Raw genomic sequence first — 57671 nt, forward strand, 5'->3', positions numbered from 1 at the left:
GAGTGCAGTGATTGCATCCGATGTGAAGATGGGTGAAAACGTTGCAGTTGGTGCAAACGCGGTTATTGAAACGGGGGTTGAACTGGGTGATAACGTTGTTATCGGCGCAGGTTGCTTTATCGGTAAAAACGCGAAGCTGGGGAACAACACCAAGCTTTGGGCTAATGTGACAATTTATCATGAAGTATCATTAGGCGATGACTGTCTGGTTCAATCTGGCACAGTCATTGGCTCTGACGGTTTTGGTTATGCGAACGATAAAGGCGAGTGGATTAAAATCCCTCAGCTTGGTTCTGTGCGCATTGGTAACCGCGTCGAGATTGGTGCATGTACTACGATTGACCGTGGTGCACTTGAAGATACCATTATTGAAGATAATGTGATTCTTGATAACCAACTTCAAATCGCACATAACGTGCAGATCGGATATGGTACCGTGATGCCAGGTGGTACTATTGTCGCCGGCAGTACTAAAATTGGTAAGTACTGTCAGATCGGCGGCGCGTCGGTTCTAAATGGCCACATCACTATCGCAGATGGTGTTGCCATCACCGGTATGGGCATGGTAATGCGCAGTATCGAAGAAAAGGGTCTTTATTCATCAGGTATCCCATTACAGACGAACCGAGAATGGCGCAAGACGGCAACTCGTGTTCACCGTATTGACGAGATGAACAAACGCTTGAAAGCTGTTGAAAAACAGCTGGAGCAGAAAGAAGAATCTTAGTTCCATATTCTGAACAAAGACTCGCGAAATGCGGGTCTTTTTCTTCTATAATGACGCGCTATTAGTAGATTTATTATCAAGCTGGTATACACTTTGCAGGCATTTCCCAGTTTGCGGCCTTTGCCGCTGCCTTGCCATCTTGGTTAAGAGAATTGATATAGGAAGACGACTTTGACTACTGAAAAGAAAACGATGAACATCTCTGAAATTCAAGAGCTACTACCTCATCGCTACCCATTCTTATTGATCGACCGAGTGATTGACTTCCAAGAAGCGAAGTACCTTCACGCAATTAAAAATGTGTCGGTTAACGAACCTCAGTTCACAGGTCACTTTCCTCAACTACCAGTATTCCCAGGTGTGTTGATTCTGGAAGCTATGGCTCAGGCTACTGGCCTACTAGCATTTAAATCATTTGGTGCACCGACAGAAAACGAGTTGTACTACTTTGCGAGTGTAGACGGCGCGAAATTCCGTAAACCTGTGGTTCCTGGTGACCAAATGGTTATTGAAGTTGAATTTCTAAAAGAGCGTCGTGGCATTGCTGCATTTAGCGGTGTAGCAAAAGTTGACGGCGAAGTAGTGTGTTCAGCAGAGCTGAAGTGTGCTCGTCGAGAGTTTTAATATGATTCATGAAACCGCTAAAATCCACCCAGCTGCGGTGGTAGAAGAAGGCGCAAAAATTGGCGCTAACGTGACGGTTGGTCCTTTTACCTACATCACCTCAACGGTGGAGATTGGTGAAGGTACTGAAGTCATGTCTCACGTAGTAATCAAAGGCCATACCAAAATTGGTAAAGATAACCGTATTTTCCCACATGCAGTGATTGGTGAAGAAAACCAAGACAAGAAGTATGGTGGCGAAGATACAACCGTGGTTATCGGTGACCGTAATGTGATTCGCGAAGCGGTTCAGGTTCATCGTGGTACTGTGCAAGACAAAGCGACAACAGTGATTGGCGACGACAACCTACTGTGCGTGAATGCACACATCGCGCATGACGTCGTAGTAGGCAACCATACTCACATTGGTAACAATGCGATTTTGGGTGGCCATGTAACAGTAGAAGATCACGCTGGTGTAATGGCACTTTCTGCCATTCACCCATTCTGTACGGTAGGCGCTTATGCATACGTTGGTGGTTGTTCTGCGGTTGTTCAGGACGTACCTGCTTACGTGCTTGCTCAAGGTAACCATGCTACGCCGTTTGGTTTGAACCTAGTTGGTTTGAAGCGCAATGGTTTTGAGAAACCAGAAATTCGAGCACTACAAAAAGCGTACAAAGAAATTTACCGCTCTGGTAAAACGCTAGAAGAAGTGAAACCGATTCTTGCAGAAATGGCACAAGAATGGCCAGCTGTGAAGCGTTTTTCTGACATTCTAGAAACAACGGAACGTGGTATCATTCGTTAATTCGCGAATGAATCAATAAGTGGAAAAGATCGCGCCCAATTAGGGCTGCGGTCTTTTTGTGTTTTATGGATAAGGAATCCCTTATCCATAGTACATAGGGCGGAATCGATATGGAAAAACCATTACGTATTGGCATCATTGTTGGCGAGTTATCTGGTGACACGCTAGGGGAAGGCTTTATCAAGGCAGTGAAAGAACGATACCCGAATGCAGAGTTCGTTGGCATCGGTGGGCCAAAAATGATCGCGCAAGGCTGTGAATCTCTTTTTGATATGGAAGAGTTAGCTGTAATGGGCTTAGTTGAAGTGCTTGGACGATTACCTCGTTTATTAAAAGTAAAAGCTGAGCTTGTTAAGTACTTCACCCAGAACCCGCCAGATGTTTTTGTCGGTATTGATGCGCCAGATTTTAACTTGCGTCTAGAGTTAGATTTAAAGCAAGCAGGCATTAAAACCGTGCACTACGTGAGCCCTTCAGTATGGGCGTGGCGTCAAAAGCGTATCTTCAAAATCGAGGCTGCGACCAACCTGGTACTGGCTTTTCTACCGTTTGAAAAGGCGTTTTACGATAAATTTAACGTGCCTTGTGAGTTTATCGGCCACACCTTAGCGGATGCTATTCCTTTGCAATCTGAGCAAGCGCCTGCGCGAGATCTGCTAGGACTTGAACAAGACAAAAAATGGTTAGCAGTTTTACCGGGTAGCCGTGGTAGTGAGCTCAAGATGCTCTCTCAGCCATTCATTGAGACGTGCAAGCTTCTGCACCAAAAATACCCCGGTTTGGGCTTTGTAGTGGCGCTAGTTAATCAAAAACGTCGAGAGCAATTTGAGCAAGCGTGGAAAGCGCATGCGCCCGAGCTTGATTTCAAATTAGTGGATGATACAGCTCGCAATGTTATTACAGCCTCTGATGCGGTAATGCTAGCATCTGGAACGGTAGCGTTAGAGTGCATGTTGCTTAAGCGTCCTATGGTTGTTGGCTATCGCGTCAATACCTTTACCGCCTTTCTGGCCAAGCGCCTATTGAAAACTAAGTACGTGTCACTACCCAATATTCTCGCAGATGACGAACTGGTTAAAGAGTATCTTCAAGACGATTGCACACCAGACAACTTGTTCAATGAAGTTTCTCGTTTGCTAGAGAGTGATAATAAGCCAATGCTTGATAAGTTCACCGAAATGCATCATTGGATTCGTAAAGACGCGGATCAACAAGCTGCGAATGCAGTATTGAAATTGATTGAAAAATAGAGAAGTACCATGGTCGCGAAAGCAAAAACGACAAAAGCAAAAGTAGAGCTCCCTCCGTTTGAATACCCTCAAGGTTACCAATTGATCGCCGGAGTCGATGAAGTTGGACGCGGCCCTTTGGTTGGAGATGTCGTCACCGCTGCAGTTATCCTCGATCCCAATAACCCAATCGAAGGCTTGAATGACTCTAAGAAGCTGAGCGAGAAAAAGCGTCTGGCACTGCTTCCTGAAATCAAAGAAAAAGCGCTAGCGTGGGCGGTAGGCCGTTGCTCTCCCGAAGAGATTGATGAACTGAATATTCTGCAAGCTACCATGGTTGCTATGCAACGTGCGATTGCGGGACTGAAGGTACAGCCAGATTTAGTGCTGATCGATGGTAATCGTTGCCCTGAGCTACCGATGGATTCTCAAGCTGTGGTGAAAGGCGATTTACGAGTGGCTGAAATCAGTGCCGCTTCCATCATTGCTAAAGTTGTGCGCGACCAAGAGATGGAAGAGCTGGATAAACAATATCCGCAATTCGGCTTTGCGAAGCACAAAGGTTATCCAACCAAAGCGCACTTTGAAGCAATTGAGCAACATGGTGTGATAAGCGAGCACCGTAAGAGCTTCAAACCAGTAAAGAAAGCTTTAGGCTTAGATTAATAAATTGGGCGGATTGGTGTTATAAACCCAGCCCCCTTTAGGTTAGAATCCCAAACAAAATAGAGTTACACGGTACCTGTTAATGTCAGATCCCAAGTTCGTCCACCTTCGTATTCACAGTGATTTCTCGATGGTGGATGGTATCAATAAAGTTCCACCGATAGTTAAGAAAGTCGCCGAGCTTGGTATGCCTGCCATGGCTTTGACTGACTTCACCAACTTATGTGGTTTGGTGAAGTTTTATGGCACAGCGCATGGCTCCGGCGTTAAACCGATCATCGGTGCAGATTTCAAAATGCAATCTGATGAATTTGGTGAAGAACTGACCCAGCTGACAGTACTTGCTGCCGACAATGCAGGTTACAAGAACCTCACGTTACTGATTTCCAAAGCGTACTTACGTGGCCACGTTCAGCACCAACCTGTGATTGATAGGGCGTGGCTGGCCGAGATGTCAGAAGGCTTAATCGTTCTCTCTGGTGCTAAAAATGGCGATATCGGCAAAGCGCTGCTTAAAGGTAACCGTAAACTGGTTGAAAGCTGTGTAGAGTTTTACAAACAGCATTTCCCGGACCGTTTCTATCTAGAATTGATTCGTACAGGTCGTCCGGATGAAGAGACGTACTTGCATTTTGCCATCGATCTCGCTGAGCAACATGACTTGCCTGTGGTCGCGACAAACGAAGTGGTTTTCCTAAGTGCAGACCTTTTCGATGCGCACGAGATTCGTGTTGCGATTCATGATGGCTACACATTAGAAGATCCACGCCGACCAAAAAATTACAGCCCGCAGCAGTACCTTCGCACTGAAGAGGAAATGTGTGAGCTGTTTGCTGATATTCCAGAAGCGCTAGAAAACAGTGTTGAGATCGCCAAGCGTTGCAACGTGACCGTTCGTTTGGGTGAATACTTCTTGCCAGCCTTCCCAACAGAAGGGATGGAAGAAACTGAATTCTTGGTCATGAAGTCGCGAGAAGGTTTGGAAGAGCGTCTAGAGTTCCTATTCCCTAATGAAGAAGAGCGCAAAAAGCGCCGTCCAGAATACGACGAGCGTTTACAAATCGAACTCGACGTAATCAACCAAATGGGGTTCCCTGGCTACTTCTTGATCGTAATGGAGTTCATCCAGTGGTCGAAAGACAACGCGATTCCAGTCGGTCCTGGTCGTGGTTCGGGTGCCGGTTCTTTGGTGGCCTACGCGCTGAAAATCACCGATCTTGATCCGCTTGAATATGACTTGCTCTTCGAACGTTTCTTGAACCCAGAACGTGTATCCATGCCCGATTTCGACGTCGACTTTTGTATGGATAAGCGTGACCAAGTAATTGATCACGTTGCCGAAATGTACGGTCGCGATGCCGTATCTCAGATCATCACATTCGGTACGATGGCGGCGAAAGCGGTAATCCGTGACGTTGGTCGTGTTCTTGGTCACCCATTTGGTTTCGTTGACCGTATTTCGAAACTGGTTCCGCCAGATCCGGGTATGACGCTAGAAAAAGCGTTTAAAGCCGAGCCTGCTCTGCCTGAGCTTTATGAGGCCGATGAGGAAGTTAAAGAACTCATCGATATGTGTCGCCTATTAGAAGGTTGTACACGTAACGCCGGTAAGCACGCGGGTGGTGTTGTAATTTCACCAACCACGATTACAGACTTTGCGCCAATTTATGCGGATGCGGAAGGACATTTCCCCGTAACTCAGTTTGATAAGAACGACGTAGAAACTGCTGGTCTGGTTAAGTTTGACTTCTTGGGCCTACGTACTCTAACCATTATCGACTGGGCATTAGGGTTGATTAACCCGCGCTTGGAGAAGGAAGGTAAACCTCCTGTTCGTATCGAGTCGATACCTTTGGAAGATCCGGCTTCGTTTCGTTTACTCCAAAACTCAGAGACCACTGCGGTATTCCAGCTTGAATCGCGTGGTATGAAAGAGCTGATCAAACGACTTCAGCCTGACTGTTTTGAAGACATCATCGCATTGGTGGCCTTGTTCCGTCCGGGTCCGTTGCAATCGGGCATGGTAGATAACTTTATCGACCGTAAACATGGCCGAGAAGCGATCTCTTACCCCGATGAAAAGTGGCAACACGAGTCACTAAAAGAAATCCTCGATCCGACGTACGGCATCATTCTGTATCAAGAACAGGTAATGCAGATTGCGCAGGTTTTGTCTGGCTACACCCTTGGTGGTGCGGATATGCTGCGTCGTGCGATGGGTAAGAAAAAGCCGGAAGAAATGGCCAAGCAGCGTGCAACCTTCGAAGAAGGGGCAGTGAAGAACGGTGTTGATGGCGAGTTGGCGATGAAAATCTTCGACTTGGTAGAAAAGTTCGCAGGTTACGGTTTTAACAAATCGCACTCAGCGGCTTACGCACTGGTGTCTTACCAAACGCTGTGGCTTAAAACGCACTATCCAGCTGAATTCATGGCGGCGGTAATGACAGCCGATATGGATAACACCGAAAAAGTAGTTGGTCTGGTGGACGAATGTTTCCGCATGAAACTCACCGTGTTGCCGCCAGACATCAACTCCGGTTTATACCGTTTCAACGTTGATGAAAACGGTGCGATTGTTTACGGTATCGGCGCAATCAAAGGTGTGGGTGAAGGCCCTATCGATGCGATACTAGAAGCGCGAAACAAAGGTGGTCACTTTAAAGATCTATTTGATTTCTGTGCTCGTATCGATCTCAAACGTGTTAACAAACGCGTCATCGAAAAGCTGATTTATGCAGGTGCACTTGACCGACTTGGCCCTCATCGAGCGGCGATGATGGCGTCACTGAACGATGCCGTTAAAGCGGCCAGCCAACATCACCAAGCAGAGGCCTTTGGCCAAGGCGATATGTTTGGTGTGTTGACCGATGCACCAGAAGAAGTTGAGAATAAATACACGCAAGTGCCACCATGGCCAGAAAAGGTTTGGCTAGAAGGGGAGCGCGAAACTCTCGGTTTATATTTGACCGGGCACCCCATTAACGCGTATTTAAAGGAACTAAACAAATACACCAGTTGTCGACTAAAGGATGCGACCCCAACACGTCGCGATCAATCGGTAACGGTAGCAGGTTTAGTGATTGCTGCGCGAGTGATGACAACCAAGCGAGGTACTCGCATTGGTATCATGACGTTGGACGACCGAAGTGGTCGAATGGAAGTAATGCTGTTCTCCGATGCACTTGATCGGTATGCTGAACTTCTCGAAAAAGACAGAATTTTGGTGGTTTCGGGACAGGTCAGCTTTGATGACTTCAACGGTGGCCTTAAAATGTCGGCGCGTGAAGTTATGGATCTCGGCAGCGCGCGCGAAAAATACGCACGTGGTCTGTCGGTATCAATTGATGCGAACCAGATCAATGATCAATTCTTTGAGCAGTTTAGTCGTATTTTAGAACCGCACAAAGCCGGAACCGTACCCGTCAATGTATACTACCAGCGTGCCGACGCCAGAGCGCGGTTAACATTGGGCACCGAATGGCGAGTAACGCCAAGTGATACATTAATAGACGATTTAAAACAGTTGCTTGGCAAAAGCCAGGTAGAACTCGAATTTAACTAAAAAATTCAGCGCAATATGTCAGACGCTGAGTCAACAAGGATTCATAGATGAGCCTAAACTTTCTTGAATTTGAAAAGCCAATTGCAGAACTAGAAGCGAAAATCGAAGCACTACGTGACGTATCACGTCATGGTGGTGATTCTGCAATTGACCTGGATAAAGAAATCGAACAGCTTGAGAAGAAGAGCCTAGAACTTAAGAAGAAGATCTTCAGCGACCTAGGTGCATGGGAAACAGCTCAACTGGCTCGTCACCCACTACGTCCATACACGCTTGATTACGTTCAACACGTATTTGAAGAGTTTGACGAACTCGCGGGTGACCGCGCATTCGCAGACGACAAAGCGATTGTCGGTGGTATTGCACGTCTTGAAGGTCGTCCAGTGATGATCATTGGTCACCAAAAAGGCCGTGAGACAAAAGAAAAAGTAAGACGTAACTTTGGCATGCCAAAGCCAGAAGGTTACCGCAAAGCACTACGTTTGATGGAAATGGCCGAGCGTTTCAACATGCCAATCATCACATTCATCGACACAGCTGGCGCATATCCAGGTGTTGGTGCAGAAGAGCGTGGTCAATCTGAAGCTATCGCGAAAAACCTAAAAGTGATGTCTGGTCTTAAAGTTCCAGTAATCTGTAACGTTGTAGGTGAAGGTGGTTCAGGCGGTGCACTAGCTATTGGTGTAGGCGACTATGTGAACATGCTTCAGTACTCTACGTACTCAGTAATTTCTCCAGAAGGTTGTGCTTCAATCCTATGGCGTGATTCTGACAAAGCGCCTCAAGCAGCAGAAGCAATGGGTCTAACTGCTCCTCGCCTTAAAGAACTTGAGCTAATTGATGAGATCATCGAAGAGCCACTAGGTGGCGCGCACCGCGATCACGTTAAAATGGCTGAAAACATGAAAGCGACGCTGCTTCGTCAGCTAGAAGATCTTGAGCAGCTAGATGAAGAATCGCTACGTGAACGCCGTTACCAACGTCTAATGAACTACGGTTACTGCTGATATCTCGCGAGATAACGGATAAAATGGAAAGGGTTGGACATATGTCTAACCCTTTTTTGTACCTATCGGATCGCTTATGGAATCGCTTTACCAGCAGTTTTCTCATGTATTGAACACCTATTATCAACCTCAAACGAAGGTCGTTGTCGCGTTTAGTGGTGGTGTGGACTCGCGCTTGTTACTTGAGTTACTTCGCCGTTATCGAGAAGAAAACTCCCTCTCTTGCCACGCGGTTTATGTTCATCATGGTTTGAGTGAAAATGCGGACATTTGGGCCGATAAGTGTCAAGTATGGGCGAAACAAGCAGGTATTTCGTGCTCGGTAGAGCGTGTGAACCTAGATACCAATAGTGGTGAGAGCATTGAATTGCTGGCACGTGAAGCGCGCTATGAAGCTCTGGCTCGTCATATCAATCGTGGCGACTTATTGCTAACAGGTCAGCATGCCGACGACCAAGTCGAAACATTTTTACTCGCGTTGAAACGTGGAAGTGGACCTAAGGGTTTATCTTCGATGGCAGAAAGTATGCCGTTTGCTGGTGGCACATTAGTTCGTCCGCTACTTAACACCAAGCGCGAGCAGATAGAAGCGACGGCGAAGAACATTGGTTTGGAATGGGTAGAAGACGAAAGTAACCAAGATACGCGCTACGATCGAAATTTTTTACGTCATCGTATCGTCCCTGAGTTGTCTGAGCGTTGGCCGAGTATTCATCAAGCCGTGCAACGAAGCGCAAGCTTATGTGCTCAGCAAGAATCGTTATTGGATGAACTCCTAGGTTCGGTGTTTGCGCGGGCTCTACAGGCGGATTTGAGCTTAAGTATTGATGAGTTAGCTATCCATAGTGAATTAGCGCAAGCGCGTTTGATTCGTATGTGGTTGAGTAAATTGAATGCAAACATGCCGAGTCAAACTCAATTGCGCTTGATTTGGCAAGAAGTGGCATTGGCGCAACAAGATGCCAATCCAAAGCTTAAACTCAAACAAGGAGAGATCCGACGCTTCCAAAACAAATTGTACTGGGTTACGCCTCATGACGATGTGACGAGTTGGCAAGGCCATATCCAAATCGATGAGCCACTGGTTTTACCTGAGAGTTTGGGGACGTTAACGCTTAGTTCGGGTTCTCATCAGCCAAGTATTTCGCTGCCATCGCACCCCGAGTTATTGAGGGTTACTTTCAATCCCGAAGGTTTGTCGGCACACCCCACAACACGTAGTTGCAGTCGTAAACTGAAAAAGTTATTCCAAGAATACAATGTGCCAAGCTGGTTACGTCGTCAGATCCCGATTTTGATGTACAAAGACCAAGTTGTTGCAGTCGCAGACTTGTTTGTGGATCAAACATTTAGTGGCCAAGACTGTGAACTCATTTGGCGCAAGCCTTTGTAATTCATGTCACAATATCGACCATAACTATCTCAAATAAAAAAACGATTAGGTGAAGCAATGAAGAAAGTAATGATCGGTGCAGTGGCTGCACTAACCATGTTGAGTGGCCAAGCTCTGGCGGGTGATGCCGCTGCGGGACAAGCTAAAGCTGCAGTATGTGCGGCATGTCATGGCGCAGACGGTAACGCAACGATTCCAGGCTACCCAAATTTGAAAGGGCAAAACGAGCAGTACATCGTGAGCTCAATCAAGGCTTACAAAAACAAAGAACGTAACGGTGGTCTTGCTGCGGTAATGCAGGCTCAGGCGTCGCTGCTTTCTGATGACGATATTGCAAACCTTGCCGCTTACTACTCAAGTTTGAAGTAAGTAAAAAGCGCATTAACAAGTCGTTATCTTATTTCTACAAAACCAGAGCATTGCTCTGGTTTTGTTTTGTCTCGACTTAATAAACCTTATTGAGCTCAGGATTTTAGCTGATGAACCAGAGACAAACATTGAATGTTATGAGACGCTAAACGATAATATGCGCAAACGATTGAAGCTTAAGGGATGAACATGAAAAAGATTGAAGCGATTATCAAGCCATTTAAATTGGATGATGTTCGAGAAGCACTTGCTGAAGTAGGCATCACAGGGATGACCGTTTCTGAAGTGAAAGGTTTTGGTCGTCAGAAAGGCCACACTGAGCTATACCGCGGTGCGGAATACATGGTGGACTTCCTACCGAAAGTGAAACTGGAAATTGTTGTTACTGAAGATGTAGCAGACAAATGCGTAGAAACCATCATCGAAACCGCGCAAACAGGTAAGATTGGCGATGGTAAAATTTTCGTAACGGATGTTGAGCGTGTGGTTCGTATCCGTACTGGTGAAGAAGACGAAGACGCGATTTAAGATTTCACTACAATCGCATTTTTGATTAAGCTAAAAGGGAGCCCAATAAGGCTCCTTTTTTATTTCATGCATTCAGGTACGCTCTCATGTTTAAGCGTTTTGTTCTCTCTTTAGCCTTTCTAATCATGGCTGCGGTAGTGAGTTTTCAAGTCATCTTTACCGTGCCAGAACACCCACAGATCATCACACAAACTGGTTCTGAAATTACCGAAGACATTCGATGTATAGAGTTTAGCGGAGCAAAAGCTCTGGACGATAACGGTGAACTCAACCTTTTAGTTTGGAACATCTACAAGCAAAATCGCGCTAACTGGCAATCTGAGCTGGAGTTGTTCTCGGCAGATAAGCAATTGTTATTGCTGCAAGAAGCCAGCATGACAGACAGTTTTAAACAATGGTTGGTAGATGGCAGCTGGGTCAGCAACCAAGTCAGCGCGTTTAAAGCGTTAGGCAGCGGAGCTGGCGTGATTAGTATTGCTCAAAAGCAGCCAGTTAAAGCATGCGCGTACACGTCAAAAGAACCGTGGTTGCGTTTGCCAAAATCGGCGTTGTACAGCCAGTATCGTTTAAGTAATGGTGAGAGCTTGGCCGTTATCAATGTGCATGCGATCAACTTTACCGTTGGAACGGAAGAATATACTTCGCAACTTTCTGCGCTTGAGACGCTACTTAAACAACACAGCGGGCCAATCGTATTTGCTGGTGATTTTAATAGTTGGAGCGAATATCGGATTTCGGCCATGAAGCAGGCCCTGAGGGAAGCAAATTTGAGAGAAGTACAATTCTCGCCAGATCATCGTACGCAGTTTATTACGGGTTTGCCGCTAGACCATGTATTCTACCGCGGACTAACGCTGAAAAATGCGAAAGCGCCGCAGAGTGACGCTTCCGATCATAATCCATTACTGGTGTCGTTTACGCTTAACGATTAGTGTTAGTCAGCTTAAGCGATAACGATGTACAACGCCCAAATTACGTAAAACGCAATCCAAGGCAGGCTCGAAATCACCAGAGCCTGTCCGCGTTCAAATTCAGTCCACGTTAATACCACGCCGTAACCTAGAACAATGTACCAAGGCAACAGAAGTGGCAGTGAGCTAGCAAAATGAGACCATTCGTTGGTGAGTGGCAACTTCAGTAAGCCATTGAGACTGTTGAGATCCGCCGCATAGGTCATTACCTGACCATGTTTCAATAGTAAGCTTGCGTAGCTTGCAATGTCGCCCAATACCGCTGGAAACAAAATGGCGCACGATGCCGCAAACCATTTCCAATAACCGTATTGTTGTTTACTTGCTTTAGTCGCAAGGAAGAACCAAAACGCAAGCAACAAAAGCGTCGCAAAGCGATTGAACACGTCATTAATGATCGCACTTGCCATCAACGTGTTTGGTTCCAATAGCTCAATCTGCTGTGGGTCGATTTGTTGGAACTGTACAGTGAGTTGGTCACTTAACCACGTAAAATCAACGTTCGAAAAGTACGCGCCCCAAAATAGGAATGGGCTTAGCATCAAAAAGATGAAAGGTTGCCATCCCCAACCACCACGCTGATAAAGCGCAAGAAAACAAGAGGTTGGAGAACGGAATATATCCAACAACATTACGAGTGGGTTACTTGACGGGTTCATACACTTACCTTAGTTACATCTACGTACAGCTTAAGTTTTTGACCCGGTTTTAGGTACTTCTGCTTATGCAGCGAGTTCCATTTTACGATGTCGTTGCTCTTCACCTTGAATTTGCTTGCGATGCCACTGATGGTGTCGCCAGAGCGAACGTTGTAGAACACGGTACGAATCACGGCGCCTTGGTCTGATTTTTTCCAAATCACCAGCTTTTGACCGACGCGCAGGGTATCTTTTGGTCCCATACCGTTCCATTTTGCTAGCGATTTGTGTGAAACCTTGTTGTCACGAGCGATAGACCACAAACTTTCACCCGATTGCACAACGTGTGACAGTTTCAGTTGGCCACGAGCTTGCGATTGCGTTTTGTTCAAACGGTTTTGCGCTGTAAGTGCGTACTTTGAATCGTCTTTGGTTGACGTCGGAATAAGTAAGTACTGACCAATGCGAATGTTGTTGTTCGACAGGCCGTTAGCACGACGAATCACTTTTGAGGTCGTACCGTATTTCTTCGCCAACATACTCAACGAGTCGCCAGATTTGACTTTGTAACGCGCGACTTTCATGCCTTTACCGCGATTGCTCTCAACTTGAGTTAAGAACGCATCCTTCTTCTCCACAGGAATAAGAAGCTGATGAGGACCTTCTGGTGCGGTGGACCATTGGTTGTAGGCAGGGTTGTAGCTTTGCAGCTCTTTTACCCCGATGCCCGCGTAATCAGCAGCGATAGCGAGATCCAGTTGTTCTTTCGGATCGACTAACGTCAGCACTGGTTTGTTTGGGATAGATGGAATGTCGATACCGTACTTTTCTTGGTTTGCCACCACGTCCGCAAGAGCGAGAAGTTTTGGCACGTAGCTACTGGTCTCTTTGGGCAGATCTAAAGAGAAAAAGTCGACAGGTTTACCCAATTTTTTGTTCTTACGGATAGCGCTAGATACACGACCGCCGCCACTATTGTAGGCTGCGATTGCGTGTTCCCAGTTTCCGTCAAAACGTTCATTTAATTGAACAAGATAATCCAATGCAGCATCGGTAGAGGCAGCGACATCGCGACGCCCGTCATACCAGTAGTTTTGTTCAAGCCCCATCATTTTCCCGGTGCCTGGCACAAACTGCCACAAACCTGCTGCGCTACCGTGCGAGTAGGCGAAAGCGTCAAATGAGCTTTCCACAACCGGTAGAAGAGCAAGCTCCATTGGCAATCCACGTTCTTCGATACGTTGCGTGATCATGTAAAGAAATGGCGCTGCACGTTTAGATACCGTGTACAGGTGGTTTGGGTGTTTCAAATACCACGTACGGTAATAATCCACTTTCTTGTTGTTTGGGATGTCCATTTCAAGCTGCATAGCAATACGTTGCCACACATCTTCTTGTTCCTGAGGGGAGAGTACTTTTGGCGTATCCTTAGCAGAATCTTTCGCCAAAGATTGTTTGTTTTTAGATTTAGTCTTAGTGGCATTCTGCTTAGCAGTTTGCTCTGACTTGTTGGTTTCTGGAGTTGGAGTGGTGGACGAATTTGGCTGAGTCAATTGACAGCCAGATAATAACAACACCAACGCCCAGCTATACTTCAAACGCATGGGTTCAGCCTATTTAGGGCCTTTTTATCTTCTCCTGCCTGTCGCGCAGCCTAAGTTGCGTGGCAGTCGTGAGATAATAGACATCTTTTAACACTAACTAATATTCAATAGAGGCGGAGAGCTTCTAAAATTATGCATGGGAGCGACATTCAAGTTGATTTATATCGACCCCAAACGTAAGAGAAGCGCCAGTGGCGCTTCCCAAAAAATCAGCCCCTGATAATACTGGGGTCTTGCAAACTTACAAGCAGAAAATGGTTAAAATTCGTTCTTCCACTCACGCAAAGCAGTAAAAACCGAGCATGGATCGCTATTTTTAATGCGGTTCGCGACAGACTTAACAACGTCTGGATTGGTGGTACGCAAGAATGGATTAATCCACTTTTCTTTTCGCAGCGTTGTAGGAAGGGTAGGAATATTTAGTGCACGAAGGCGGTTCACATCGTCTCGGTATTGACGTAGTTGCTCGTTATCGGGTTCCACAGCCAGCGCAAAGGCAACGTTACTCGCTGTATATTCATGCGCGCAGAACACTTGTGTTTCTTCTGGAAGCGCTGCAATTTTGCTCAGGGATTCAAACATCTGCTCTGGTGTACCCTCGAAAATACGACCGCAACCAGCAGAAAATAGCACGTCACCACAGAACAGCTTGCTATCGCCTACATACCCTATATGACCGAGCGTGTGCCCCGGCAAACCGAGCACCAAGAAGATTTCGCCGAACAGCTCAAGCTTATCGCCTTCTTCCATAGGAGTTGTTAAGGTCGGAATTGGCTCCGCTTTCGGGCCGACAACGGTAACGTGAGGAAATGCACGAACTAAATCTGGAACACCGCCAATGTGATCGTTGTGGTGGTGTGTAACTAAGATCGCTTCTAAAGTTAATTCGTTAGCCTGCAAATAATCTAGTACTGGCTGTGCATCGCCTGGATCGACCACGGCGCAACGCTTGTCGCTATTTTGTATCAGCCAGATGTAATTATCATTAAATGCGGGTATGCTTTTGATCTCTAACACGATTCGTTCTCCGTCACCCTTTTTAAGTCAGGTGGTTAATGAAACCAGCACTCAGCAACAAAACTTTACCGCACCCATCGACTTGGTCAGCGATGAACAATGGGCCTTGGGTGCTTGAGTCAATCCAGACCCGACTTGATGAATGGTGTCCGAAACTGTTCGGCTACCATATGCTCAAACTGGGCGGGTTGAGCTGTGAGCTAACCAGCTGTAATTGTAACATTCAACACCAAGTCAACGTAGATATCCAGAACCCGTTGCACAATGTTATCGCAGATGGTTACGAATTGCCCTTTTTGGAAAAAAGCTTTGATGTCGTGATACTTGCCCATCAGCTTGATTATGCAAGTGATCCACACCGTCTGCTGCGAGAAGTAGACAGAGTGATGATGGATGATGGCTGCTTGATCATTACGGGTTTTAACCCAATTAGCTTTACTGGTTTAGCGAGTTTATTCCCATGGCGTAAAAATAACTTGCCGTGGAGTGGACGAATGTTTACTTCGAGCCGAATCAATGACTGGTTGGGGTTACTCAATTACCAAGTAATTCATTGTGATCGTTATGCGCTGTTTCCTATGACACGTTATCGCACCATGTGGACTTGGTTAGAAAACAGCTTGGGGGATTGGGCTTCTCCGGCGGGGAGCTTGTACTATATCGTCGCTCGTAAACGAACGTACCCTCTCAAGCCAATCAAACCACATTGGCGTCTAAAGAAAAAACTGACGCCGCTTGGCGTGATGAACCGAGAGGGATTTGGTGTGAAGAGAGTGTCGAGCCAGCGCTACTAGCGTATTAAGATGGCTGGTAGCCTGTATCTTCTTCTGTTGGGTTTTCTGCTGCTGTGCGGGCGAGTTCATCACAGATTTCGTTTTCTCTGTGTCCAGCATGGCCTTTAACCCAATGCCAATCCACTTGGTGGCGTGCCGTTTCTTTATCCAGTGCTTGCCATAAATCGGCGTTCTTCACGGGCTTTTTATCTGCGGTTTTCCAGCCGCGTTTTTTCCAGTTGTGAATCCACTGCGTGATCCCTTGGCGCACGTACTGACTATCGGTCGTCAGCGTGACACGGCACGGCTCTTTCAGTGTTTGCAGGGCGACAACAGCGGCTAACATTTCCATGCGATTGTTGGTGGTGAGGGTGTAGCCTTTGGAGAGCGTCTTTTCTACGTCTTTGTAGCGTAAGACGATGCCGTAGCCACCAGGGCCTGGATTTCCTAAACAAGATCCGTCTGTGAAAATCTCAACGTGTTTGGTCATATTTTTGGTACTATTAGCCGAAACATTTAATAAAGCATAGTCTGACATACATAACCTTATGAATACCAGCAGCAATTCTGAACATAATCGCATTGTCGTTCTCGATACCGAAACCACAGGTATGAACCAAGAAGGTGGTCCGCACTACTTAGGTCACCGCATCATCGAAATCGGTGCCGTGGAGATCATCAACCGTAAGCTGACTGGTCGTCATTTCCATGTGTACATTAAGCCCGATCGTGAAATTCAACCTGAGGCGATACAAGTACACGGTATTACCGATGAATTCTTGATAGATAAACCGGAATACGCGAGTGTCCACCAAGAGTTTCTTGATTTTATCAAAGGCGCAGAACTGGTTGCGCATAACGCGCCCTTCGATACTGGCTTCATGGATTATGAGTTTGAAAAACTCGATCCAACAATTGGTAAAACCGACGATTACTGCAAGGTGACGGATACGCTTGCCATGGCGAAGAAAATCTTCCCGGGCAAGCGCAACAACCTCGACGTATTATGTGAACGTTACGGCATTGATAACTCGCACCGTACACTCCACGGGGCATTGCTCGATGCGGAGATTCTAGCCGACGTTTACCTACTGATGACTGGTGGGCAAACGAGTCTAGAATTTAACGCCAACAAACAAGAAGGCGGGGTAGAAACCATTCGCCGCATTGAAGGAAGAAAAGCACTAAAGGTTTTGCGTGCAACTGCCGATGAATTAGAAGCGCACCAGAAAAGATTAGAACTGGTAAACGACTGTATTTGGCACCAATAGGAGAAGCTATGTTGAGGGCTTTGTCGGTCGCTATTTTAGCGATCTGGAGTTGTTTCGCATTTGCCGCGAGCGAGTCCGCCATGTCTTTGTTGGATAACCGTTTTCGTGTCGACCCGACCATCGAACAGATTACTTTTCTGGTTTATCGTGAACAAAGTTCTCAACCTGTTGTGTTAGTTCGTCCAGATGGTAAAAAATATTACGCGTGGGGCTCTTACGACAACGTTCGTTGGTATCAAGAACCATCACTCGACATCATTTCAGTCGATAACCCAATGCCCGGTCCTTGGCAAGCTGTGGGGAAAGTAACCCCAAAAAACAACATCCGCTTAATTTCACATCTCAAGCTCAGCACCGACGTATTCCCTAACCGTCTCTATAACGGAGAAGCGCTCAAGTTCACTGCGCGTTTAACTTCAGACGATAAGCCGCTTGTCCTGCGAGACTTTCTCGACCGCGTCAACTTGCGAGTCACCTTTACTAAGTTTGTCGAAAATGAAGACGAACTGATAAAAGAAGCACGCCCAGTGCCGATGATCATTGGCGAATTTTCTGATGATGGTCGCGGTCTGGATGAACAAGCGGGCGATGGCGTCTTCACCGTTCAATTACCTATCGAAGTGGAACCGGGCAAGTACCGCGCACGAATCACCTCTGGAAACGGCGTATTTTTGCGTGCGCAAGAACAGGTGATTTTGGTGTACCCAAACCCAGTCTCACGTACGTTTATTCAATCTCGTAGCCCAGAGAAACCACATCAGCTGGTGGTTAGTGGTGAGCAAGGTATGATTGCTCCCGGTTCTATCGCGGTAAACGTCGAGCAAAATGCACCTGATGGCTTTATTACCTACAGCCAAGGGCAAGTGTCACAGGATGGTATGAAAACCACCTTGAACTTGGATAACGATCCTGAACTGGGCAAGTACTCATGGCGCGGAGAAATCTTTGCAACGGATTTCGCAACCCAGCGTGCACTAGTGTTTCCTATTCAAGAACAAACCTTCAGTGTCGTTGATGAAGTGGATTTAGAAGCTGCCCGCATCGCCAAAGAAGCAGAGCTGGCCGAGCAACGCCGTATTGAGATGGAAAAACGCATCATTGCAGAGCGCGAAGCAGAGCGTAAACGCAGCATGATCATCATTGCGGTCGGCAACGTAGTGATGCTTTTGATTGCTATTGTGGCTTGGATTGTGTGGCGTAAGTTAAAAGCGAAACGACAAGCCATGCCTGAAATGCAATTGGAAGTGCCAAAGAAATAAGGCAGAAGAGTTAGAGAAAGAACGGAGCCCATCGGCTCCGTTTTTTTCTAGGGTTTTTGCCATGAATGCTAGGGATCTTCTGTCCGTCCAAATAAGTAAATGTGAGAACTAACTATTTGATTTTTAATTGAAGCATGCCGATAAAGCTCGCATTATAGACTCTTAGTATTAGTCTGTTCGTACAAACTATAAGGAGAGAGCTTTGAAAATGGAAATGTTAAATCTAGATCATTTGCCTTTACAGAAGGCATTGGTGGAGTCGGCATACAACGCCTTTGTCAATGAAGAGAATGTTATTGCCGCGGTATTGCTAGGTTCATTGTCTTCAGGAAAGGGAGACCGAGTATCGGATGCGGATGTTGTTGTTTTCACCAAAAACAATTTCCATAAAAATGCTGAGCCTTGTTTTGCTCAGTTTGAAGCTGACAGAGAGATCTTCTATCGCTTAGAAGGTGATCATAATGAGATGGCACACTTCAAAAAATATATCTTCAACGATCTAACTAGTGCTGAGATTCATTGCTTAGATTTGAGTGAACCTTTTAAGCTTTCAAAGCCCTTCATAATCCTATTCGATAAAGATGAATTTATTAATGAACTGGTTACTAACGAACCGGCACCCAAGCATGAAGATTTTCCTGTTTATACTATTGGCGACCAAGGTCTGATTTGGGAATTGTTTGACTGCATAAAATGGCTTAGCCGCGATAATAATGAATTAGCCAAAAGTTATTTAAAGAAACTCGCAGACAAACTATAGACTCGGTACTTCAAATCAAAAGAAGCGAGGTGCTTAAGAGGCCTCTATGACGTACAAAAAACGTCGGAAGTACAAGTGTCATCTTCATTCAGAAGAGCAGGTTGAAAGCGGTATTTATCTTGGTGTGCCTTTTGAAAGTCCCTATCTTAGCTTAAGTGAACAAGGCTTATTGACGATTAAGAAAGGTTATTCGTGGGATGGTGTAAGTGGTCCTGCAACTGATACCAGAAGAAATCTCATTCTGGCGTCTTTAGTGCATGACGAACTTTATCAACTTATGAGAGAAGAATTGCCGCCTCAAAGTAACCGAGCATAAGCGGATGGGCTATTGCGGACGATCTGTCTTGAAGAATGCAGTTCTCCTTGTGTGCGAATTACATCTATTACGGAGCCAAAGTTTTTGGTGGCTGCTTCTCAAAGCCGGATGTTTTATCTGCCTGAGAGGATTCCTTTTTATTTTTTATGTATGTTTATTTATACAGTGTTGTTATGTATGCTTCGTTGGTAATTAAAGGAGTAGTACGCAATGACAATAAAATACGAAGAGTTCGTTCCAAGCCCAGAAGAATACTGTGAGATGCGTGTCAAAGCAGGTTTGTCTCCAAAGTCTCTGCAAGCGGCGGAAATTGGCTTACCCAACTCTCTTTACGGAGTGTCCATCCGAGATGAGGGGGCTCTTATTGCAATGGGCCGGGTTGTTGGTGACGGGGCGTGTAACTTCGAAATTGTCGACGTTGCCGTTGACCCTGATTATCAAGGTAACGGGTTAGGTAGAAAAGTCATGGAATACATCGACGGTTATCTTTCTTCTGTTGCACTTGAAGGCTCTTACGTTTCTATGATTGCTGATGAGCCATTCTTTTATGAAAATCTTGGTTACAAGCTAGTGGCTCCCAAAAGCCAAGGAATGACGAAAAAATTTAAACCGCAAACATAAAGCCGAGCCTATTAAACAGATAAAATGAACAATAAAAAACAGGAGAAGATACTCCTGTTTTTTATTTTAGATTATCGCTTAAGCCACTTCTGGAATTGGCTTTGGTGGTTGTTCCAAATCGGGTTCTTTTTGCACGGTTGGAACAATCCCTTCACCGACAGCACTGAGGTAGCTACCACTGAGTTTGATCGCAAGGTACATATCGGCACGCAGCAAAATCCCGCCTTCACTGGTATTTATTCCCGTTAACTCACACCATTGACGCAAGCGGCGTTTTCTTCCTGCCAGGACTAATCGTATTCCTCTTTTTTTGAGCACTTCGTGAATGTCGGCCAATGTCGCCATGACACTCAAATCTAGGTGAGTAAAGCTTGATACGGCATCGACTACGACACAGCTGACATCTTTGTTTTGCTCTGCGTGCTCTAGCAAACGACGCTTAAAGTACGGCGCATTAAAGTAGGTCAACGGTGAGTTGAAGCGATAAATCACCATTCCCGGAATTGGAGACGCTTTTCCGGTTTCATCAATGGTGCGAATGGTGCCTTTTTCATCCAGACCCAGTAGTTGGTCACTTGGTCGCATGACGATGCGTAAAAACTGAAATAGACCTAATAGAACCGCCAGTGTGATACCCGGAATAACCCCAATCACTAGCACGGAAATAAAGGTAATGATGGCAAGGTAAAAGGCATCTTTATCACGTGTTTTCAGTATCCATATGGATTTGAGGTCAAGCAGTGACAGTGACGCGATGATGAGTACCACGCCGAGTGAGGCTATAGGGATGAACTGCAACGGCTCGTAAATAAAGACCGCGATAATAGCAATGGTGATGGCAGCGACAATCGATACCAATTGCGATTTTCCCCCATTGGCGTCGTTAACGGCGGTACGAGAATCTGCGCCGCTGATGGCAAAGCCTTGCGAGAAGGCAGAAGCAATATTGGCAAACCCCAATGCCTGAAACTCTTTATTAGCGTCAATGTCGTAGCCGTTCTTTGCTGCGAAGCTGCGCGCGGTCAGCATCATGCTGACAAAGCTAACGATCGCTAAGTTTAACGCTGGCACGACGAGCTCACGCACTTCGCCAAGCTCAAATTGTGGGGCTTGAAATTGAGGGAAACCACCTTGAGTTAAGCCGACTACGGCCACGTCCATTTCTTGTAAGTGCAGTAGCCAAACCGATGCTGTAGTAACCAGTATGGCAAGCATTGCTGCAGGCCAAGTAGGACGGTAGCGTTTGGTTACCAAATAGACCACCACCGTCGCTACACTTAACGCAACGGTTGGCCAATGAAGTTCTGCCAAGCGTTGTGGAGCTTCCCATAATCGTTCAAGTAGATAGCGTTGTTCGTATTTCAAACCCACGACTTTCGCAAACTGACCGACAATGATGGTCAACGCCACGCCGTTGAGTAGCCCTAAGAGGATTGGGCGGGAAAGGAAGTCAGCAAAAATTCCCAGTTTGAAGCGGCTGGCCAGTACACACCAAATACCTGTCATGGCTGTCATTGTCATGACGAGCTGCCAGTGTTTGGTTGGGTCGCCAGCGGCAATTGGGGTAACGACGGCGGCGATGACGGCACAGGTTGCGGCGTCCGGGCCAACAATGAGTTGTCGGGAAGTGCCCATCAAAGCGTAAACCAGCATCGGCAGCACGCATGAGTAGAGGCCGACGATAGCAGAAACGCCAGTTAGCTGTGCATAAGCAATAGCAACAGGTAGTGCAACAGCAACAACAGAAAATGCTGCTCTAAAGTCATTCACGAGCCATTCTTTTTGATAGTTTTTAAGTTGAATGAGTCCTGGGAACCACTGAGCGAATAAGAGTCTAGCCAACAGATTTTCCATATATGTGGTTGAGATACGGTAAAGTATACATCGTTAATGGGTAAGGTCTGTGAGCTATTTATCACTCATATCGCGATCAATTGGTTTGGCTGTGGTTACAACGAGTGTCTGAGTGTGAGCATCGGATGCGTCGAAAGGGAAGGGGCGTTATTTGGATTCAGAACACAAGGAAACGGGAGCCAAAGCTCCCGTTTTTGTCTTTCTTATTGGCTTTTAAGCAACGCTATCCATTTGAGGGTAAAGTGGCTTTGCTGCCAATAGTTCCGGCTCAAAATCGTCAACGTTAATAGTATCGAGACGATGTTGCTCGGCTTCTCTCAGCAGTTCTGCTTCTTCTTGAGTGATCACGCCTTGCTCTAGACCTTCTTGAGCAATAATGTCCAAGCGGAGGAATGGACGACGTTTACCTTGCGCTTTACAAACTTTGTCGAACACAGGCTCAGCTTGAAGAATCACAGACAGTGCCAACTCAATCTTACCGGCTGGGTTGTGCTCTGTTGGCTCTAGGTACTGGCCACGGCCAATGCGCGAGCGTGTTGCACTTGGGGTTTGTAGAATACGTGCCACTTTGCTGTCTAGCTTGTCACTTGGTGCTTTGCGTACACGACCGAATGGCATAATCAGAACGCGAAGTGTGCGGCCAATGACTTTGTTCGGGAAGTTTGCTAGGAACTCATCAACGGCGATTTCTGCTTGTTTTAAGCTATCTTGTAGACCCCAGTGAACCAAAGCCAAATCTTCAGCTGGACGACCATCTTGTTCAAAACGTTTTAGCGTCGCCGAGCTTAGGTATAGCTGACTGAGAATGTCACCTAAACGCGCGGATAAACGCTCTTTACGTTTCAACGAACCACCAAGCACAGCCATTGAGATATCAGACAGAAGCGCTAGGTTGGCACTGTAACGGTTTAGCTGTTGGTAGTAGCGTTTCGTAGCATCTTTAGTCGGTGTCGATGAACCGAGACCATCGCTTAAACCAAACCAAATACTGCGAACGAGGTTACTCATGGTAAAGCTCACATGGCCAGCTAACGCTTTGTCGAATTTCTCAACCGCGTCGCTCGCTTCTGAGTAAGCTGCGCTCATTTCTTCAAGTACATATGGGTGACAACGAATCGCACCTTGACCGAAGATGATCATCGAACGAGTCAGAATGTTTGCACCTTCTACCGTTACGGCGATTGGAGAGCCTTGGTAGCCACGAGCGAGGAAGTTTGAAGGGCCTAAACAAATGCCTTTACCGCCGACAATGTCCATCGCGTCGATGATGCTTTGTTGACCGCGGTGGGTACAGTGGTACTTCACAATTGCAGAAATAACCGATGGCTTTTCACCTAGGTCGATACCTGCAACAGTTAGATTGCTGGCCGCATCCATGACGTATGCATTACCGCCAAGACGCGCCAATGGCTCTTCAACGCCTTCCATGTGACCGATTGGTTGTTTGAACTGACGACGAATGCGAGAGTATGCACCCGTTGCCATCGCAGCCGATTTGATACCACCCGTCGAGTTAGAAGGTAGCGTGATGCCACGGCCGACCGACAGACATTCCACCAGCATGCGCCAGCCTTGCCCTGCCATTTTCTCACCACCGATGATGAAATCGATAGGAACGAAAATGTCTTTACCACGGGTTGGACCGTTCTGGAATGGTACGTTCAGTGGGAAGTGACGGTTACCGATTTCTACACCTTTCACATCCGTTGGGATCAGCGCACATGTGATACCAAGATCTTCTTTATCACCAAGCAGGCCTTCTGGGTCACGCAGTTTGAATGCAAGGCCAAGTACCGTCGCAACAGGTGCAAGCGTGATGTAGCGTTTGTTCCACGTTAGACGCATACCCAACACTTCTTTGCCTTCCCATTCTCCTTTACAAACGACGCCGTAATCTGGGATTGAGCCTGCGTCTGAGCCAGCCTCTGGGCTAGTTAGTGCGAAACATGGGATTTCTTTACCTTCAGCTAGGCGAGGTAAGTAATAGTTTTTCTGCTCTTCAGTGCCGTAGTGTTGCAGTAGTTCACCAGGGCCTAACGAGTTTGGAACACCAACGGTAGATGACAAAACGCCAGAAACACCCGTCAGCTTTTGCAGTACCAAAGATTGAGCGTATGCAGAGAACTCTAGACCACCGTACTTTTTCTTGATGATCATGGCGAAGAATTTGTTGTCTTTTAGATACTGCCAAACTTCAGGTGGTAAATCCGCGAGTTCATGCGTTACTTGGAAGTCGCTGACCATAGCACACACTTCGTTTACTGGGCCGTCTAAGAACGCTTGCTCTTCAGCGCTAAGTTTTGGCGCTTGAATTGCGTGTAATTTTTCCCATTCAGGTTTACCTTTGAATAGCTCAGCTTCCCACCATACTGTACCAGCATCGAGAGCTTCTTTTTCAGTTTGAGACATCGCAGGTAGCACAGTCTTAAACAACGCCAGTGCCTTACGGCTAATAAGCGATTGGCGGATGCCAGAAACGGCAAAGACCGCGATTGCAAGCACATACAGTGCCCAGCCAATAACGCCAACTGAGCCTGTGATAGTCAGCACTAGCATGGCAGCGGTTAGTAGGCTGACGGATTTAACGAGTGACATTCTGTGGTAAAGCGTAATGCCTAACACAACAGCCATCGCAACGATAGAGAGCAAGATGTCCATATAATTTTTCCTTTTCAGACTTTATAAATGTTGTACGTCTGTATTTTGGTAAGAGGTCTAACCAGTTGGTGTAAGTGTAATCAAAATATTAAAGAAATGTAAAACACAAGATTGAGTAAAAAGTGATCTAAGTAGAGTTAAAATTCTAAAGTTGCGAATTGAGTGATGGTTTCGTAAGCAAGTTGACAAGTTTATTACTGTCACCAATCCAAATCTGGAGGTTCACTATCGACACTAATTCTCGTTTGTGGGTAAACTCAGTGTTATGAAATGTCCGGTGCTAAAATGGCATCAGAACCATTTACTAAGGCGAAGCGAATGCGCATTTACGCCCGAAATAATAAAGAGAACGTCTTATGTACCAAGATCTGATTAGAAGTGAATTGAACGAAGCTGCTGAAGTGCTCAACAAATTTTTAAGCGATGACCATAACATTGCTCAAATCGAAGCGGCAGCGAAGATGATTGCCGATTCTTTTAAGCAAGATGGTAAGGTGCTGTCGTGCGGTAACGGTGGTTCGCACTGTGACGCAATGCACTTCGCAGAAGAGCTAACAGGGCGTTACCGTGATAATCGCCCAGGATACGCTGGTATTGCGATTTCAGATCCAAGCCACCTTTCTTGTGTCAGTAACGATTTTGGTTACGACTTTGTTTTTTCTCGTTACGTTGAAGCGGTAGGCCGCAAAGGTGATGTTCTGTTTGGTTTGTCGACATCTGGCAACTCAGGCAATATTCTTAAAGCGATTGAAGCTGCGAAAGCGAAAGGCATGAAGACCGTCGCACTGACGGGTAAAGACGGCGGTAAAATGGCTGGTCTTGCTGATGTTGAAATTCGTGTACCACACTTTGGTTATGCAGACCGTATTCAAGAAGTACATATTAAGATTATTCACATCATCATTCAGTTGATTGAAAAAGAGATGGAATAATTTTCTGCAGCCACTTTTTCGGCTGTGGTTTAGGTAAGGAGTTCGTTAAACGATGTGTGAATTGCTCGGCATGAGCGCCAATGTTCCAACGGATATCTGTTTCAGCTTTACAGGACTGATGCAGCGCGGAGGTCGTACTGGCCCGCACCGTGATGGTTGGGGAATTACTTTTTATGAAGGTAAAGGTTTTCGAACCTTTAAAGATCCAAAACCAAGCTGTGAGTCCCAAATCGCTGAATTGGTGCAAAACTATCCGATCAAAAGTCGTGCGGTTGTGAGTCATATTCGCCAAGCAAACCGTGGCGGAGTGAATTTAGAAAATACGCACCCATTCACACGTGAGTTGTGGGGCAAGTATTGGACCTTTGCTCACAATGGTCAGCTGTCTGATTACCAAGACCTGTACACTGGGCGCCATCGTCCTGTTGGTCAAACAGACAGTGAGCTCGCGTTTTGTTGGCTGCTAAAGCAGATGGAAGATCGATATCCAGAGCCTCCTCAGGACATAGAATCTGTTTTTCTCTACATCGCTAAGTGTTGTGATCAGCTCAAAGAAAAAGGCGTGTTCAATATGTTGCTCAGCGACGGCGAGTTTGTCATGACGTATTGTACTAATCACTTGTATTGGATTACGCGTCGCGCTCCGTTTGGCAAGGCCGCTTTGCTAGATGAAGATGTGGAGATCAACTTCCAAGAAGAAACAACACCAAACGATGTTGTTTCTGTCATTGCAACTCAGCCTTTAACCGGTAATGAGACTTGGCATCGAATGAAGCCCGGTGAATATGGTTTGTTTCACCTTGGTGAACTGATCCAAAACAATGCATCTGATTTGAAAGATGTGCCATTTGCAGCGCCCAAACCGGGTAATCAAGCTCCGACCGAACCGTTGGAATAAAGACGTTTCTAGACATCAAGTTTTCCAAATAACAAAAAGGCAGTCACTCGACTGCCTTTTTTGATGCGATCTTGTATTGATTTTGTATGTAAGCCAGCAATAGCACTGAGAATTCTTAATCACCAGATCCGTTTGCTTAACTTGTGCTTATAACTAAGCTTTCCGCTGAATCAGTTGGCTCAGCATAAACAAAGAAGTCGCACTGATCACCACTGACGGGCCTGCTGGTGTGTCGAAGTGCCAAGACAGACTCAGTCCCATCAGAACTGAAATCGCACCTATGATGGATGCGAAGAATGCCATTTGTTCTGGTGTAGAAGACAACTTACGCGCTGTTGCTGCTGGGATGATCAGTAGTGAAGTCATGATAAGGGCACCGACAAACTTCATACCTACCGCAATCACTACGCCCACCATCAGCATCAAGACCAGACGAATTAAATCTGTGTTCACACCTTCTACAGCGGCTAGCTCTTCGCTGACGGTACTTGATAATAACGGTCGCCAGAATATGTACAAACATGCACTAACGGCAATTACGCCGGCATAAATAAACATCAAATCTTCTGGTGATACAGCTAATAAATCACCAAATAGGTAACTCATTAGATCGACACGAACATTGTCCAAAAAGCTTACTGACACCAAACCGATAGACAAAGAGCTGTGAGCCAGAATTCCGAGTAGGGTATCTGTGGCCACCAGTTGCTGCCTTTGCAGTGTTACAAGGAGTACCGCTAATGCTAAACAGCAGACTAGCAGCGCAAGATAGAGGTTAACGTTCAGTAAGAACCCGAGAGCGAGCCCCATTAACGATGCATGGGCAAGAGTGTCACCGAAGTAGGCCATTTTGCGCCATACAACAAAAGACCCGAGTGGACCTGCGATGATTGCAATACCAATACCAGCGAGAATAGAAGGTAGAAGAAACTCAATCATGGTGATGATGTCCGTGGCTATGGTTAGAGCACGAGGTAGCGTCGCCCGATACTGGAGAACCAGACAAATCGTGATGGTGATGCTCGTGGTCGTGATGATAAAACGCGAGTGATTCTCTCGCTGCGTTACCAAACAATGCTACGTAAGAAGGATGCTGAGTGATCGTTGCTGGTGATCCCGAACAACAAACGTGGTGGTGCAAACAAATCACATCGTCTGTTTTTGCCATGACCAAGTGCAAATCATGAGATACCATAAACACAGCGCAATCGAAGCGGTGACGGATGCTTTCAATCAAATCGTATAGATCGATTTGTCCCTGAACATCAACACCTTGAGCTGGTTCATCAAGAACCAACAAGTCAGGGCGTTGTAGCAGCGCGCGGGCGAGTAGGACACGTTGGTTTTCACCACCAGATAGGCGGTGCATGTTGCTCTTAATTAAGTGCTCGGCACCAACCAGTCTTAATGCATCAAGGCATTCTTGTTTGCTGTACTTTCCTGCTAAATTTAAGAAACGGATAACGTCTAGCGGCAAAGAGTCGTTGAGTTTCAGTTTCTGAGGCACATAACCAATTTTTAGCCTTTTCGCTTTTACCAATTTTCCGCTAGTTGGCTTTTGAAGCCCTAAAATGACTTTAACTAACGTGGATTTTCCCGCTCCGTTGGGACCGATTAGGGTTGTGATTTTGCCCTTTTCTAATTCCATGCTGATGTTATCGAGAACTCTGCGATCATCGAACTCGACGCACAATCGTTCAAGACTGACTAATGAAGACATGAATGAAACTCATTTGCAAAACTATAATGTTATAATGTAACATTATCGCACTTTCTATACCATATCCCAAGCAAAACTATGAAAAGAGCTTTAATTCTTGCTGCTTCAGCAATGTTAACCTTGCCAGCGCAGGCGATAACAGTACTTACAAGCATTAAACCGATCCAACTGATGGTGACTGAACTGACTGAAGGCGTCACTACTCCTGAAGTGCTAGTTCAGTCAAACGCATCACCACACGATTATTCGCTGCGACCTTCTGATGTAAAAAAAGTCGCGTCTGCGGATTTGGTGATTTGGTATGGTCATGATTTGGAACCGTTTCTTGAAAAAGTCGTATCAAATAGATCTAGTACACTGACGCTAAGCGAAATACCAAATCTAGCGCTTCGTGAGTTTGATAGTGAGCATTCGCATGATCACGACGGTCATGACCACGGTAGCCACGACCCGCACTTTTGGTTGGGTATTAAACCGGTTAAACAGGTCGCCCAAGCTGTTGTGAACAAATTGGTGGAAATCGATACAGCTAATGCGAAAACGTACAGCAACAATCTTGTTAAATTTGAAGAACAGCTTGCGGCTAAAGATAAGGAAATAGAGCAGCAGTTAGCACCAGTGAAGAACCAAGGGTACTTCGTTTTCCATGATGCGTACGGTTATTTTGAAGAGCGTTACCAGTTAAATAATCTAGGACACTTTACGGTGACTCCCGATCGAAAACCGGGTGCCAAGACGCTGATTCAGATCAGAAAAACACTGGGATCAGGTAACGTGGCTTGTGTGTTTTCTGAGCCTCAATTTACACCAGCCGTTGTCGAGAGTGTGATGCGTGGCAGCGATGTCGCCAAAGGCGAGCTTGACCCATTAGGCAGTGTGATCAAAGTGGAGCCAGGCAGTTACTTTAACTTGTTAGGCAACATGGCTGACAGCTTTGAGCAATGTTTGGCTCAATAAGGGTAATTAGTTGTAGTTTTGCGGATGAAATGTCTCTTTTACGTGATCTAGCAGTAAGAATTACAACCTTTGGCAAGACGAACCTTTTCTATAAAAGGAATTGAGATATCATTATCAATAATTAGCGGCTCAAAATAACCCTACTCACAAGAGCTATGGAAGGCCTATAGGGAGTTGAGTTGATATACATTGATATATAAGGTTTTCGTCTTGCTTCGCCAACTTGTCCTGATTTTCTGGGGACTCTTCATATCATCTCAAGCATTTGCGCTGAACAACGCGAATGCCATCTTTTACCCTTTGCCTACTCAGGTTAAGGGCACTTTTATTGCTGCGAAAAAATTGTTCTTGGGCGAGCAAGGTGGGCTATGGATTCATGATGTACATGGCCGCGTTCTTTTTTATGACGGCCAGAATGTTCTGCCAAAATCAGGCAGTTTTTTGCAAACGACTGCAAAGCAGCTTGCGTATCATCAAGGGTCATTCTGGACCTTTGTCGAAAATGAGGTTTATCAGACCTACCCAAACAAAGAAAGGCAGTTGGTCTTTAGCCTTAACCCCGGGTCGCAAATTAGAAAAATAGGTTCATCAGGTGATTATATTTGGGTCAGTGATGGCGCACATTTTTATACCTACAATATCAAAACCAATGAACTTGATTCATTTTCACTGCTTCAACTTTATCAACATAGCAATAATAGTTATGTGTACATCAATGATGCGATTCTGGTCGAAACCAAATGGGCGTTGGCTACAACATCTGGTGTCTATCTCTCTGAAGGTAATAAATTTGATCATGTGATTTCATCCGGTCAAAACTACATTGAAAAAGTGTACTACTCGCATACGAGACGCGAGATATTGGTCGGCACCTTAAAAGGCGCGTTGATCTTCAATATTTACGAGCCGAACAAAGAGATCGTCAAAATTGGCGGCTCCCACGTACTGACGTTTTCAGAGACCAATCAAGAGTATTGGGTTGGTACTGAGCACGGTTTGTATCTCTACTCGTTTTTAACAGGTGAAGTTACTGAAGTTGAGCCTGCGAGCTTCTTAGAGTTAGAGCTCGATAGCACTAAAATTTATTCCTTACTTAGCGACAACATGGGCGGAATGTGGATAGCGACCAACCAAGGCATTCGTTATTACTCTTTGTTCAGCAAAAAATTTGAGCGAGTCACCTTTAGTAGTTATGACTCGCAAACCTTATCTGGTCGTATCAGACAAACGGTAACAGGGCCAGATGGTGTGCTTTGGTTTGCCGATGACCGCAAACTGTATCGTTCTGGCGCGGAAGGGATTGTAAAAGTCTTAGAATTAGATTCTCAAATTAACGAATTTGCGTTCCGACGAGGCATGTTATGGCTTGCCACTTCAAAAGGTTTGGAGATATTCCAATTGGAGGGGCTGAAAAAGGTTAGCTTCCCTTATTTACAAGTAATGGCTGGGCATGCTGTTGAGCATATTGCTCTAGACGACACAAACCGTTTGTGGGTATCCAGCGGTTACCAACTTTACAACGTTGATATCGACAAGCAATCCGTCAGAAACTTTGGTAGCGAATGGATCGTGAGTCAGTACTTACCAGCTAAAGTGACGCGCTTATATGATACCGAAGATAAACTTTTTATTGGTACGGACCACGGCATTTATGAATACGATGATGAACGTATTCGTTTCAATCGTTTCTCGGAAAAATATGGCGAGTCGCTAGATATAGTGAAAGCGGCGGATGGCTCTCAGTGGTTTGCCTCTTCCTATGGGTTGTTTAAAACAGTGGCTGGTGGCGAAGCCAAGCAAGTCTTGGAGATGAGTGTTGCGAATGCTCGTCCGGCGTGTTTGATCAGTGATGCGAAAGGTGTGTGGCTTGCATCTTCTGTTGGGTTGAGTTACTACCGATTGTCCGGTGAGTTAGTTAAACATTATTCATCTGCATCGGGCTTGATTAATAATGAGTTTATTCCTGGGATATGTAGCGTAGTGAAACGCACAGAAGATGGTGAACGTGAACTTGTTTTAGGCTCAAAATATGGATTAGTTAAAGCGGAGGCTTCAAAACTATTGGTGTCAAACCCGCCAGAATCCCGCTTTATTGTTAGCCAAGTGATGCTTGAAAACGATGTAATCCAAGTGGGGAGTTCCGACCTTGATGGGATTAAGCTGCCTTATGGTTCTTCGTTGAGCTTTCTCTTTGGCATCATGCCTAAACCGGATAGCCAGAACCTGTACTACCGCTTAAACGAAGACGATCGATGGCAGACATTAGAAGGGGGACAGTTAACCTTAGAGCACCTTAACTCTGGGGAATACCACCTTCAAGTGAGTAACGAGTCACAGGTAACGGCGGGCGTTGTTGGTTTAGAGTCTCGTTTTGAAGTGCTCAAACCATGGTATCTATCCAAACTTGCGATATTAGGCTTTCTCGTCTCAATTTCTACGCTTATCGGCCTTATCATGTACTGGCGTTCACGATATGTTATGCAAGCAAACCGAGAGCTTGCTGCTCAGGTCACTCTAAAGACCAACCAACTAAGACATCAAAGCCGCGTATTATTGACGAGTAATCAACAATTAAGAAAGCAAATTCAGGTTAGAAATCTATTAGTTGACCATGTTGCTCAGTCTATAAAAACCAGCGTCGATTATATCTCGTCAAAATTGCCAGTGGAGAGAGACTCCATCACTCAGGATCACGTATCAAAAACTTACTGGCAGCTGAATGAGCTTAAAAGTGCTCCTGGTGATGCGAGTAACGGCAGTCAAAACTACAACCTAAGCCAAATTACGCAATCTGTGGTGGATGTGTGGCGAGACGATTTCGCCAAAGCGGGGATCTCTGTGGAGTTAGAGGATGAGAACAAGTCTAGCCGTATTGCTCTAGAGAGTTTCAATCTGGATGTTATCTTTAACAGTATCTTTGCCAACATCATCAAGCGCTCTTTCCGAGGTCAAGCCGTTAAAGTGATGCTAGAAGAGGGACGGGACATTGTCTCACTCAGCTTTTTGGATTACGGAACGCAATTGCCAAATAAACTTTCTCTAAGTCGTTCTGCTAATAACAATGTGGACTTGAGTATCGACAATCTTTCGCAGTTGGTTACGGTGAGTGGAGGGCACTTAGCGGTGTTCACTTCTGATGCGCAGAATAAAATTGAGATTACTTGGCCGATGGCCAAAGAGTTGAGCCATGTTGAGGAAGTTTTACCAGAATTTGTGCCAGAAAACATCGTCGAAGAGAAAGCCAGTCCAGAGAATGAGTGGCTACAAAAGGTTTATCAGTTAGTTGCTGAGCATTACCATGACCCTGATTTTGGTACTGCGACAGCGGCTAAGATGTTATTTATGTCTGAACGTAGTTTACAACGCCGCTTTAAGTCGGCCTCGTCAAGAACGTTAAAAGATTATTTAACGGAGGTACGGTTAGAAACTGCTTGTGAACAGTTACTCGCAGGTGAAAAAATCAGTGAAGTGGCTTTCAACTGCGGTTTCAATGATCCTTCTTACTTCAGCCAGAAGTTCAAGTTACACTTTGGTTTACCTCCATCAAAGTTCGCGATGGAACAAGACAGTCACGCAAATTAGTCTCCAATCTTTCGAGCATCGTTAATAGTTACAGCACGGATGTTATCTAAATCACCTCCTCACGTTTAGCGGCGTGATTCGTTCTGATACCGCAACTAAACCATTCTAGTCGCCTCGGGCTACGCAGCGTTCTGTTTTTTTGAGTTGTTCTGAGTAAGTAAAGCATCTGTACTTTCTTATGTAGTTCGCAGCACCAAAGAGCTGCAATGCCTTTGTGTTGTTAGGCTAGAGTTTTTTTGCCTAATTTAGGCGTTGTGATAGGTAAGTGAAACATCAATGCACAGCGTTGTAGCAGTTTGTTTTCGCCAAACAGCACATATAAATAGGATATAGAAAGCTTAGCTAAAGTGCTTCTAGTTACAGGAGGTTGGTTGTTAAAGGTTTAAATCGGGAGTAGAAAAGAAGTGAAAAAAATATCGTGGTATAGCCGGGGGGACTATACCACGGGTGTCAATGACACCTTCGCTTGCTGCCGGAGTGACATGTTGCCATGCCACCTCTGGAATTCTTTTAAGAGGTTGCCCTCTCGATGGAATAACTATACGAGACCTTACTTATTTTTCTTATAAAAATAACGACAGGTTGATATGAGAAAAGCGACAATGTTGATTTTTTATTTTAAGTCATTGATTTTGAATCGGAATATTTATTCTGCTTAGGCGGTGTTAAGTTTTTGTTTCTTTTTTATGGTTTTCAAAATGTCGATTTTGACGAAAATGACGAGGTGAAACTTAACGGAGTTAACGTTCAAAATATGAAAGGCAATTATGGAATCTTTGATTTCACACAATGAATGGAAGGGTATAGAGGAGTATTATCGCAGCCTAAATACTCTTAAATAATAATATTTATCATTAGCAATACTCTTAAGGGCCACTATGAAATTATCAGAAATTAAACCTGGCGATACGGTGACAATTCGTTTGTTAGATGGTCTTTCATCAGATATTAGAAAAAAGCTTATGGTAATGGGGCTACTTCCGAACACAGAAGTTAAGGTGATCAGACGCGCGCCGATGGGAGACCCGCTACAAGTTGAGGTACGCGGTGTATCTGTTGCATTAAGAGAAACCATTGCTCAAAAAATTGAAGTGGAGCGAGTGTAATGCAGTATCAAGTTCTTACTGTAGGTAACCCAAACAGCGGTAAAACTACTCTTTTTAATGGTTTGACTGGTGCCAAACAGCAAGTCGGTAACTGGGCTGGCGTGACTGTTGAGAAAAAAACGGGTCAATTTAAGCACGCGGGTGATGAGTTTTTACTGACGGACTTACCGGGCATTTACTCTCTGGATAGCGGTAACGATAGTAACAGTATCGATGAATCCATCGCTTCTCGTGCGGTGTTGACGCACCCAGCTGATTTGATCATCAACGTGATTGATGCCACCAGCTTAGAGCGCAGTCTATATATGACGCTGCAACTTCGTGAGCTTGGTCGTCCGATGGTTGTTGTTCTCAACAAAATGGATGCGTTAAAGCGTGAACGTCAGATGATCAACATTGCTGAGTTAGAAAAGACGCTAGGTTGCCCAGTGATCAGTTTGTCTGCCACTAATAAAGCACAAGTTGCTGAGTTTAAAGAAAGGCTCCACAAAGCCATAGTTCAGGGTGTTGCGCTAAAAGACCGCTCTTTGAATTACGGCGATAAGATGGAAGCAGCGATCGAGCATATTTCTTCTCTATTTAACGATCAAACCGTTTCTCATCGTGCATTAGCGATCCGTGCTCTAGAAAAAGACACGATGGTTCTCAATAGCCTTTCCGATCTTGATAGAAGCAAAGTACTGGAAGCGATTGCGACTTTAGATTTGGATATTGATTTACACGTTGCGGATACCAAATACACTCATCTGCACGAACAATGCAAAAAAGTTCGCCGCAGTGAAGGCAAACTCAGCCGCAGTGTTACCGAAAAACTTGATCAGTTTATTTTGAACAAGTGGGTGGGGATTCCATTCTTCTTTGTTGTGATGTACCTAATGTTTATGTTCTCGATTAACATTGGTAGTGCATTTATCGATTTCTTTGATATCGGCGTTGGCGCACTTTTGGTTGATGGCGGTCATCACCTATTGGATGGTCATTTGCCAGTTTGGCTTGTGACGGTTATTGCCGATGGTATTGGTGGCGGTATCCAAACGGTAGCGACCTTTATTCCTGTCATTGCGTGTTTGTATTTGTTCCTAGCTGTGCTTGAGAGTTCGGGTTATATGGCTCGCGCTGCGTTTGTACTCGATAAAGTGATGCAGAAAATCGGCTTGCCGGGTAAAGCGTTTGTGCCGTTGGTTCTTGGTTTTGGTTGTAACGTGCCGTCAATCATGGCAACACGCACTCTAGACCAAGAACGTGAGCGTAAGTTAGCGGCATCGATGGCGCCATTTATGTCATGTGGTGCTCGTTTGCCTGTATATGCACTGTTTGCTGCGGCGTTCTTTCCTGGTTCTGGTCAAAACATTGTCTTTGCACTTTATTTATTAGGTATTGTGGCTGCGATCTTCACCGGTCTTTTCTTAAAGCACACTCTTTACCCTGGCAGCAGCGATAGCTTAGTTATGGAAATGCCAGACTACGAATTGCCAACATTGCAAAACGTCGTGATCAAAACTTGGCAAAAGCTTAAGCGCTTTGTACTGGGTGCAGGTAAAACCATCGTTGTGGTTGTTGCTATCCTAAGTTTCCTAAACTCGTTGGGTATAGATGGCAGCTTTGGTAATGAAGACAGTGAAAACTCTGTACTTTCTAAAGCGGCACAAGTGGTAACGCCAGTGTTTGCGCCAATTGGTATTCAAGAAGATAACTGGCCAGCAACGGTTGGTATTATTACCGGTATTTTCGCCAAAGAGGCGGTCGTTGGTACGCTAAACAGTTTATATACGTCGCCAAGTGACGGTGAAGAAGCAGAGTTCGATCTGATGGGTAGCCTAAAAGATGCGGTAATGAGTATTCCTGAGAACCTTGCGGGCTTGAGTTACTCTGATCCATTAGGCATTGAAGTGGGTGACCTAACAGATTCAAATGCGGTCGCAGAAGAACAAGAAGTGGATGCGTCTATCTTCGGCAACATTAAGTCTCAGTTTGTTTCTGGTCATGCCGCGTTTGCTTACTTGATCTTCATCTTGTTGTACACACCATGTGTTGCTGCGATGGGGGCGTATGTACGTGAATTTGGCCATAACTTCGCACGTTTTATTGCGGTATGGACGATGGGTTTAGCTTACCTATGTGCAACGTTCTACAATCAGTTGACGCATTTCTCTGAAAGCCCAATTACTAGTGGTGTCTGGATGGCAATTATTGTTGCAATCTTCATCGGAACTTATCACGTATTCAAACGTATTGGTAAAAAACAACATGGTGCGTTAGAGGCGCAAGTCGCATGATTTTAAATGAGCTTTATCAATATATTGCAGACAAAGGGACGGTCTCACAGTCTGAGCTGGCTAAGCAGTTTGGAATGAGTGAAGACGGTGCGGATGCAATGTTAAGCGTGTGGATCAAGAAGGGTAAAATTAGCCGCTTGGTTGATACCAATAAAGCTCGAGATGTGATGCGTGTGCGTTATGCCGTGACAAAACAAGGTGGGTTGTCACTCACTGTTACTATGTAGTGGTTTATCAACCAAAGTTGACAAATAATAAAGCCGCGTCATTGCTGATGCGGCTTTTTCTTTTCTAATCAATAGCCTTGTCGCTGGCAAGCAAATCTCATAGCGGCTGAATATTAATTAAGCTTTATGGAAGATCGAGCTTAGCGACAATACATTTCCAATACGTTTGAGAATCTCATCTTGTTCTTCTTCGCTACGAAACTCGCCGCTTGTGTTTCCCCAAATCGGCCCTGGCCATGCAACGTCGTCCTTAAAGCGTGCGATATGATGAATGTGTAGCTGCGGCACCATGTTACCGAGTGCGCCAAGATTCAACTTGTCAGGACGGAAAGTCGCTTCGAGCGCTTGGCTTACCGCTTGTGATTCAAGTAAAAACTGTTGCTGCTCTTTCATCGGTAAGTGGTGCAATTCTTTTAAGTTGGCACGTTTAGGGACTAAGATGACCCACGGCACTGCATTATCTTTATGTAGAAGTGCAACGCAAAGAGGGAAGTGGCCGATTACTGTGGTGTCTTTTGCCAATTGAGGGTGCAGTTCAAAACTCATTGTGGATATCCGATTCATTTCAATTTGAATTAGTATACGTCAGATAAAACAAAAGGTTGACGCTTTCACGTCAACCTTTGCAATCATTCAGCTTGTGCTACTTAAGTTATCAACTTAAAAGCGGCTTACATGCGCTCTAGCGTTTCGATACCTAGTAGCGATAAACCTTGCTTGATGGTTTTCGCTGTTAGGGCTGCCAGTTTTAGACGGCTTTGCTTAACGGCTTCATCTTCTGCTACTAGAATTGGGCATGCTTCGTAGAAGCTTGAGAATTGACCTGCTAGTTCAAATAGGTAGCTACACATGATGTGCGGTTGGCCTTCACGAGCAACAGATTGAACGGCTTCTTCAAATTGTAGAAGTTTAGCGATAAGCGCTTTTTCTTTTTCGTCAGTGATTTGGATATCACCTTGAAGTTCATCCATCGCTACACCAGCTTTAGCAAAGATAGAGGCAACGCGAGTGTATGCGTATTGCATGTACGGCGCTGTGTTACCTTCAAATGCTAGCATATTGTCCCAATCGAACACGTAGTCAGTAGTGCGGTGTTTAGATAGGTCAGAATATTTAACCGCTGCCATTGCCACTGTTTTAGAGATCTTCTCTTTCTCTTCAGCATCTAGCTCTGGGTTCTTAGATTCGATCAACTGTGCAGCACGAACTTCGGCTTCATCAAGAAGGTCCGCCAAACGAACTGTACCGCCCGCACGAGTCTTGAATGGTTTACCGTCTTTACCAAGCATCATGCCGAAAGCGTGGTGCTCAAGAGATACAGACTCAGGTACGTAGCCTGCTTTACGAACGATAGTCCAAGCTTGCATTAGGTGCTGGTGCTGGCGAGAGTCAATGAAGTAAAGTACGCGGTCTGCGCCTAGTTCTTCGTAACGGTATTTCGCACATGCGATATCCGTTGTGGTGTATAGGAAGCCGCCGTCGCGTTTCTGAACGATAACGCCCATCGCTTCGCCGTCTTTGTTCTTAAACTCTTCTAGGAATACAACTTGCGCGCCGTCATCTTCAACCGCAAGACCTTGTGCTTTTAGGTCCGCTACGATCTTAGGTAGCATGTCGTTGTACATGCTTTCGCCCATTACGTCATCACGAGTTAGAGATACGTTTAGACGATCGTAGTTGCGTTGGTTTTGGATCATGGTTATGTCAACCAGCTTCTTCCACATTTCTGCGCAGAATTCATCGCCGCTTTGCAGTTTCACTACGTAGTTACGTGCTTTCACCGCGAATTCTTCATCTTCGTCGTACAGCTTTTTAGATTCACGGTAGAAGCCTTCAAGGTCCGCCAGTTCCATAGAAACTTCGCCAGACTCTTGTTGTACACGCTCAAGGTTTGCGATAAGCATACCGAACTGAGTACCCCAGTCGCCGATGTGGTTCGCGCGGATCACTTTGTGACCTAGAAACTCAAGCGTACGTACTACCGCATCACCGATGATGGTTGAACGTAGGTGACCAACGTGCATTTCTTTTGCAACGTTTGGTGCTGAGTAGTCAGCGACGATAGTTTGAGCTTCTTCAGCTGCAACGCCAAGGCGTGAGTCAGCCAGTGCTGCGTCAGCTTGTTTCGCTAGGAACTCTTCGCTTAGGAAAATGTTGATGAAACCAGGGCCAGCGATTTCTGTTTTGCTCGCAATACCATCTAGGTCTAGAACATCCAGTACTTTCTGTGCAAATTCTCGAGGGTTAGTACCCAGTTTTTTAGCAACGCCCATTACGCCGTTTGCTTGGTAGTCACCAAATTGTGGCTTTGCTGATTGACGAACAGCAGCAGGGCTTCCTGCAGGTGCGCCAGCGGCTTCTAGAGCCTGAGATACTTTGTCATTAATAAGTGCTTGGATATTCACACGCGTTTCCTTCAATTCAAGGACGAAGAACTCGGCAAAATAGGCGCCGAGTTCTGTTGGAGTTCACAAAAATGGGGCTAATGATAACAACTTTATTGCTTTTCATACAGAGAGGATTTGGGGAAATTTTTACTTTTTCGATTGAATGGAAATGTCACTTTGTTTGCGTTTACTATTGCGCTCAGAGTAAAGAGATAAATCGCCCCAAAAGAGAGCCACAATGACTATTCAACTTGTTGAAAAACGCCTTACGCCTGAACTAATGCTCCAAGACTTAGATGTCTTCATGGGCAAGATTGAAGAGCTTGCAACCCTGTTAAAACTGGATCTGAGCTTTGCTCAAGCTGACCATATTGCATTGCGTATTAATGACCCTGAAACGGCAAAAGCTGCGCATGAGGCATGGAATCAATACGGCAAGGTGATTTCACAAGCGAAAATCAACGGTCGTCCAATTATCGTCATCGAATTCGACACAGCACTCGAAAGCCGCGGCTGGAAGATTGAGTGTCTGGAATTGCCATACCCAGCCGAAGGGAAAACCTATCCAACCGAAAGTTGGGAGCACGTGGAGTTTGTGATTCCATCTCATGCGGAAACCGCAGACGAGTTTTTGGCGGACTTGAAACACACTTATCCAGCGTTTGGCGCGCGTTTTGATGAGTTAGAAGAATTGGGTGTGAAAATCAAACTATCGAGCCCGAAAGGGGAAGGTGAACGCTTGAACAACCCAACCGTGGCGTTTAAGTACCAAGGTATTTGTATCAAGTTGCATCCGCATTCGCTAAAAGCGATTGTTGCATCGGAAGTGTAAAAATAGAGTTAGAAATGGAAAGGGAGCCTTCGCTCCCTTTCGTAAGCTAATCACTATTTAGCCAGTGACTTGCTTTTTGGGTTGGTAATGGAAAGTTTTTTGCCTTTCAACTCTTCGTCTAGAGTTAGTGTGAAAGTCTTTGGAAACGGCATTCGTTTACAATGATCCACTTTGTTCCTGACGATTGTGATCAGGGCTTCCGCTGAAGAGTTTTGCTCTATTTTTAAGCTAAAGTCATCGTTCTTACTGCAGCCATTAGACTCGGCGATAAATGAAATTTGACTTTCGCTAGTTCGGTACGCTTCTACCATGACTGCTTGGTGTTCAGACTTTAGACCTTGCTGCGTTTCTGTATTTGCCGAGCAAGCGACTAAACTGATTGAGCTTAAGCCAAGCAGCATTGTTTTGAGTACATATTGCATCTTATTATCCTTTTTGGCGACGCAGGAAAGAACCTGCGGCTAGCAGCATCAATAGGCTAATAGAGAAGCTGCCGCCTGAACTCGATGTTTTTGTTATGCTGCTCTTGCTAGTGTTATCTGAGCTAACTGACATTTTTATATTGCGAATATACGCTTGCGCGTTGTAACCACCGTTAAACTCGTAGTTTTTCAGATAAGCAAAAGTGACCGTGTTTGACTTCCTGTAAAGATCGATAGAAAGTTCTTTGTAATCAAGAAGCTGGCGGGTGTAGTCATACTCTTGGCCATTGACAAAAACGACAAAATAATCGAAACCATCGGATAGGACTTTAAAATCCATGGATAGTTTGCCTTTTGGCAAATCGGTTAAATGTAAGATGGATGCACCAGTAGACATTCCCATGTCTGCTGACTGAAGCTCACCATTTTCAGCGGTCCAAGCGTATTCATTGGTGTAAACATTTGCGCCAGCTAGTGGGATGGCACTGCTCAATGAGCTGCTCGCTTTATCAATACCGCTATATTTAAAGGTGGTCGAAAGTTTGGAAAGTTGCGGGTGATCAGTAAAGACTTCAATTGTTTCAACTGATTCTGAGTAGCTAGGGTAGTAGCCTACTGTAATTTGACAGCTCTGAGATGGTGCGAGTGTCGCCGTACAGGTATTTTTGGCAAGGCTGATTCCGCTTGTTAGGGTGACACCCGTGATGTTGATTGGCGTATTCACTTCATCATTACGAATAGTGAAGGTTTCTTGCTGAGCTTTTCGCTCAACGAAATGAAGATCTCGATACTGAGTGAAACTGATGGTATTGCGATGACTATCTATCCAGCCATTGTGCTGAAAATGAGCGACGTTTGCATAAACGCCATAAGCGTTTGGTTGAGCACATCCATCCCCCCAACTGACCACGCCTAGTAATTTGTTGATGCCGTTATCGTCAACGATGAGCGGACCGCCGCTATCTCCTTGGCAGCTATCTTTTCCTCCCCAATAGTATCCGGCGCAAATGCCGTCATCTGATACATTAGAGTAATTTCCCGATAGGTTTTGGCAGGTCGCTCGATCTACGTATTCCAAATCAACTTGTTGTAAAACGGTTGGGTATACTCGGTCTGTCGTGGACGTATTTCCCCATCCAGCTACGTGCAACTTGTCTCCTACGCGTACGCTATCTAAAACCTCTGATGTTGCAAGATCGATAGTTGCGCTGTCGACACTGTGTTCCAACTCAATAAGAGCGATGTCATTGTTCGTTGTATTGCTGTTATATTCATCATGGGAATAGATATTGTTAACCGCGATGCGCTGTGCTTGAGACTCGTTGTTTTGAGCATAAAGACCAAGAACGATATCAATATCGTCCGCATTAAGACCTTCCACACAGTGCGCAGCAGTTAATACGTATTTTCCACCAAGGAAACTACCGCCACAGAAGTGACCAATAGATGTTGGCTGTCCTTTACGGACCAGTGAAGCAATAAACTTCCAGTCGGAAGTATTGGCTGGCTCACCGCCGATAATGCGAGTGGATACATCATTCTGAACAGGTTTAAGAGTATCTGCGATTGTGGTTGCTGGCAAAGTCAGCCCAATCAGAAAAGCCACTAACGTTTTTTTCATTTTAATTCCGTAATATTAAAGTGATTTACTATAAGGGCTGTGAATGATAAAAGAAATCATTCTCCTAGTAAATGGTTGTAAGAAAATGAAAAATTATAAAGTACGGGATGATTCTAGGGATTTGTAGCGGAAGATACTGTTGAAAAACAAACCCGCCGAGTAGGCGGGTTTACTCATAGTGAAATTGTAAAGAGAGACAAGTTATTACAGGATCACTGTCTTATTCCCATAAACAAAAACGTGGTCGTTAATTACCTTATTCAGAGCTTTACTCAAAACATTCTTCTCAACATCGCGGCCTGCTTGAGCCATATCTTGTGCGCTGAATGTGTGATCGACTGGAATAACATCCTGCTTGATGATTGGGCCTTCATCTAGGTCGTTTGTCACGAAGTGGGCTGTTGCGCCAATAATTTTTACGCCACGGTCGTAAGCTTGCTGATAAGGCTTAGCACCGATGAAAGCAGGCAAGAAACTGTGGTGAATGTTGATGATCTTATGGCGGTATTTTTCAACAAACGTTGGCGTGAGAACGCGCATGTATTTCGCTAGCACCAAGTAATCTGCATCGTATTGATCGATCACCTCTAACATCTTTTGCTCGTGTTCTTCACGGCTTAGATCTTCGTGCGTCACATAGTGGTAAGGGATATCAAAACGTTCAGTGAGGCCTTGCAACTTATCGTAGTTACCCACCACGGCGGCGATTTCTACATCTAAACTGCCATCGTAATTTTTCATCAGAATATCACCTAAACAGTGTGCTTCTTTCGTTACGAGAATCACGATGCGTTTACGGCGAGAGCCAATGAGAGTGCGTTTTGCACCTTGCGGTAGAGCTTGGTCTAAATCGGCAAGAAACGTTTGGTCGTTGAAGTACCCCTCCAACTCCGTTCGCATGAAAAAGTGCCCACTGGTGTTATCAACAAATTCGTTATTATGAACGATGTTTAGCTGATGTTTGTAACAGATATTAGTAATTTTAGAGATCAAACCCGGTGCGTCAGAGCAATGGGTCAACAGTGTTTTCTTTTCCATAAATCAGATACTTCCATGCATTATTTTTCTAGCGTACGAAATATGTGTTTTCCCCAAAAGGGTCAACCGTACTGCAATCTGACTTCATAAATAATCTATTCTTGCCATGGTTTCAACAAATTATCTGTGTTGGGCCGTAAGCTGGCCATCTTACATGCTGATGTCTCTCCCAAACGTCTGATATACTCTCGACAATTTTTCTAACCAGATGTCAGGCATGATCGCAAAAACATTTTCCTCTGATGGCGCTTTAGGTAAAGCGATTCCGGGTTTTCAGGCTCGTCAGCCACAAATAGACATGGCTGAAGCCGTCAGTAGTGCGATCAAAGAACAAAGTCAGTTGGTGGTAGAGGCAGGAACTGGTACCGGTAAAACATTTGCCTATCTTGTTCCAGCGCTGTTGAGTGGGAAGAAAGTCATCATCAGTACTGGCTCGAAAAACTTGCAAGAGCAGTTGTACCATCGTGACCTACCGCTGATGGTCAATGCGCTCGGTTTTTATGGTCAAGTGGCGTTATTGAAAGGGCGTTCCAACTATTTATGTTTGGATCGCTTAAGTCGCCAGATGGTAGAAAGCCACACCAACGAATCCGACCCAACATTGTTGACCCAATTGGTGAAGGTGAGGTCTTGGTCCTCAGAGACAAAAACCGGTGACTTAGGTGACTGTGAAGATTTGCCTGAAGACAGCATGATCATCCCAACGATTACCTCGACAAACGATAACTGTTTGGGGAAAGAGTGTCCCAGTTATACCGATTGTTTTGTCTTGAAAGCTCGTAAACGTGCAATGGATTCTGACATCGTCGTGGTGAACCATCACTTGTTTCTCGCGGATTTAGCCATCAAAGAGACAGGTTTTGGTGAGTTGATCCCAGAAGCCGATGTCTTTATTTTCGACGAAGCTCATCAGCTACCAGACATTGCCAGTGAATATTTCGGGCAATCGGTATCGAGTCGCCAAATTCATGATCTCGCCAAAGACATTGAAATCGCGTATCGCACCGAAGCAAAGGACATGCGTCAGCTGCAAAAGGTTGGGGATAAACTGCTTCAAAGCGCGATGGATATGCGCATCGTTTTGGGTGAGCCGGGTTTTCGTGGCAACTGGCGAGAAGCGATGCAGTCTGAATCCATTAAGCGCGAATTGGTTCGTTTAACTGACAGCCTAGATCTGGCGATTGATGTGCTCAAATTGGCACTTGGTCGCAGCCAATTGTTGGATACGGCTTTTGAGCGTGCGAACTTGATCAAAGGTCGAATCGATCGTGTGTGTGATGTTGACATCACCGGCTACTCTTACTGGTACGATACGTCACCGCGTCATTTTACTCTGCATATTACTCCGTTATCGGTGGCAGATAAGTTCCATGAACAAATTGAAATCAAGCAAGGTGCGTGGATCTTCACCTCGGCAACGCTTGCGGTTTCTGGTGACTTTAAGCACTTTACCGATCGTCTTGGCTTAAAACCTAAACAACAGTTTTCGCTGCCATCGCCATTTGATTATGAAAAGCAGGCTCGCCTTTGTGTGCCTCGTTATCTTCCTGAGCCAAACAGCCCAGGTTTAGCGGACAAATTGGTGAGAATGTTAGCGCCAGTCATTGAAGAAAATGACGGTCGTTGTTTCTTCTTATGTACTTCTCACAGCATGATGCGTGAGTTGGGAGAGAAGTTCCGTGAGGTGTTGGATCTTCCGGTTCTTATGCAAGGTGAAATGAGCAAGCAAAAGACTCTTGCAGAGTTTATGGAGCTGGGTAACGCTTTGCTTGTGGCGACGGGGGCGTTTTGGGAAGGGATCGATGTTAGAGGTGACGCACTGAGCTGTGTTATCATCGACAAATTGCCGTTTACTGCCCCGGATGATCCGCTGCTAAAAGCCCGAATTGAAGATTGTCGATTGCGTGGTGGTGAGCCGTTTGCTGAAGTGCAAATCCCCGATGCGGTGATCACGTTAAAGCAAGGCGTAGGGCGTTTGATTCGAGATCAGAAAGATCATGGTGCATTGATCATTTGTGACAATCGCCTTGTCACCCGTGACTATGGCGGCACGTTCCTTGGAAGCTTGCCTCCGATCCCAAGAACACGAGATTTAGAACGTATCAAAGCGTTTCTTAAAGCAGAATAATTAGTCGCAGCCTGTGCTGTGATGTAACCAAATAAAATAGAGTTTTAGAGAGTTAAATGAGCGCAAAAATTCTTGCTATCGATACCGCAACTGAAAACTGTTCAGTTGCACTACTGGTTAATGACCAAGTGATTTCACGCAGCGAAGTGGCACCTCGTGACCACACGAAAAAAGTGCTGCCAATGGTTGACGAAGTGCTGAAAGAAGCGGGTCTAACTCTACAAGACTTGGATGCACTAGCGTTTGGCCGTGGCCCTGGTAGCTTTACTGGTGTTCGTATCGGTATTGGCATCGCTCAAGGCCTAGCATTTGGTGCAGAACTGCCGATGATTGGTGTTTCAACATTGGCTGCGATGGCACAAGCAAGCTACCGCCTGCATGGTGCAACTGATGTCGCTGTAGCGATTGATGCGCGCATGAGCGAAGTTTACTGGGCACGTTATTCTCGCCAAGAAAACGGCGAATGGATGGGTGTTGATGAAGAATGTGTGATTCCACCAGCTCGTTTGGCGGAAGAAGCGCAAGCTGACTCTAAAACGTGGACAACAGCTGGTACAGGTTGGTCTGCATATCAAGAAGAACTGGCGGGCCTGCCGTTTAACACTGCAGACAGTGAGGTATTGTACCCTGACTCACAAGACATTGTGATTTTAGCTAAGCAAGAACTAGAAAAAGGCAATACGGTTCCTGTTGAAGAATCTAGCCCGGTTTACCTGCGTGATAACGTGACTTGGAAGAAGCTTCCAGGCCGCGAATAATTAGGAAAAAAATAAAGACGGGGCGGTAGCCCTGTCTTTTTATGGAGCGTTATGGCGTCGATTAATGGTTTACCTCCTTCACTGATACCCGGTACCAACCGTACCAATAAAGTGGGTAAAAAAGGGCAGGTAAAGAAAGCTCAAAATAAGCAGTCCGTTGGTCAACCTTCAAAGGTGGCAAACGCAGTCGCGCATTCCATAAAACAAGTTGATGAGTCCCAAATTCATCGTGCTCAAGTACAATATGATTTGCCGGAAGGTAATGCTCGCAAAGCCATGGAGCAGTACATGGATGTCATGAATCGAGCAAAAAAAGAGGAACTGGCTCAGCTACTGGGTGTCGATATCTATGTATGAATTTCCTCGAATTGGTATTAGTAGATTAAATGGTGGTTTATGAAGGTTTTTGGACGGTTGTTTTTGGTTTTGGTTGCCGCTTTTGGCTTGTCTGCATGCAGCTCTCTTCCTGAAGAATTAAACGCTAGTACAGAGCAAGTCGTTACCGACTATAAGGCCTTTGCTGAGTCTCAAGGAGAGGCCACGAATGATGTTCGCCTTGGCGGTATCATTGCGAAAGTGGACAACTTCAAAGACAAAACACGCCTAGAGATCGTCAATCTACCTATCAATAAATCGGGCAAACCTGATATTGACCAAGAGCCTACGGGTCGTTTCGCCGTGTATTTTGATGGCTACTTAGAACCCGTTGCATTTAGCCAAGGCCGTTTGGTGACGATTGTGGGCAAAGGGGCCGGTGAAGAAGAAGGCAAAATCGGAGAGCATGAGTACGTGTTCCCATTAGTAAAAGGGCAGGGGTATCGCCTGTGGAAGATTGAAGAACGAGTGAGAATGTATGACTCTCCTACGTATTTCTATCCATGTTATTCCATCAACTGCCGCATGCTGCGTAATGATTTTCCACAAGATGGCAAAGTAATCAAACAGGTGAAATAAACCAGATGCATGAGCGCCGATTTACTCTCCCAACGGGAGAAATGGCCGCCCTTGAAATAGGTAATGAAAAAACGGCTGACTTGTCAGTCGTTTTTCTTCATGGGTGGTTAGATAATGCCGGAAGCTTCAAAGCGTTGATGGAGCAAATTCATCAATTGAACCCGAAGCTGCATTTGTTAGCTGTCGACCATTTTGGCCACGGCTTATCCAGTCACAAATCCCGCGACAATTATTACCCTTTTCATGATTACATTGCCGATATGTATCAGTTATTGGACGAATTATCGCCAAACAGACTCATGTTAGTGGGGCATTCTCTTGGTGCTTTAATCGCAAGTTGCTATAGTGCAGCGTTTCCTGAACAGGTCGAAGCATTAGTGCAGATTGAAGGTACGGGCCCTTTAACGGAATCTCCTTCAAATAGTTTACAGCGTCTTCGCAATGGTGTGTTAAGTCGAATCCGACAGCAAAACAAACCAGAGCGTGCGTTGGCATCTTTCGATCTGGCGTTAAAATTGCGCATGCAAGCCAACCAATTGAGTGCTGATCAGCTTTTGCCCATTGTGGAGCGAGGGACTGAGTATCGCGACAACAAATGGTACTGGCGACATGATGCCAAGTTAAAGTGTGATTCACTTTACCGCATGGCTCGCGAGCATGCGAATTCGATCAACCAGTCAAATACGTTGTCCTCATCTGATCGTATTAGGCGATCAAGGATTTCAGCATTTACCATCTAACCAAGTTGATTGGGGAGAGAATCCACCGCAAGTGGTTTCTGTCGCAGGTGGTCATCACTGCCATTTAGAGCAAATACTCGAAGTCGCAAAGCGAATTCTTGGTGTAGTTAACAAAATTTAAACAAGTGTTTGAGAGTTGCGTGCTCAAGCACGTTCGCTGTGCTGTAATAGCCCTCAAAATAAAAAGGACGCTATTTTTTAGCCAGTTATAAACGAGGAGTAACATCGTGGATAAACCATGGCTTTCACGTTATCCAAGTGACGTACCTGAAACCATCAATCCAGAGCAATATGAGTCTTTGGTAGAAATGTTCGAGCAGTCTGTACAAAAGTATGCAGACCAGCCAGCATTCATGAACATGGGCTCGGTAATGACCTTCCGCAAATTGGAAGAGCGTAGCCGCGCATTTGCCGCTTACCTGCAAAACGAACTGAAATTGCAAAAGGGTGACCGTGTTGCTCTGATGATGCCAAACCTACTGCAATACCCAGTAGCGCTGTTTGGTATTTTGCGTGCAGGTTGTATCGCTGTAAACGTAAACCCTCTCTACACTCCTCGTGAACTTGAACACCAATTGAACGACTCTGGTGCCACGACGATTGTGATTGTGTCTAACTTTGCCAATACACTAGAGCAAATCGTAGATAACACACCTGTGAAACACGTGGTGCTAACTAGCCTTGGCCAAATGCTGCCACGTGCAAAAGGTACGATTGTCGATTTCGTGGTGAAATACGTGAAGGGCATGGTTCCTAAGTACGATCTACCGGGCGCAATTTCAATGCGTAAAGCGCTGCGCAAAGGTCGTCGTCTGCAATACGTGAAGCCGTTTATGTCTGGTGATGATATTGCATTTCTGCAATACACTGGTGGTACTACGGGTGTCGCAAAAGGTGCAATCCTAACGCATCGCAACATGATTGCTAACGTGCTTCAGGCGAAAGGGGCTTACGGTCCAGTACTTTCTCCAGGTCGTGAATTAGTGGTAACCGCATTGCCGCTTTACCACGTGTTCGCACTGACAGTGAACTGTTTGCTGTTTATCGAAATGGGCGGTCGTAACTTACTGATTACCAACCCGCGTGATATTCCCGGCTTTGTAAAAGAGCTGCAAAAGTACCAATTCACAGCGATCACAGGTGTGAATACCTTATTCAATGCGCTAGTGAACAATGAAGATTTCCATGAGTTGGACTTCAGTAATCTTCGCTTGGCTGTTGGTGGCGGTATGGCAGTTCAACGCGCTGTTGCTGAAAAATGGCTGAAGACCACAGGCTGCTACCTGCTTGAAGGTTATGGACTTACTGAGTGTTCACCGTTAGTTGCGGCTTACCCGCATGACTTGGTTGAGTACAACGGTTCTATCGGTCTGCCAGTTCCTTCGACAGAAGTTCGTATGGTTGATGAAGAAGGCAATGTACTGCCAAATACTGGTACAGGTGAGCTACAAGTTCGCGGCCCTCAAGTAATGCAAGGTTACTGGCAACGTCCGGAAGCAACCAAAGACACCATTAACGAAGACGGTTGGCTATCAACGGGTGACATCGTTAAGTTTGATGACGAAGGCTTCCTGCATATTGTTGACCGTAAGAAAGACATGATCTTGGTTTCTGGCTTCAACGTTTACCCGAATGAAATCGAAGACGTTGTCGCTCTGCACGGCAAAGTTCTTGAAGTGGCTGCAATTGGTCAACCGCATGAAGTGTCTGGTGAGTTGGTGAAGATCTACGTTGTAAAACGTGACCCGAGCTTAACCAAAGAAGAAGTGATTGCACACTGTCGTCAGCATCTAACGGGCTACAAGGTTCCAAAACTGGTTGAGTTCCGTGAAGACTTACCGAAGACCAACGTAGGTAAGATCTTACGTCGTGTACTTCGTGAAGAGAACGACGCAGAACTGGCAAAGAAAAGCGCGTAAGCCGATTTCATTGAGTCGCCAGAATTAAAAAATGATAGAATGCCAGCGTTTTGCTGGCATTTTTTATAGCGAGAAGCATGTGAATTATCAGATTATTACTAAAAACAAAGACCTAGAACAAGTTTGTGCTCAGGCAAGAGACGCAGATGTCGTAATGCTGGATACCGAGTTCGTACGTATCAGGACTTTTTATCCGCAACTAGGTTTGATTCAGCTTTTCGACGGCAAGCACTTGTCCCTTATCGATCCGACAGAATTAACGGACATGACATCTTTCATCGAACTATTGAAAGATGCATCGGTACTTAAAGTGCTTCATGCCTGTGGCGAAGATTTAGAAGTATTCCAAAATGCATTTGGTTGTACGCCATTTCCAATGGTCGATACACAGTTAATGGCGGCGTTTCTTGGCCACGGGCTGTCAACAGGTTTCGCAACGCTGGTGGAAGAATACTTAGGTGTTGCGTTGGACAAGAGTGAATCTCGCACCGACTGGATGGCTCGCCCTCTCACGCAAAAGCAACTCGATTATGCAGCGGCAGACGTTCACTACTTGTTGCCACTTTACGAAAAATTGCTCGATAAAGTCACTGAAGCTGGTTGGTGGGAAGCGGTGCAGCAAGAGAGCGACTTATTGGTTTCCAAACGCATTCGCGAAACCAACGAAGAAAATGCGTACCTTGATATTAAAGGAGCGTGGCAACTTAAACCGTCAGAGTTAGCTGTGTTAAAGCCGCTAGCAACTTGGCGTTATCGTGAAGCAATCAAGCGCGACTTAGCACTAAACTTCATTTTCAAAGAGGGTGATTTGCTAACGGTTGCTCGTTTAGGTTTAACAAGCTTTAAAAAGATGGAAGCGGAAGGGATGGATAGCCGCGCGGTCAATCGTCACGGTACTAAAATTGCGGCCATCGTGAAAAAGGCTAAGCAAACGCCACCAGAAGAATACCCAGCTAAAATTGATCGCCTGATGGATTACCCTGGCTATAAGCAGGTTTTCAAAAACATGAAAGATGTCGTGAAAAGTGCTGCGCAAAAATCAGGGTTAGCGACCGAGTTTTTAGCATCGAAAAAGCAGATTAACCAGCTCATCAGTTGGGTGTGGAAGAAGGATCGTGATCCTGCTCGCTTGCCTGATGTTATGCAAGGTTGGCGTCTAGAGTTATTGGGCGAAAAAATGAATAAGGCGTTGAAATAAGCGTAAACTAAAAAGGTTGACCAAATGGTCAACCTTTTTTCGACACGTACATTGTTGTGCGCTGCATATTGCGTTGAGAATAAAGCCTTACTTCTCGTCGTCAGGCAGTTTCACGTTGAGCTCAAGTACAGAAATGTCGTCATCCTTATGCTCAAAGGTTAAATCAACCATGTTCGGGTCAATGTCTACGTATTTACTGATCACCTTCAGAATGTCTTCTTTAAGCTGAGGTAAGTACGAAGGCGCAGGGTCATTTTGGCTGCGGCGTTCAGCCACGATGATTTGTAAGCGCTCTTTCGCCAGACTTGCAGACGTTTTTTTCTGCGGGCGGAAAAATTCTAATAATGACATGTCTAGCCTCCGAACAGTCGTTTAAAGAGTCCTTTCTTCTCCTCAGTAAGGAAACGAAATTCAACTTGATTGCCTAGTAAGCGATCAACAGTGTCAGAGTACGCCATGCCCGCATCGGTGTTTTCGTCGAATGTGACCGGCACACCTTTGTTTGATGCGTTAAGTACCGCTTGGCTTTCAGGAATCACGCCCAATAGTGGGATGTGTAGGATTTCTTCTACGTCTTCCACACTCAGCATTTCACCTTGGTTTACACGCGTAGGGTTGTAACGTGTCAGTAGAAGGTGTTGCTTCACTGGCTCTAGCCCTTGTTCAGCGCGTAGAGACTTAGAATCTAGGATGCCTAGAATGCGGTCTGAGTCGCGTACTGAAGATACTTCAGGGTTAGTCGTTACAATCGCTTCATCTGCGTAGTACAACGCCATGAGCGCGCCTTGCTCGATACCCGCTGGTGAGTCACAGATGATGAAATCAAAGCCCATTTCATCTAGCTCAGTGAAAACTCGTTGCACGCCGTCTTTCGTTAGCGCATCTTTGTCACGAGTTTGGGATGCTGGAAGAATGAAAAGATTGTCTGTGCGCTTATCTTTGATTAGCGCTTGGTTTAATGTCGCTTCGCCGTTAATGACGTTCACAAAGTCATAAACTACACGGCGCTCACAACCCATGATTAGGTCGAGGTTACGCAAGCCGATATCGAAATCGATCACCGCGGTCTTATTCCCTTTCAGAGCAAGACCAGAGGCGATGGCTGCGCTTGAAGTGGTTTTACCAACGCCACCTTTACCAGACGTTACTACAATAATGCGTGCCATTTTTTTTCCTTTTTAGACTAAATCGCGAGTACTTCTAAATGTAATGATTCTTCGGCTTTACTGATCATCACTTTCTTTTGCCAGTACTCACTCTCAATTTGATCGCTTAACCAGTAATCGCCCGCAATGGAGACCAGTTCAGCTTGTAAATCGTGGCAAATAATACGCGCTTCCTGCTGACCACTTGCGCCTGCAATAGCACGGCCGCGCAAGGTGCCATGAATATGAATAGAGCCATCTGCAATCACTTCTGCGCCAGCGCTTACGTGCGCTAGTACGACTAAATCACCGTCTTTTGCGTAAATTTGCTGACCAGAACGAACAGGCGTACGCACAACTTTAGTCGGCGCCATTTTCGCTGGAGCTTGGCTAGGTGATTTACTTGCAGACATGATGGCGAAGCCAGCTTCTGAGGCAAGGTTTTGTACACGTTTGTCTTTACTGCCCGTTATACCGACTGGAATAAACCCAGCATCTGCGATGCCTTGTTTAAGCGCAGGGAAATCAATGTCGCCTTGTACTTTTGCTATATTGATTACCAAAGGCGCGGATGCGAAGAAAGAAGGTGCTTGAGAAACTTTTTCTTGCAAAAATTCGACAGTATTTGCGATCTCATTGTCAGAAAGGTGTAAAACTGACAAAGTAAAACTGCTACCTTTAAGGTCTGGTGAATGGGTCATCGTGGACTTCTTGCCTCTGTTGAAAGAGCGTTGCCTTAAACTAGGTCTGTCATGTTATATTTCATCCTTTGACGCAGCAAGTTCTCTAGCAGGCAAATAGGCGAATTAATCTCAAATTTGCAATTAAGTTTGCGAGAATTTTACGTTTTCAACTCAATCCGCATTCAAAGCGGGTAAATCAGCATAAAAGGCGTGTCATGCTTTGTTCTATTTATAAAAGCTCGAAAAAAGAAGGTACTTATCTCTATATCCCGAAAAAGGATGATTTTTCACAGGTTCCTGACACCTTAATGCAGATGTTCGGTAAGCCTATTCCTGTCATGACGATTAAACTGGATGGTCGTAAATTGGCACAAGTAGATATCGAAAAAGTGAAGGCTTCATTACAAAATGATGGCTTCTTTCTGCAGGTTCCTCCACCGCCGGAAAACCTATTAGAAAAGTACAAAGAACAAAAAGCTCAGCAAAAGAACGAACAGTAACTCGGCTTCTTTCTGAGACTTCTGCCTTGCTCAAGGAGGGCAATATGAAAAAAATACTGGCTACAATGCTTAGCGTTGGCGTATGTACCTCAGCCTTTGCAAGTAGCGAGGGTTTTGAAGAATACTTAGATAAATTGCGTGCAGAAGCGCGTAACCAAGGTATCTCAGAGCAGGTAATCAGTGCCGCTTTCGCAAATGTTGAATACAAGCCGAGAGCAGTAACAGCAGATCGCAACCAACCAGAGAAAAAACTGACGTTGGATGAATACATTCCTCGTGCAGTCCCTGAGTGGAAAGTAAAGCAAGCCAAAGCACTATACAAAGAGCACTATGCGGAGCTTAAGCGCATAGGCGATCAATACGGCGTGCAACCTCGCTTTATTGTTGCGCTCTGGGGTGTAGAAAGTAACTTTGGCAAGTTTACAGGTAACTTCCGCGTAATTGATGCGTTGTCGACGATGGCATTTGAAGGTCGTCGTGAAGAATTTTTCCGCAAAGAGACCATGGCGGCGCTGCAAATCCTTGATCAAGGCCATATCGAGCTAGATAATTTTAAAGGTTCTTGGGCTGGTGCGATGGGACAGTGTCAATTTATGCCAAGCTCTTTCCTACGTTTTGCCGCCGATGGTAACGGAGACGGAAAAAAAGACATCTGGCAATCAGAAGCGGATGTGTTTGCATCTACCGCTAACTACTTGAGCGAGTCTGGCTGGGACGATAAGTTTACTTGGGGGCGCCAAGTGAAGGTGCCGAAAGGGATTGATCGTAGTCTAGAAGGACGCGGGGCAGAAAAAGGCAAATATCTTCAGGAGTGGAGTAAACTTGGCATCACGAAGTACGATGGCAGTCCATTACCTAAACTGAATGAAGATATCCAAGCATGGCTTATCATGCCTGACGATGAAAACGGTCGTACTTATCTGGTTTACAATAACTATAACGTACTGATGAAGTGGAACCGCTCTTACTACTTCGCGCTTGCCGTCAGCCATCTTGCTGATCGCATTTCATTCTAGTTCGTTAGTAAATACTGTTTTATAGGGGCTCTTCGGAGCCCTTTGTTTTTTCCACATTCTTATCGAGGTACTGCGTGTTATCTGAACGTGCTGCGCAAATGGTGATCTTTTCTGCATTGATCAAACATAAAAACTTTACTGCGGCGGCGAAAAGCCTTGGAGTGTCAGTATCTCACGTCAGCAAACAGCTTAGTCAGTTAGAGGAATCTCTTGGCATCAAGCTTGTTCAACGCACCACGCGTAGTTTTACGCCTACCGAAGCGGGAAAAACGTTTTATCATCATTGTGAACAAGTGGTGCAGGCGGTGAGTAGTGCGACGTTAGAAATGGAAAGCCAAAGGGATGAAGTGGCTGGGCTGGTTCGTCTCGGGTTATCTCAATCATTTGGAACGCTGCACATCATTCCTGCGATTCAAGAGCTGCGTGAGTTGTATCCACAGCTTCAAGTGGAAGTGCATTTGTTTGACTACAAGGTCGATATGCTGGCGGAAGGGCTCGATCTGTGGGTAACAAACAATGAGCACCTACCAGAGGGCTACATTGCGCAGCGTTTGACAGACTGCCAGTTTGTGGTGGCAGCATCGCCAGATTATTTGCTTAAGTATGATACTCCGACTGAGCCGAACGACTTGTCTTTGCACAACTGCTTGATCTATCGCAGTTGGGAGCGTGATTACACAGGATGGGCATTTACCAAGGGACAACAAGAACTAAACGTAAAAGTCTCCGGCAACTACTCTGTCGATTTAGCAGAAGCCGTACGTGACGCCGCGATTGCTGGATGGGGGATTGCGTATCTCGCTACGTATTTGCTTGGTGATGAGTTCAGAACGGGTAAGTTGATTCAACTATTGCCTGACTGGAAAGCGAGCCAGTCGATGCCATTTTATGCGGTGTACCCGAGTCGTCAGCACATGCCGAAAAAAATATCAGCCGTTATCAACTTTATTAAACAGAAAATTGGCAACCCGTGTCACTGGGATCAGCGCCTCGCACCTTACATCTCTATTCCCAAGTAGATTCGTTAATAACATTCAAGAGGTGTTTGTAGTCGATTTTCTCTAAGCAAAACATTTTTCGACTATTCAGTGGTTGTATAAGGTGATTTGTCTCACAAAATTTTTCCAAATCTAGAAACATCTTTTCCATATGGAAATAATAAAAACAAGCAAACGTTTATCTATAGCAAATTCAATTAGTTATTTGTGTGGTTGATTATTGTTCGCTTGAACTTTTCACACTGTTAACATCCTCAACTTGCGCCATTTTGAGTCCGCTATACAATCCGGTGCCTTCCATATCCCCCTTCTGTCGGATTCATTTTATGAACTCAATTATTGGTATCGTAGCCATACTATTCGTAGCATGGCTACTTTCTACAAATAGAAAAAATATAAAGCTGAGAACAGTGGCGTTTGCGTTTGCTTTACAGGTGCTGTTTGCATTGTTGGTTTTATATGTACCAGCAGGACGAGATGCGCTGAATTCAGTAAGCAGCGTCGTGTCGAATTTGATCAACTACGGTCAAGAAGGCATCGCGTTTTTATTCGGTAATTTGGCGACAGGGGGCTTCACCTTTGCGATCAACGTACTGGGTATCATCGTTTTCTTCTCCTCTCTTATCTCCGGTCTTTATCACATTGGTGTGATGCCAAAAGTCATCAACTTCATTGGTGGCGGTATTCAAAAGCTTCTTGGCATTGGTCGTGCTGAGTCTTTGTCTGCAACGGCAAACATTTTTGTCGGCACTATCGAAGCGCCACTTATGGTGAAACCCTACCTAAAACACATGACTGATTCGCAGTTCTTTGCGGTAATGACAGGTGGTTTGGCATCAGTAGCTGGTGGTACGTTGGTAGGTTATGCCTCGTTGGGTGTTGATCTTAACTACCTTATCGCTGCTGCCTTTATGTCTGCGCCCGCAGGCTTGTTGATGGCGAAAATTCTCATGCCAGAAGATGTGAACAAAGCACCAGATATCGACATTAGCCAAGTGGAAATTCCACGCGCAACTAACGTGGTTGAAGCGTTAGCCGATGGCGCAATGGCGGGTGTTCGTATCGCTGTGTCTGTAGGTGGTACGTTGTTAGCGTTCATCAGCGTAATCGCGTTGCTGAACGGGATGCTAGGTTGGGTTGGAGACCTTATTGGTACGCCACTAAGCTTTGAGCTTATCTTAGGCTACGTATTTGCACCTGTCGCATGGTTGTTAGGTGTGCCATGGGAAGAGGCGATTACGGCGGGCTCGCTTATCGGTAACAAGATTGTGGTGAACGAGTTTGTTGCTTTCATCCAACTAGCAGAAGTGAAATCTCAGCTAAGTGCTCACTCTCAAGCTATCGTGACTTTCGCACTGTGTGGTTTTGCAAACATCTCTAGTATGGCAATGCTGATCGGCGGATTGGGTTCTTTGGTACCAGAGAAGCGTGCATTTGTTTCTAAGCATGGTTTCCGCGCGATTATTGCCGGCGTTATGGCGAACTTAATGAGTGCTTCTATTGCGGGTGTGATTTTAAGTCTGTAATTGAAATAGATATCTAAAATTAGCAAAAAGGCTCCTTGCGGAGCCTTTTTCGTATCTCAAGATTGATGTTATTGTTCAGTATGGAACTGCTCGCAAGCCAACATTGTGTTCTCAATCAAGCTTGCTACGGTCATTGGGCCAACACCACCAGGAACCGGAGTAATGAAGCTCGCGCTTTCGCGTGCTTTGTCGTATTCCACATCGCCCACTAGCTTGCCTGAATCAAGACGGTTAATGCCTACATCGACAACCACTGCGCCTTTTTTAATCCACTCGCCAGGGATGAAGTTTGGCTTACCTACCGCGACCACAACAACGTCAGCTTGACGTACGTGGCTTTCTAGATCTTTGGTAAAACGGTGGCATGTCGTTGTTGTACAACCAGCAAGCAGCAGCTCAAGCGTCATTGGACGACCCACGATGTTTGATGCGCCAACCACAACCGCATGTTTACCACGAAGCTCGATGTTGTAACGGTCGAGTAGGGTAATGATGCCTTTAGGCGTACAAGAACGAAGCTTAGGAATACGCTGCGCAAGACGGCCAACGTTATATGGGTGGAAACCATCAACGTCTTTTTCTGGATGAATACGCTCTAGAACGTGTGTGGTATCAATACCAGCAGGAAGTGGTAACTGAACTAAAATGCCGTCAATTTCATTGTCGTTGTTCAACTCATCGATAAGAGCAAGCAGCTCCTCTTCAGATGTTGAAGCCGGAAGGTCAAACGACTTGGATACAAAGCCAACTTCTTCACACGCGCGGCGTTTGCTGCCCACGTAAACTTGAGATGCTGGGTCTTCACCAACCAGAACAACTGCTAGGCCAGGAGCGCGTAAACCTGCTGCGACGCGAGCTTTAACACGTGCTGCAACTTCGGATCGAACAGTTTGGGAAATGAGAGTTCCGTCTATATTTTGAGCAGTCATGACTTTCCTTATAAATTAAGAAGGCAAATTATCTGCGGCGCATTGTCGCAGAAATTCTAATTAACATCCATACGCAAACGTTTGCCTTGTGGTGTTTTTGAACATTAAGCGTTTTAATGGACTTTTTTTAGGCATTCAGATCAGAATGTTATGAAAACCCGTTGATTTACCCGTTTGAACTCGTATAATCCTGTCCCTGTAGCGCGCCCTTAGCTCAGCTGGATAGAGCACGTCCCTTCTAAGGATGTGGTCATTGGTTCGAATCCAATAGGGCGTGCCATTTATTTCGGGGCGTAGCAGGTTAGTACTTGCTACGCCCTTTTTCATTTCTGCTACTTTTAGTCAAGTAACTAGTCAAGTAAGCGTGAAGCTTAATGTAACCCAAAGAAACCCAATGGTTTTTAAACGTAGTTATCCTTGCGTTATTATCAGTGGTCGAAATTACACAGATTCCCTGCATGTTGTTGTCCGAGTATTTGTTTGTCAATAAAACAGCATAGCTCAGCAGTATCTCCGAACTAATCTACTAGCGATTCGTTGTC

At 45.4% G+C, this 57671-nt stretch carries 52 protein-coding genes, 1 tRNA gene and 1 pseudogene (1 of these 54 only partly in view); 37 read left to right on the plus strand and 17 right to left on the minus strand.

Translation table 11 applies throughout. The annotated features are described in order from the left end of the window. The 11 genes from lpxD to ACF8CV_RS19505 all read left to right on the plus strand — a co-directional run. Positions 1 to 727, plus strand: the 3' portion of a protein-coding gene (gene lpxD, locus ACF8CV_RS19455) for a UDP-3-O-(3-hydroxymyristoyl)glucosamine N-acyltransferase (protein ID WP_005456719.1). Its footprint begins 305 nt before the window's first position; the window shows 727 of its 1032 coding nt (coding positions 306–1032); its start codon lies beyond the left edge, outside the window; it ends in the stop codon at positions 725 to 727. 171 nt (positions 728 to 898) lie between these two features. Continuing rightward, a complete protein-coding gene (gene fabZ, locus ACF8CV_RS19460; RefSeq protein ID WP_005456699.1) occupies positions 899 to 1351 on the plus strand; it encodes a 3-hydroxyacyl-ACP dehydratase FabZ in 453 nt (150 codons plus the stop codon). Position 1352: 1 nt separating this feature from the next. Continuing rightward, positions 1353 to 2141: an acyl-ACP--UDP-N-acetylglucosamine O-acyltransferase gene (gene lpxA / locus ACF8CV_RS19465; protein ID WP_005456706.1), complete on the plus strand. Its 789-nt coding sequence runs from the start codon at positions 1353 to 1355 to the stop codon at positions 2139 to 2141. Between the two features lie 110 nt (positions 2142 to 2251). Beyond that, on the plus strand, positions 2252 to 3391 hold the full coding sequence (gene lpxB, locus ACF8CV_RS19470) for a lipid-A-disaccharide synthase (protein WP_169578854.1): 1140 nt from the start codon (positions 2252 to 2254) through the stop codon (positions 3389 to 3391). A 9-nt stretch (positions 3392 to 3400) separates the two neighbouring features. Next, complete coding sequence (gene rnhB / locus ACF8CV_RS19475) at positions 3401 to 4036, plus strand: ribonuclease HII (RefSeq protein ID WP_020841167.1); 636 nt, start codon at positions 3401 to 3403, stop codon at positions 4034 to 4036. Positions 4037 to 4118: 82 nt separating this feature from the next. Beyond that, on the plus strand, positions 4119 to 7598 hold the full coding sequence (dnaE, locus tag ACF8CV_RS19480) for a DNA polymerase III subunit alpha (RefSeq protein WP_005456698.1): 3480 nt from the start codon (positions 4119 to 4121) through the stop codon (positions 7596 to 7598). 47 nt (positions 7599 to 7645) lie between these two features. Next, a complete protein-coding gene (gene accA, locus ACF8CV_RS19485) occupies positions 7646 to 8605 on the plus strand; it encodes an acetyl-CoA carboxylase carboxyl transferase subunit alpha (protein ID WP_005480969.1) in 960 nt (319 codons plus the stop codon). A 76-nt stretch (positions 8606 to 8681) separates the two neighbouring features. After that, complete coding sequence (gene tilS / locus ACF8CV_RS19490) at positions 8682 to 9998, plus strand: tRNA lysidine(34) synthetase TilS (RefSeq protein WP_138938262.1); 1317 nt, start codon at positions 8682 to 8684, stop codon at positions 9996 to 9998. Between the two features lie 57 nt (positions 9999 to 10055). Continuing rightward, the gene (locus ACF8CV_RS19495; protein WP_025508723.1) at positions 10056 to 10367 is read left to right on the plus strand and encodes a cytochrome c; all 312 of its coding nucleotides are present in this window, start codon (positions 10056 to 10058) and stop codon (positions 10365 to 10367) included. A 189-nt stretch (positions 10368 to 10556) separates the two neighbouring features. After that, positions 10557 to 10895, plus strand: a complete 339-nt coding sequence (glnB, locus tag ACF8CV_RS19500) for a nitrogen regulatory protein P-II (RefSeq protein ID WP_005436810.1) — start codon at positions 10557 to 10559, stop codon at positions 10893 to 10895. Positions 10896 to 10981: 86 nt separating this feature from the next. Beyond that, positions 10982 to 11827: an endonuclease/exonuclease/phosphatase family protein gene (locus tag ACF8CV_RS19505; RefSeq protein ID WP_025557845.1), complete on the plus strand. Its 846-nt coding sequence runs from the start codon at positions 10982 to 10984 to the stop codon at positions 11825 to 11827. Between the two features lie 11 nt (positions 11828 to 11838). On the opposite strand, the gene ACF8CV_RS19510 is transcribed toward ACF8CV_RS19505, so the two are convergent. From ACF8CV_RS19510 to gloB, 3 genes are all read right to left on the minus strand, one after another. Beyond that, entirely contained in the window at positions 11839 to 12525 is a 687-nt protein-coding gene (locus ACF8CV_RS19510; RefSeq protein ID WP_005494291.1) for a YIP1 family protein, read from the minus strand. After that, positions 12522 to 14108: a LysM peptidoglycan-binding domain-containing protein gene (locus tag ACF8CV_RS19515; RefSeq protein ID WP_020838643.1), complete on the minus strand. Its 1587-nt coding sequence runs from the start codon at positions 14106 to 14108 to the stop codon at positions 12522 to 12524. Before ACF8CV_RS19515 ends, ACF8CV_RS19510 begins: the two co-directional genes overlap by 4 nt. A 258-nt stretch (positions 14109 to 14366) precedes the next feature. Next, positions 14367 to 15125 carry a hydroxyacylglutathione hydrolase gene (gene gloB / locus ACF8CV_RS19520; RefSeq protein ID WP_005456739.1) on the minus strand — a complete coding sequence of 253 codons (759 nt, stop codon included), beginning with the start codon at positions 15123 to 15125 and terminating at the stop codon, positions 14367 to 14369. A 38-nt stretch (positions 15126 to 15163) separates the two neighbouring features. On the opposite strand from gloB, the gene ACF8CV_RS19525 reads away from it, so the two are divergent. Further along, positions 15164 to 15919: a class I SAM-dependent methyltransferase gene (locus ACF8CV_RS19525; protein ID WP_005481108.1), complete on the plus strand. Its 756-nt coding sequence runs from the start codon at positions 15164 to 15166 to the stop codon at positions 15917 to 15919. Positions 15920 to 15923: 4 nt separating this feature from the next. On the opposite strand, the gene rnhA is transcribed toward ACF8CV_RS19525, so the two are convergent. Continuing rightward, positions 15924 to 16388 (minus strand): ribonuclease HI, encoded by a 465-nt coding sequence (gene rnhA / locus ACF8CV_RS19530; protein WP_005484436.1) that lies wholly within the window; start codon positions 16386 to 16388, stop codon positions 15924 to 15926. A gap of 58 nt (positions 16389 to 16446) precedes the next feature. Between rnhA and dnaQ the strand changes: the two genes are divergently transcribed. From dnaQ to ACF8CV_RS19555, 5 genes are all read left to right on the plus strand, one after another. Next, positions 16447 to 17169: a DNA polymerase III subunit epsilon gene (gene dnaQ, locus ACF8CV_RS19535; RefSeq protein ID WP_025788949.1), complete on the plus strand. Its 723-nt coding sequence runs from the start codon at positions 16447 to 16449 to the stop codon at positions 17167 to 17169. An 8-nt stretch (positions 17170 to 17177) separates the two neighbouring features. Continuing rightward, on the plus strand, positions 17178 to 18428 hold the full coding sequence (locus tag ACF8CV_RS19540; protein WP_015297131.1) for a TIGR03503 family protein: 1251 nt from the start codon (positions 17178 to 17180) through the stop codon (positions 18426 to 18428). A 208-nt stretch (positions 18429 to 18636) separates the two neighbouring features. Then, positions 18637 to 19188, plus strand: coding sequence for a nucleotidyltransferase domain-containing protein (locus tag ACF8CV_RS19545; RefSeq protein WP_031831997.1), 552 nt, complete (start codon positions 18637 to 18639; stop codon positions 19186 to 19188). A gap of 46 nt (positions 19189 to 19234) precedes the next feature. After that, complete coding sequence (locus ACF8CV_RS19550; protein WP_228520278.1) at positions 19235 to 19504, plus strand: hypothetical protein; 270 nt, start codon at positions 19235 to 19237, stop codon at positions 19502 to 19504. A gap of 210 nt (positions 19505 to 19714) precedes the next feature. Next, positions 19715 to 20125 (plus strand): GNAT family N-acetyltransferase, encoded by a 411-nt coding sequence (locus ACF8CV_RS19555; RefSeq protein WP_138938260.1) that lies wholly within the window; start codon positions 19715 to 19717, stop codon positions 20123 to 20125. A 78-nt stretch (positions 20126 to 20203) separates the two neighbouring features. On the opposite strand, the gene ACF8CV_RS19560 is transcribed toward ACF8CV_RS19555, so the two are convergent. Beyond that, positions 20204 to 21979 (minus strand): SulP family inorganic anion transporter, encoded by a 1776-nt coding sequence (locus ACF8CV_RS19560; RefSeq protein WP_023584134.1) that lies wholly within the window; start codon positions 21977 to 21979, stop codon positions 20204 to 20206. Positions 21980 to 22192: 213 nt separating this feature from the next. Then, complete coding sequence (gene fadE / locus ACF8CV_RS19565) at positions 22193 to 24637, minus strand: acyl-CoA dehydrogenase FadE (RefSeq protein ID WP_138938259.1); 2445 nt, start codon at positions 24635 to 24637, stop codon at positions 22193 to 22195. A 356-nt stretch (positions 24638 to 24993) separates the two neighbouring features. On the opposite strand from fadE, the gene lpcA reads away from it, so the two are divergent. Both lpcA and ACF8CV_RS19575 read left to right on the plus strand, forming a co-directional pair. Further along, on the plus strand, positions 24994 to 25569 hold the full coding sequence (gene lpcA / locus ACF8CV_RS19570) for a D-sedoheptulose 7-phosphate isomerase (RefSeq protein WP_005457680.1): 576 nt from the start codon (positions 24994 to 24996) through the stop codon (positions 25567 to 25569). A gap of 52 nt (positions 25570 to 25621) precedes the next feature. Continuing rightward, positions 25622 to 26467 (plus strand): class II glutamine amidotransferase, encoded by an 846-nt coding sequence (locus ACF8CV_RS19575; protein ID WP_138938258.1) that lies wholly within the window; start codon positions 25622 to 25624, stop codon positions 26465 to 26467. Positions 26468 to 26620: 153 nt separating this feature from the next. On the opposite strand, the gene znuB is transcribed toward ACF8CV_RS19575, so the two are convergent. Then, positions 26621 to 27406, minus strand: a complete 786-nt coding sequence (gene znuB, locus ACF8CV_RS19580) for a zinc ABC transporter permease subunit ZnuB (RefSeq protein ID WP_005455500.1) — start codon at positions 27404 to 27406, stop codon at positions 26621 to 26623. Further along, a complete protein-coding gene (gene znuC, locus ACF8CV_RS19585) occupies positions 27399 to 28187 on the minus strand; it encodes a zinc ABC transporter ATP-binding protein ZnuC (protein WP_029854454.1) in 789 nt (262 codons plus the stop codon). The genes znuB and znuC overlap by 8 nt, the downstream gene beginning before the upstream one ends. 78 nt (positions 28188 to 28265) lie before the next feature. On the opposite strand from znuC, the gene znuA reads away from it, so the two are divergent. The 5 genes from znuA (at position 28266) to ACF8CV_RS19610 (ending at position 36335) form a co-directional block, all read left to right on the plus strand. Further along, positions 28266 to 29144, plus strand: coding sequence for a zinc ABC transporter substrate-binding protein ZnuA (gene znuA, locus ACF8CV_RS19590; protein WP_029854455.1), 879 nt, complete (start codon positions 28266 to 28268; stop codon positions 29142 to 29144). Positions 29145 to 29354: 210 nt separating this feature from the next. Then, entirely contained in the window at positions 29355 to 32726 is a 3372-nt protein-coding gene (locus ACF8CV_RS19595) for an AraC family transcriptional regulator (RefSeq protein WP_169602386.1), read from the plus strand. An 878-nt stretch (positions 32727 to 33604) separates the two neighbouring features. Further along, the gene (locus tag ACF8CV_RS19600; RefSeq protein WP_005455496.1) at positions 33605 to 33832 is read left to right on the plus strand and encodes a FeoA family protein; all 228 of its coding nucleotides are present in this window, start codon (positions 33605 to 33607) and stop codon (positions 33830 to 33832) included. Beyond that, on the plus strand, positions 33832 to 36108 hold the full coding sequence (gene feoB, locus ACF8CV_RS19605; RefSeq protein WP_029854457.1) for a Fe(2+) transporter permease subunit FeoB: 2277 nt from the start codon (positions 33832 to 33834) through the stop codon (positions 36106 to 36108). The genes ACF8CV_RS19600 and feoB overlap by 1 nt, the downstream gene beginning before the upstream one ends. Beyond that, positions 36105 to 36335 (plus strand): FeoC-like transcriptional regulator, encoded by a 231-nt coding sequence (locus ACF8CV_RS19610; protein WP_005486010.1) that lies wholly within the window; start codon positions 36105 to 36107, stop codon positions 36333 to 36335. The genes feoB and ACF8CV_RS19610 overlap by 4 nt, the downstream gene beginning before the upstream one ends. A 117-nt stretch (positions 36336 to 36452) precedes the next feature. Here the strand turns inward: ACF8CV_RS19610 and ACF8CV_RS19615 are convergent, their stop codons facing one another. After that, positions 36453 to 36881 carry an HIT domain-containing protein gene (locus ACF8CV_RS19615; protein ID WP_005455485.1) on the minus strand — a complete coding sequence of 143 codons (429 nt, stop codon included), beginning with the start codon at positions 36879 to 36881 and terminating at the stop codon, positions 36453 to 36455. Positions 36882 to 37006: 125 nt separating this feature from the next. Continuing rightward, on the minus strand, positions 37007 to 38740 hold the full coding sequence (gene argS / locus ACF8CV_RS19620; RefSeq protein WP_047733901.1) for an arginine--tRNA ligase: 1734 nt from the start codon (positions 38738 to 38740) through the stop codon (positions 37007 to 37009). 220 nt (positions 38741 to 38960) lie between these two features. Between argS and ACF8CV_RS19625 the strand changes: the two genes are divergently transcribed. Then, positions 38961 to 39554 (plus strand): VOC family protein, encoded by a 594-nt coding sequence (locus ACF8CV_RS19625; RefSeq protein ID WP_025525221.1) that lies wholly within the window; start codon positions 38961 to 38963, stop codon positions 39552 to 39554. 53 nt (positions 39555 to 39607) lie between these two features. Here the strand turns inward: ACF8CV_RS19625 and ACF8CV_RS19630 are convergent, their stop codons facing one another. From ACF8CV_RS19630 to purU, 3 genes are all read right to left on the minus strand, one after another. Next, the gene (locus tag ACF8CV_RS19630; protein WP_017448736.1) at positions 39608 to 39976 is read right to left on the minus strand and encodes a hypothetical protein; all 369 of its coding nucleotides are present in this window, start codon (positions 39974 to 39976) and stop codon (positions 39608 to 39610) included. A 4-nt stretch (positions 39977 to 39980) separates the two neighbouring features. Continuing rightward, on the minus strand, positions 39981 to 41597 hold the full coding sequence (locus tag ACF8CV_RS19635) for a serine protease (protein ID WP_138938256.1): 1617 nt from the start codon (positions 41595 to 41597) through the stop codon (positions 39981 to 39983). 204 nt (positions 41598 to 41801) lie between these two features. Then, positions 41802 to 42635, minus strand: a complete 834-nt coding sequence (purU, locus tag ACF8CV_RS19640; protein ID WP_005478783.1) for a formyltetrahydrofolate deformylase — start codon at positions 42633 to 42635, stop codon at positions 41802 to 41804. A 217-nt stretch (positions 42636 to 42852) separates the two neighbouring features. Between purU and ACF8CV_RS19645 the strand changes: the two genes are divergently transcribed. The 7 genes and pseudogenes from ACF8CV_RS19645 (at position 42853) to rnd (ending at position 50332) form a co-directional block, all read left to right on the plus strand. Then, a complete protein-coding gene (locus ACF8CV_RS19645; protein WP_017448734.1) occupies positions 42853 to 44763 on the plus strand; it encodes an ATP-dependent DNA helicase in 1911 nt (636 codons plus the stop codon). Positions 44764 to 44819: 56 nt separating this feature from the next. Continuing rightward, complete coding sequence (gene tsaB / locus ACF8CV_RS19650) at positions 44820 to 45521, plus strand: tRNA (adenosine(37)-N6)-threonylcarbamoyltransferase complex dimerization subunit type 1 TsaB (protein ID WP_015296403.1); 702 nt, start codon at positions 44820 to 44822, stop codon at positions 45519 to 45521. Between the two features lie 51 nt (positions 45522 to 45572). After that, complete coding sequence (locus tag ACF8CV_RS19655; RefSeq protein WP_005478797.1) at positions 45573 to 45878, plus strand: hypothetical protein; 306 nt, start codon at positions 45573 to 45575, stop codon at positions 45876 to 45878. A gap of 39 nt (positions 45879 to 45917) precedes the next feature. Further along, positions 45918 to 46475, plus strand: a complete 558-nt coding sequence (locus ACF8CV_RS19660; protein WP_025609867.1) for a Slp family lipoprotein — start codon at positions 45918 to 45920, stop codon at positions 46473 to 46475. A gap of 5 nt (positions 46476 to 46480) precedes the next feature. After that, positions 46481 to 47336, plus strand: a pseudogene (locus ACF8CV_RS19665) (alpha/beta fold hydrolase). Between the two features lie 106 nt (positions 47337 to 47442). Further along, entirely contained in the window at positions 47443 to 49134 is a 1692-nt protein-coding gene (fadD, locus tag ACF8CV_RS19670; protein ID WP_005455511.1) for a long-chain-fatty-acid--CoA ligase FadD, read from the plus strand. Positions 49135 to 49213: 79 nt separating this feature from the next. Continuing rightward, positions 49214 to 50332, plus strand: a complete 1119-nt coding sequence (gene rnd / locus ACF8CV_RS19675; protein WP_021447616.1) for a ribonuclease D — start codon at positions 49214 to 49216, stop codon at positions 50330 to 50332. A gap of 87 nt (positions 50333 to 50419) precedes the next feature. Here rnd and minE read toward each other — a convergent pair whose 3' ends face one another. From minE to minC, 3 genes are read right to left on the minus strand one after another with little or no spacing between them, the layout of a single operon-like run. Then, entirely contained in the window at positions 50420 to 50683 is a 264-nt protein-coding gene (gene minE, locus ACF8CV_RS19680) for a cell division topological specificity factor MinE (protein ID WP_005458079.1), read from the minus strand. Positions 50684 to 50685: 2 nt separating this feature from the next. Further along, complete coding sequence (minD, locus tag ACF8CV_RS19685; protein WP_005458081.1) at positions 50686 to 51498, minus strand: septum site-determining protein MinD; 813 nt, start codon at positions 51496 to 51498, stop codon at positions 50686 to 50688. A gap of 17 nt (positions 51499 to 51515) precedes the next feature. Then, positions 51516 to 52178 (minus strand): septum site-determining protein MinC, encoded by a 663-nt coding sequence (gene minC, locus ACF8CV_RS19690; protein WP_011105734.1) that lies wholly within the window; start codon positions 52176 to 52178, stop codon positions 51516 to 51518. A 197-nt stretch (positions 52179 to 52375) separates the two neighbouring features. Here minC and ACF8CV_RS19695 point away from each other — a divergent pair, with 197 nt between their 5' ends. The 4 genes from ACF8CV_RS19695 (at position 52376) to ACF8CV_RS19710 (ending at position 56200) form a co-directional block, all read left to right on the plus strand. Next, positions 52376 to 52660, plus strand: a complete 285-nt coding sequence (locus ACF8CV_RS19695) for a YcgL domain-containing protein (RefSeq protein WP_005460544.1) — start codon at positions 52376 to 52378, stop codon at positions 52658 to 52660. A 44-nt stretch (positions 52661 to 52704) separates the two neighbouring features. Further along, a complete protein-coding gene (locus ACF8CV_RS19700) occupies positions 52705 to 53676 on the plus strand; it encodes a lytic transglycosylase domain-containing protein (RefSeq protein ID WP_005479026.1) in 972 nt (323 codons plus the stop codon). 74 nt (positions 53677 to 53750) lie between these two features. Beyond that, positions 53751 to 54695 (plus strand): LysR family transcriptional regulator, encoded by a 945-nt coding sequence (locus ACF8CV_RS19705; protein WP_005460577.1) that lies wholly within the window; start codon positions 53751 to 53753, stop codon positions 54693 to 54695. 305 nt (positions 54696 to 55000) lie between these two features. Further along, positions 55001 to 56200: a NupC/NupG family nucleoside CNT transporter gene (locus ACF8CV_RS19710; RefSeq protein ID WP_005479028.1), complete on the plus strand. Its 1200-nt coding sequence runs from the start codon at positions 55001 to 55003 to the stop codon at positions 56198 to 56200. A gap of 68 nt (positions 56201 to 56268) precedes the next feature. Here the strand turns inward: ACF8CV_RS19710 and folD are convergent, their stop codons facing one another. Then, positions 56269 to 57129 (minus strand): bifunctional methylenetetrahydrofolate dehydrogenase/methenyltetrahydrofolate cyclohydrolase FolD, encoded by an 861-nt coding sequence (gene folD / locus ACF8CV_RS19715; RefSeq protein WP_005460545.1) that lies wholly within the window; start codon positions 57127 to 57129, stop codon positions 56269 to 56271. Between the two features lie 203 nt (positions 57130 to 57332). Between folD and ACF8CV_RS19720 the strand changes: the two genes are divergently transcribed. Further along, positions 57333 to 57409: transfer RNA gene (locus tag ACF8CV_RS19720), tRNA-Arg, on the plus strand. The last annotated feature ends 262 nt before the right edge of the window (positions 57410 to 57671 follow it).

Origin of the sequence: Vibrio sp. zbq_1 (assembly GCF_043102935.1) — a bacterium.
In the GTDB taxonomy this organism is placed as follows: domain Bacteria; phylum Pseudomonadota; class Gammaproteobacteria; order Enterobacterales; family Vibrionaceae; genus Vibrio; species Vibrio parahaemolyticus.

What these genes read in the sequence shown, in the direction of transcription:
- fadE (WP_138938259.1), bottom strand. Translation starts at nt 24,637, where the DNA reads ATGGACATCTTGCTCTCTATCGTTGCGATGGCTGTTGTGTTAGGCATT.
- ACF8CV_RS19615 (WP_005455485.1), bottom strand. Translation starts at nt 36,881, where the DNA reads ATGAGTTTTGAACTGCACCCTCAATTGGCAAAAGACACCACAGTAATC.
- ACF8CV_RS19600 (WP_005455496.1), top strand. Translation starts at nt 33,605, where the DNA reads ATGAAATTATCAGAAATTAAACCTGGCGATACGGTGACAATTCGTTTG.
- ACF8CV_RS19695 (WP_005460544.1), top strand. Translation starts at nt 52,376, where the DNA reads ATGCTTTGTTCTATTTATAAAAGCTCGAAAAAAGAAGGTACTTATCTC.
- ACF8CV_RS19625 (WP_025525221.1), top strand. Translation starts at nt 38,961, where the DNA reads ATGACTATTCAACTTGTTGAAAAACGCCTTACGCCTGAACTAATGCTC.
- ACF8CV_RS19710 (WP_005479028.1), top strand. Translation starts at nt 55,001, where the DNA reads ATGAACTCAATTATTGGTATCGTAGCCATACTATTCGTAGCATGGCTA.
- ACF8CV_RS19550 (WP_228520278.1), top strand. Translation starts at nt 19,235, where the DNA reads ATGACGTACAAAAAACGTCGGAAGTACAAGTGTCATCTTCATTCAGAA.
- ACF8CV_RS19630 (WP_017448736.1), bottom strand. Translation starts at nt 39,976, where the DNA reads ATGCAATATGTACTCAAAACAATGCTGCTTGGCTTAAGCTCAATCAGT.
- minD (WP_005458081.1), bottom strand. Translation starts at nt 51,498, where the DNA reads ATGGCACGCATTATTGTAGTAACGTCTGGTAAAGGTGGCGTTGGTAAA.
- ACF8CV_RS19575 (WP_138938258.1), top strand. Translation starts at nt 25,622, where the DNA reads ATGTGTGAATTGCTCGGCATGAGCGCCAATGTTCCAACGGATATCTGT.
- ACF8CV_RS19540 (WP_015297131.1), top strand. Translation starts at nt 17,178, where the DNA reads ATGTTGAGGGCTTTGTCGGTCGCTATTTTAGCGATCTGGAGTTGTTTC.
- minC (WP_011105734.1), bottom strand. Translation starts at nt 52,178, where the DNA reads ATGACCCATTCACCAGACCTTAAAGGTAGCAGTTTTACTTTGTCAGTT.
- ACF8CV_RS19635 (WP_138938256.1), bottom strand. Translation starts at nt 41,597, where the DNA reads ATGAAAAAAACGTTAGTGGCTTTTCTGATTGGGCTGACTTTGCCAGCA.
- rnhB (WP_020841167.1), top strand. Translation starts at nt 3,401, where the DNA reads ATGGTCGCGAAAGCAAAAACGACAAAAGCAAAAGTAGAGCTCCCTCCG.
- ACF8CV_RS19610 (WP_005486010.1), top strand. Translation starts at nt 36,105, where the DNA reads ATGATTTTAAATGAGCTTTATCAATATATTGCAGACAAAGGGACGGTC.
- purU (WP_005478783.1), bottom strand. Translation starts at nt 42,635, where the DNA reads ATGGAAAAGAAAACACTGTTGACCCATTGCTCTGACGCACCGGGTTTG.
- lpcA (WP_005457680.1), top strand. Translation starts at nt 24,994, where the DNA reads ATGTACCAAGATCTGATTAGAAGTGAATTGAACGAAGCTGCTGAAGTG.
- znuB (WP_005455500.1), bottom strand. Translation starts at nt 27,406, where the DNA reads ATGATTGAGTTTCTTCTACCTTCTATTCTCGCTGGTATTGGTATTGCA.
- ACF8CV_RS19545 (WP_031831997.1), top strand. Translation starts at nt 18,637, where the DNA reads ATGGAAATGTTAAATCTAGATCATTTGCCTTTACAGAAGGCATTGGTG.
- ACF8CV_RS19555 (WP_138938260.1), top strand. Translation starts at nt 19,715, where the DNA reads ATGACAATAAAATACGAAGAGTTCGTTCCAAGCCCAGAAGAATACTGT.
- minE (WP_005458079.1), bottom strand. Translation starts at nt 50,683, where the DNA reads ATGTCATTATTAGAATTTTTCCGCCCGCAGAAAAAAACGTCTGCAAGT.
- ACF8CV_RS19510 (WP_005494291.1), bottom strand. Translation starts at nt 12,525, where the DNA reads ATGAACCCGTCAAGTAACCCACTCGTAATGTTGTTGGATATATTCCGT.
- ACF8CV_RS19655 (WP_005478797.1), top strand. Translation starts at nt 45,573, where the DNA reads ATGGCGTCGATTAATGGTTTACCTCCTTCACTGATACCCGGTACCAAC.
- znuA (WP_029854455.1), top strand. Translation starts at nt 28,266, where the DNA reads ATGAAAAGAGCTTTAATTCTTGCTGCTTCAGCAATGTTAACCTTGCCA.
- ACF8CV_RS19525 (WP_005481108.1), top strand. Translation starts at nt 15,164, where the DNA reads ATGAAACCAGCACTCAGCAACAAAACTTTACCGCACCCATCGACTTGG.
- ACF8CV_RS19700 (WP_005479026.1), top strand. Translation starts at nt 52,705, where the DNA reads ATGAAAAAAATACTGGCTACAATGCTTAGCGTTGGCGTATGTACCTCA.
- folD (WP_005460545.1), bottom strand. Translation starts at nt 57,129, where the DNA reads ATGACTGCTCAAAATATAGACGGAACTCTCATTTCCCAAACTGTTCGA.
- rnhA (WP_005484436.1), bottom strand. Translation starts at nt 16,388, where the DNA reads ATGACCAAACACGTTGAGATTTTCACAGACGGATCTTGTTTAGGAAAT.
- ACF8CV_RS19660 (WP_025609867.1), top strand. Translation starts at nt 45,918, where the DNA reads ATGAAGGTTTTTGGACGGTTGTTTTTGGTTTTGGTTGCCGCTTTTGGC.
- dnaE (WP_005456698.1), top strand. Translation starts at nt 4,119, where the DNA reads ATGTCAGATCCCAAGTTCGTCCACCTTCGTATTCACAGTGATTTCTCG.
- ACF8CV_RS19515 (WP_020838643.1), bottom strand. Translation starts at nt 14,108, where the DNA reads ATGCGTTTGAAGTATAGCTGGGCGTTGGTGTTGTTATTATCTGGCTGT.
- feoB (WP_029854457.1), top strand. Translation starts at nt 33,832, where the DNA reads ATGCAGTATCAAGTTCTTACTGTAGGTAACCCAAACAGCGGTAAAACT.
- tilS (WP_138938262.1), top strand. Translation starts at nt 8,682, where the DNA reads ATGGAATCGCTTTACCAGCAGTTTTCTCATGTATTGAACACCTATTAT.
- ACF8CV_RS19645 (WP_017448734.1), top strand. Translation starts at nt 42,853, where the DNA reads ATGATCGCAAAAACATTTTCCTCTGATGGCGCTTTAGGTAAAGCGATT.
- dnaQ (WP_025788949.1), top strand. Translation starts at nt 16,447, where the DNA reads ATGAATACCAGCAGCAATTCTGAACATAATCGCATTGTCGTTCTCGAT.
- lpxB (WP_169578854.1), top strand. Translation starts at nt 2,252, where the DNA reads ATGGAAAAACCATTACGTATTGGCATCATTGTTGGCGAGTTATCTGGT.
- ACF8CV_RS19560 (WP_023584134.1), bottom strand. Translation starts at nt 21,979, where the DNA reads ATGGAAAATCTGTTGGCTAGACTCTTATTCGCTCAGTGGTTCCCAGGA.
- ACF8CV_RS19495 (WP_025508723.1), top strand. Translation starts at nt 10,056, where the DNA reads ATGAAGAAAGTAATGATCGGTGCAGTGGCTGCACTAACCATGTTGAGT.
- glnB (WP_005436810.1), top strand. Translation starts at nt 10,557, where the DNA reads ATGAAAAAGATTGAAGCGATTATCAAGCCATTTAAATTGGATGATGTT.
- tsaB (WP_015296403.1), top strand. Translation starts at nt 44,820, where the DNA reads ATGAGCGCAAAAATTCTTGCTATCGATACCGCAACTGAAAACTGTTCA.
- accA (WP_005480969.1), top strand. Translation starts at nt 7,646, where the DNA reads ATGAGCCTAAACTTTCTTGAATTTGAAAAGCCAATTGCAGAACTAGAA.
- lpxA (WP_005456706.1), top strand. Translation starts at nt 1,353, where the DNA reads ATGATTCATGAAACCGCTAAAATCCACCCAGCTGCGGTGGTAGAAGAA.
- ACF8CV_RS19505 (WP_025557845.1), top strand. Translation starts at nt 10,982, where the DNA reads ATGTTTAAGCGTTTTGTTCTCTCTTTAGCCTTTCTAATCATGGCTGCG.
- znuC (WP_029854454.1), bottom strand. Translation starts at nt 28,187, where the DNA reads ATGTCTTCATTAGTCAGTCTTGAACGATTGTGCGTCGAGTTCGATGAT.